Genomic DNA, 57,671 nt, shown 5'->3' with positions numbered 1-57,671 from the left:
TCACCAGCAACACCCCTCCGCTGGTGCTCGGCCCCGTGCTGCTGGACTCCAACGGGCTGGCCGTCAACCCCAACCACCAGGACAACCAGAACCGGCGGGTGATTGGCCAGGTGCCCGCGGCGGGCAGCCGGGTGGTGGCCAACTCCATCGTCAACCTGCTCATCTCCGGCCTGCCCTCGGCGACGACGCCCGGCAACAACGCGCCGGAGGTCACCGGCTTCCTGCCCGAGTCCACCCCCATGCTCGAGGAGGTGCAGATCCTCGGGAAGAACTTCGCGAGCCAGCCGGGCAACAACATCGTGCGCATCAACGGCGTGCAGACGCAGACGCCGTCCGTGCGGAGCACCAACTTCTCGCTCTACATCCTGGTCCCCAGCGGCCTGCCCAACGTCCCCACCCAGCAGGGTGCGACGCCCGTCCCCGTCACCGTCACGGTGCTGAACCAGAGCACCGGCAAGGAGGTGACGTCGACGGGCGTGCTGAGGGTGGGCCCGGCCTCCGGCATCGCGAAGCCCACCATCACCGGGCTCAGCGCCGCCACCCCCCGCGCGGGCTCGTCGCTGACCATCAATGGGACGGGGTTCGGTTCGAACCCCGAGGCCGTCCGGGTGTTCTTCTCGGGCGAGCCCTCCACGGGCGTGGTGCCCACGCAGCTCACCCCCACCGCGGTGACCATCACCATTCCCACGACGCTCTCGGGTGTGTCCGCCGGCGTCGAGAAGCAGTTCGTCGTCAAGGTGCGGGTCAACACGGAAGAGTCGCTAGAGAACCCGCAGAGCGTCGTCATCGTCAGACCCCCGTTGATCCTCTGAGAGGAGCACGCATGTCCCTTTCCCCGTCACGAGCCGCTGTCGCGCTCGCCATCCTCACCCTGCTGGCGCCGGTCGCCGTCCGCGCCGAGCAGTTCGTCCTGCCCGCCACCGGCAACAAACCTCCCGTCGCCGAGGCGCGGGCGTACTTCGAGTTCAACGGCAACATCAGCGCGGGCGGCGGCGCGGGCATGACGCTCAACGGCGTCAACGTGCCGCTGAGCGAGGCGGGCGCCCCCGTCGAGGTCGACGTCGGCGGCGACAACGTCATGTTCCTGCGGCGGGACGCGAACTCGGCCCTGCTGCTGGTGGAGGCCCGAAGCCTGCTGGCTCCGGGAGGCACCTTCTGTGACAAGTCCGGCATCACCGGCGCCAAGAACTACGACGTGACGCTGAATGGGCTGCCCACGGTGGAGCGCTACGGCGTGGTGGGCCTGTCGGCCACCCACATCGAGGACCCGGGCGGCGTGGGGACGGTGAGCTTCTGCTCGTGCCCGTCGCGCCGCGTGCCCGGCGTGGTGTGGACTTCTCCCTTCCCCGCCCCGGCGCTGAACATGGGGCGGCTGCCGCTGGACGTCATCCTGGTGCTGGACCAGTCCGGGAGCATGGGCTCGTCCGTGGGAGGCGGCTCGTCGGTGACGCGCATCACCGCGATGAAGGCGGCGGTGGACGAGTTCATCAACACCTGGGCCGCGGAGAGCGCCGCGGCGTCGACGGAGGCGGGGCTGGGGCTCACCAATGACCGGCTGGGCATCACCTACTTCTCCGACTCGGCCCCCGTGACGCCCTTCGCCGAGCCCTACCTGCGCGAGCGCGGCACCTCGCTGCCCGACGGCGGTGTGCCCAACTGGCAGGTATTCAAGAGCGACCTGACGACACGCAACCCGCAGAACATGACGGCCATGGGCCAGGGCCTGCTGGATGGGTACGCGCACCGGCTGCCCCGCCAGCTCAGCAACACCACGGTGGTGCTGATGACGGACGGCATGCAGAACATCAACCCGCGGGTGGCCATCGACACGGATGGAGGCATCTCCAACGGGATGCTCGTCATCGAGCGGGACGGGGGGACCACGTTCATGGCCGGCGAGTGCACGCCGGTGCTCGCGGTGTCCGTCGGGACGGTGACGTCGCCCTTCGTGGAGACGATGCAGCGCATCTCCGCGGAGACGGCGGGCGCGCACGTGCTGTCGGTGGACGGCGGCATTCCCGACGCCTTCGCGGACCAGCTCGTCGCGGCCCTCAAGGGCAACACACTGTCCACGCTGAAGAAGACCTCGGGGACGATGGGCGTGGAGCAGACCACGGTGACGGAGGAGGTCTTCCTGGACGGCACCGTCGAGTTCGCCCTGGTGACGCTGGGCTGGCTGGGCGCACCCGCCCTCCGCAGTCCTCCCCAGCTGCGCATCATCTCTCCGGACGGGACGGTGGTGACGCCGACGTACCGTGCGGATGGCCTGGCGCACACGGTGCAGCGCGTGGACCTGCCGAAGAGCGGCAAGCCGGGGATGTGGAAGGTGCAGGTGCAGCGGTTCACTTCGTCCGCCCCCCTGCCCTACCGGCTGCGCGTGGTGGCGGAGGAGAAGCACCTCGACTTCCGCGTCGACGTGCCGGGCATCAAGCACGCCACGGGGACGCCGCTGAACGTGGTGGCGGACCTGAGCTGGGACGGCAAGCCGATAACGAAGCTGGAAGGCGAGCTGCGCGTGCGGGTGGAGCGGCCCATCGAGGCGCTCGGCACGCTGCTGCACAAGGCGCCCATGCCCAGGGTCGAGCAGCCGGAGCTGAAGGAGCCGACACACCCGTACCAGCTCAAGGTGGACGGGCTGCTGAAGGACCCGAAGTTCCAGGAGCGGATGGGCCAGAAGCTGGAGGACACGGCCCTCCCCCTGAAGCATCAGGGCGACGGGCGCTATACGCTGGAGTTCACCGACACGGCCGTGCCTGGCATCTACCGCTTCTTCGTCGAGCTGGAGATGAAGGGGCCGGACGGCGAGCCCATCCGCCGACAGGACAAGGTCGAGGCCACTGTCGAGGTGCTCCCGGACGGCACGCTGTCCGAGGTGAAGAGCGAGCAGACGGGGCCCGGGGCCTACACGCTGCACTTCACCCCGGTGGACGCGAAGGGCAACTTCAGCGGTCCGGGCTACGACGATCAGATCACCGTGCGGCTGGGCGGCAAGGGCTCGGTGCGGAGCATCGGTACGCCCGACGTCGACGGTCGCTACCAGGTGCTGCTCGCGAGCGTGGACAAGGACACGCCCCTCTACGTCGCCGTCGCGGGGACGCCCATCGCGGAGGGCACCGTGGGCGAGCCCAAGCCCGTCAAGCCCGAGGTGCGCCCGCCTCCGGCGGACGGGGGCACGGGGCCCGGGCCGGTACCGCCGCCCAACGGGACGGGCTGTGGGTGCCGCCGGATGTCGTCGGGCGGGATGCTGGGGGTGATGGGGCTGGTGCTGCTCGGCTTCATCTCCCGCCCGAGGAGGCGCCGCGGCGATGAGTGAGGGGGCGGGGGTGGGTCGGACGGTCATCGGGACGCTGCGGCTGCGTGGAGCGGAGCTGGAACCGCTCACCGCGCGGCTGCGGATGGAGTCCCTGTTGAGCGGCGCCCACCTCCTGCCCGCGGGCTTGCCACCCTCGGCCACGGTCTGCATCCGCAGGCTGATGGACCCGAAGCCGGGGGTGATGCCGGTGCGGGGGCACGCGGTTCGCCCGCCCCGGGAGTGGGACGAGGCGCTGGCGTCCACGCTGGCGGCCCAGGTGGCCCGGGCCGCACGGCCGGTGCAGGGCGCGGTACCGCCGAGCGCGGAGGCCGTGCTCTTCGCGGACCCGGCGGAGCTGATGGCGTGTCTGGCCAGCGACGTCAGCCGGGGCAGCGCGCTGGCGCACTGGTGGTGGCGCGGGCTGTTCCCCAGCGTGGACCTGGCCCGGACGGTGGTGGCCGAGTGGCTGCGCCGCCCCGAGTACGTGCCCGCCGCGCTGGAGACGGTGGTCCACCGGCGGGAGGTCCGGCCCGTGTTGTCGCTGTTCAGCCGGGAGGAAGCGCGGACCCTGCTGGCCCACGTCGCCCGGGTGCATGGACTGACGGCGCTGGCCTCCGTGCGCGTGCTGGAAGAGGAGGACGTGGTCCCCCAGGACACGGGGCATACAGGAGCCCGTCGGTCCTCGAAGGAAGGCGGGGGGCCGGGCGCCTCCGTTGCTCCGTGGGAGCGGTGGGTTCCCGAGGCTCGCGGGACAGGGCTCGGCGTGGAGCGGCAGGCGCTGCTCGGGGTGTCGATGATGCTGCGCAGGGCTCCCGTGGAGACGCGGGCCCCTTCGTTCGCTCCAGCGGTGGTGGCGTGGCGGCGCGGTGGCGAAGAAGCCCCCCGGGTGGAGCGGCCTCTTCGTGTCTCCGAGGTGCCTACCCGGAAGGTCGATTTGCATCCCGTGGATATCGGAAGTCCATCCACGCCTGCAGCGGTCCGGGTGGAGCGGGCGCAGGAGCCGGTGAGGGGCGTGAGTGCTCCGCCGGACCCGGACGTCCCAAGCCCGAGGACGGAGAGGGCTCCTCGGGAAGAGGTGCGGACGGGGGCTCCGGTCTCCGTGAGCGCTGGTTCCACGGACTCCCCTACCCCACCGTCGTTCGAGGCTCCGGTGGTCGTGAGCGCCAACACCGAGGTCCCGACGGGCGTGGCGCCTGCCCAGGATGCGGTGGACTCCGCGCCCCCGGTGCTTCCGCCCATCCCGTCCGACCCGCCCAGGCTCTTCGCGCCGTCTCCCGGGCATGCGTGGGGACTGCCCATCCCCACCGGGCTGGGGGGATTGTTCTACCTGGTCAACCTGGGCCTCTTCCTGGAGCTGTACGGCGACTTCTCGCGGCCCTCGCACCCGCACCTGGCGCTGCCGCTCTGGGACTTCGTCACGCTGCTGGGGCGGAGACTGCTCGTGGCCCCACGCCCCGGGGACCCGGTGTGGAAGGTGCTGGCCCTTCTCTCCCGTCGCAAGCCGGGCGAGACCGCCGGACATGGCTTCGACCCGCCCCATGAGTGGCGCGTTTCCGGGGAGTGGCTGCTCGCGTTCCGCTCGCCGGAGGCGACCACGTGGACCTGGGCTGTCGATGACGGCCGGCTGCGCGTGCGGCACCCGGAAGGCTTCCTCGTCGTGGACGTGACGTGCGCGACGGACAGCGACGCGGAGGCCCAGGCACTCCGGGAGACGGAGCCATACCTCCACATCCTTGCCGCTCCAAAGGCCTCTTCGGAAGGGGCGGCGGTCGATGATGCGCTCCCCCCCTTCACGTTGGTGCGCGGGGAGGTAGCGGCGGCTGCCGGTGGCGACGGCACGCCCCTCGAGCGGTGGCTCGGCTGGCTCGTGCCGTACTGCCGCGCCCGACTGGCGCGCGCGCTCGGCCTACCCCTCGAGGACGCAGCGGAGCTGGAGTCCACCCTCTTCACGCACGATGCGCGCATCCACCTGACGGACACGCACGTGGACGTGGTGCTCGAGCTCGCACAGCTCCCGCTGGCCGTGCGCCTGGCCGGGCTGGACCGCGACATCGGCTGGCTCCCGTCCGCCGGGCGTCACCTCACCTTCCACTTCGAGTGAGCCCAGACGCCATGTCCTCCGAGCCCTCGACCGCCGCCGACTCCGAGCCCCTGGAGCACTTCAAGCTGTACTTCTTCGCCGCCGCCACGCGCGTCCTGGCCCACGGTGCACGCACCTTTGACGGCGAGGCCGCGCTGCTGGCGCGCTTCCCCTTCCTGGAGCACTACCGCACGGAGCTCGTCGAGCTGGGCGTGTCCGGCCTCGATGGAGAACCCGACTCGTGGCCCGAGGCCATCTCGGCCTGGGAAGCGGACGTCTCCGGCCACCTGCCCCTGCGCGCGCTGCGCAATGCCGCCCAGTTGGACCATGAGGCGCTGACGCTGCTGCTCGCCGTGGGCATGGTGGAGGAGGATGCGCGCTTCGGAACGCTCTTCGCCTCCCTCCAGGGCACGCCCACCCTGAACCGCCCCACCCTGGGCCTGCTCAATGCGAGCTGGCGCGGAGAGGACGACCGGGGTGAGGTGCGCGCCCGCCTCCGCCGGCTCATGGACCTGGGGCTGGTCGAGGTGACCGACCGCGAAGCGCCCCGCTCCGAGTGGGCGCTCCATGTCCCCGGCGCCGTCTGGGACGCGCTCCGCGGTGAAGCACCGGAGCGGCCCGCGCCGTGGATGAAGCACCACGCGCTCGAAGCGTTGACGCACGACGAGCCGCTCATCATCCCCGAAGCGCTCCATGAAGCGCTGGCGCGGCTGCCTTCGCTGCTGGCCTCCGGCGAGGCCGGAGCGCTGGTCGTGCGCGGCCCCCGCCACAACGGGCGGCGCACCCTGCTGCGCTCGGTGGCTCGCGGACTGGGCCGGGGCGTGCTGGAGGTGGAGGGGCCGCAGAAGGTGGACGATGCGCGCTGGCGCATGGTGGGGCCGCTGGCCACGCTGCTCCATGCGCTCCCCGTGGTGGTGCTGGAGCCGCCCCCGGGCGAAGCGGCCGAGGTGCCCGAGCTGACCGGACTGGACGGCCCCCTGGGCGTGGTGCTCGGCCGGCTGGGGGGCGTCACGGGTGACGCCGTGGACCGCGCGCTCACGCTGAGCGTGGACATGCCAGGCCCCGAGGAGCGGGCCCAGCACTGGACGCGGAGCCTGGCGGGGCGGCCATGCTCCGCCCTCGAGGAGATCAGCGCGTCCTTCCGCCTCACCCGAGGGCATGTCCGCCGGGCGGCACGGCTGGCCCAGGCCCACGCGGCGCTGGCCGGGCGCGCCGAGGTGGAGCGCGACGACGTGCGCGAGGCGACACGCGCCCTCAACCGGCAGGCGCTGGACACACTTGCCGTGCGGCTGAGCTCGCAGGGAGACTGGGGCCACCTCTCCGTGGCCAGCGAGACGATGCGCGAGCTGCGCCTGCTGGAGACGCGCTGCCGCCATCGCGAGCGGCTGGGCGACGCCGTGGGCGGCTCCCTGTCGAAGCAGCTCACCCCGGGCGTGCGCGCCCTCTTCCAGGGCCCCAGCGGCACCGGGAAGACGCTGGCCGCGCGGCTCGTCGCGGCGGCGCTCGGGCTGGACGTGTACCGGGTGGAGCTGTCCTCGGTGGTGAACAAGTACATCGGCGAGACGGAGAAGAACCTCTCCCGCATCTTCGCGCTCGCCGAGGAGCTGGACGTGGTGCTGCTCTTCGACGAGGGCGACTCGCTGTTCGCGAAGCGCACCGGCGTGGGCTCGTCCACGGACCGGTATGCGAACCTCGAGACGAACTACCTCCTCCAGCGCATCGAGTCCTACGAGGGCATCCTCGTGGTCACCACCAACGCGGCGGATGCCATCGACTCCGCCTTCGCGCGGCGCATGGACGTGGTGGTGGACTTCCGCGCGCCCGAGCCCGCCGAGCGCTGGGTCCTGTGGCAGCTCCACCTGCCCGCCGCGCACGCGGTGGACGCGGGCCTGCTGCGGGAGGTGGCCGCACGCTGCCACCTGAGCGGCGGACAGATTCGCAACGCGGTGCTGCACGCGTCGCTGCTGGCGCTGGAGGAAGGAGGGCCGCTCGGCTCGTCGCACCTGGAGGCCGGAGTGCTGCGCGAGTACCGCAAGTCCGGTGACGTCTGCCCACTGCGCCGTCCTGGCGCCATCTCCCTTCGAGGCTGAGCGCCACCCATGCCTCCCGCCCGCGCCGCAGCCCGAGGTCCCTCCCGCGCCCCCGCGCGCGGCGGAGCCCCGGCGCGTGCCGCGAGGCCCGGCGCCACCACCGCCGCCGCACCGGGCGGGGCGGCGGTGAAGGTGGGCGGCGACGCGGAGAAGGACCCGCGCTTCCGCAAGGTCATCGAACAACTGGAGAAGGGAGCGAAGAAGACGAAGCAGCACCCGCCCGCCGGCCAGAAGGCCGCCGAGGCCCAGGCCGCCGCCGTGTCCCCACCCACGGAGCGGCTCGCCGGTGCCAAGGCGAACCAGGTGGACGCCATGAAGTCGGCGGAGACGCCCAAGGCGGACCCCAACGGTTTCCTCACGCTGCTGCGTGCGGAAATCGAAAAGGTGATGCCCAAGAACCTGGACGACGCCGACAAGTTCATGGAGGGCAACGAGACGGGCCAGGTGAAGGACGCTGTCTCGGGCGGGGTGAAGGGCGCGAAGGACACGGCCGCGGGGCCCACGGAACAGGCCACCGCCGCGCCGCCGGACCCGAGCGGCGTGCCGGCCCGGACTCCCGAGGCCATGCCCGAGGAGCCGGCCTCGCCGCCCCCGCCTGTCAACGGCGCGGAGGCCATGCCGGCGCCGAAGCCCGCCGCACAGGTGCAGGCGCTCGGCACGAGCAAGCAGGACTCCGACCAGCAGATGAAGGACGCCGAGCTGACGCCGGACCAGCTCAAGAAGGCCAATGACCCGCGCTTCTCCAACGTGCTGGCCCAGAAGGGCACCGTGGAGAAGGTGTCGGCGGCGGCGCCCGGGAAGTACATCGCCGCCGAGGGCGCCACGCTGGGCCAGGCGAAAGCGAAGGCCTCGGGCGACTCGAAGGCCGGCGTGGCGCAGATGGCCGGCGTGAAGGTGTCCGGCAACAGCAAGGTCAAGGCGCGCCAGTTGCTGGCGAAGCAGAAGGACGAGGCGCGGCGCAAGGAAGTCACCGAGCACATCGAGAGGCTGTACCAGCAGACCAAGCAGAAGGTGGACACGAAGCTGTCCACGCTCGAAGCGGACGTGATGCGCGTGTTCGACTTGGGCGCCGAGGCGGCCCTGGCGGACATGAAGGCGTACGCCAGCCGGGAGATCGACAGATTCAAGGAGCGGCGCTACAGCGGCCCGCTCGGCGCGGCCCGCTGGGTGGCGGACCTGTTCCGCCCGGTGCCCGAGGGCATCAAGGTCATCCTTGGCCAGGCGCGGGCGCGCTTCGCTTCCAAGATGGACGCACTGGCGGTGCGCATCTCCACCATGGTGGACATGCGGCTTGCCGACGCAAAGGCGGAGGTGGACCGGGGTCAGGCCGCCATCAAGACGTACGTGGACAGCCTGCCTCGGGACTTGCAGGCGGTGGGACGCGACGCGCAGAAGGCGATGACCGAGCGCTTCGATGAGCTGCGCAGCGGCATCGACGCGAAGAAGAACGACCTCGCCCAGAAGCTGGCGCAGAAATACAAGGAGGCGCACGACAAGGCGGACGCGGCGCTCAAGAAGCTGGAGGAGGAGAACGCCGGCGCGCTGAAGAAGCTGGCGGATGCCATCGGCGAGGTCATCAAGATCCTCACCGAGTTCAAGGACAAGCTGATGGCCGTGCTCCGCAAGGGGCTGGCGACCATCAAGCTCATCCTCGCGGACCCCATCGGGTTCCTGGGCAACCTGCTCGCGGCCATCAAGCAGGGCTTCAGCCAGTTCGTCGGCAACATCTGGACGCACCTCAAGAAGGGCTTCATGGAGTGGCTCTTCGGCTCGCTGGCCTCCGCCGGAATCCAGGTGCCGAGCGACCTCAACGTCTGGTCCATCCTCAAGCTGGTGCTCGACGTGCTCGGGCTGACCTACGCCTGGATGCGCGGCGAGGCCGTGAAGCTGATGGGCGAGCGCAACGTGGCGCTCCTCGAGAAGCTGGTCGAGTACATCTCCATCACCATCAAGGGCGGGCCCCAGGCGCTCTGGGAGAAGCTGAAGGAGGACCTGTCCAACCTGAAGGCGATGGTCATCGACGCCATCCAGGACTGGCTCATCACCACCATCGTCAAGCAGGCGGTGACGAAGATCCTCTCGATGTTCAACCCGGCTGGCGCCATCGTCCAGGCCGTCATCGCCATCTACAACGTGGTGATGTGGGTCATCGAGAACGCCTCGCGCATCGTCGCGCTCATCGAGGCGGTGGTGAACTCGGTGCATGCCATCGCCACGGGTGCGATTGGCGGCGCGGCGGCGTGGATAGAGCGGGCGCTGGCGAGCCTCATCCCCATCGTCATCGGCTTCCTGGCGCGGCTCATCGGCCTGGGCGGCCTGTCCGCGAAGATCCGCGAGTTCATCACCAAGGTGCAGACGAAGGTCCGCGCCGCGGTGCTCAACTGGCTGAAGAAGGCGTGGGCGTGGGTGAAGAAGCTGTTCGGGCGGGGGGGCGGTGAGCGGGAAGATCCGCAGAAGGCGCAGAAGGTAGCGGCCGGCCTCGCCGTGCTGGACCGGCTCACCGCCGCCAAGACGCGCGCGGGAAAGATAGACAAGAAGGATGCCGAGCGGGTGGCAGCGCAGGTCAAGCGTGAGCACCCTGTCTTCAAGTCCATCAGGGTCGTCGAGGGCTCCGCCACCTGGGACTACGTCTACGTCGCCAGCCCCGCGAAGACGAAGAAAGGCTCGGGCAAGGGCGGCCCCAAGCGGGGGCACCACGTCTTCAACAACGCGCTCAAGCAGGTCATCCCCGACCTGAGGGCGGAGCTTGGCGCGCTCAGCAACCCGCAGCATGTGGCAATCCTGTCGGCAGCACTCGGGGGGATGCAGGGCGATCTCTCCATTGGTCCCATCTCCCTGACCGTCGACAAGGAAGGCGAGCCCGGAACCGATGCGAACTCCGTCGCCCATGGAGCCGCCAAGCAGCAGTTGCTGCTGGCCTTCCGGCAGTTCGTCACCGCCCTGGAGCGCTGGCAGACGGGGGCGGGCGTGCCCACGGACCGGACAGCGCCCAGCTACCAGGAGCAGTCCCGTCAGGCCCGCGAGCGCAACTCGGCCCACCTGCGAACCGCCTCACAGGCGCTCCGGGCTTCCGTCATCCCGAGATGGGTGGACTCGTCCTTTGACCCGGAGGCGGCGGCGGAGCTCCTACGACAGGATGCAGGCAAGTCCGGTCAGATCGAGACCGGCAAGGCCGCCATCCAGGCGGCTCGTGGCAAGCTGGTCGCAGCCATCATCCGACTCTCACCTTGAGCAGGGCCCAGCGCCGAGGGCCTCGCGGCCAGGAGGAATGAAATGGATGTCGCAGCCCTGGAAGCGTTGGCAAGACGAGCCCTCCATCCGGAGCGGCCGCACCTCGCCTCGGCGCGCGCGGCGGTTGCCGGCATCCGTGACTCCGGTGCCGCGTGGCGGGAGCTCGCCGCGCGAGGCACGATTCCCCAGGACTTCATCGACAACGACCGGCGCCGCTTCGTGATGACCGCCGAATTCGTCCAGGCCGCCCTCGCACGAGGCGCCCCTCCTGTCCTCGAGGATGACCGTACGCCGCCCACCTTGAGGATGGCCCTCACGCTGGCCGCAGACCCCACGGGGGTGCTGGCCGCGGAGTCCGCGACAGAGGTCCTGTACTCGCGCCTGAAGCCCTGGGGTGCGCGAGACGTCACCCGATTCCGCTGGCTGGGAGTCGAGGACTTCGAGCTGCGTGACGTCAGCGTGGGCGTGGCCTTCAACGCCGTTCTCGACGCCGTCGCGGTGTCCCTCGAGGAGCACGGAGTCGACTGGGACACGCTCCTTCCCCAACCCGCCCCCGCCGTTCCCTACCCGTACCTCAAGTCCATCAAGGGCTACCTGGGCTGGCGCCTGGCCGTCCGGGAAGGCCTGGAGGTGTCTGGAGCGTCCTGGCCGCTCAGCACCGTGCGGAACAGGCCCTTCGCGGAGCTGTCCAACCCCTTCGAGCCGCTGCTGGCCCTGTGGGCGACGGGCTACGTGCTCCTCGCGGAGAACGAAGAAGAAGGCATCGTGAAGCTCATCGCCCGACAGGTCTCTATCCAACCCTGACCCGCGAGGTACCCGCCCGTGCGTAACACCTACGCCTGTCTCGTCCACGAGAGCCGCGAGTGCGTCATCGACCTGGTGCGCAACCTCCACCACCTGGACCCGGGCTCGCGCATCCTGCTCTACAACGGGGGCCGCGACGCGGACCTGCTCCACGGCTTCCCCTTCGAGCGTTACAACGCCGTCATCCATCCCTCCCCGCGGCCCATGAAGTGGGGCTGGCTGCACGACTTCGCGCTCGACTGCTTCCGCTTCGCCCTGGAGCACGAGCCGTTCGACGCGATGACCATCGTCGACTCGGACCAGCTCGGCCTGCGGCCCGGCTACTCCGCGTTCCTGGGTGACTTCCTCCAGGCCAACCCCGGCGCGGGGCTGCTCGGCAACGTGCAGTCCCCGCACGGCCCCGGCAGCCGCGCCGCCCCCGCCGTCCATGCGCGCCGCGAGCTGGACCTGTGGCGCCCCTTCCTCCGCCGCTTCCCCCAGGGCGAGTCCCAGTTCGTCCATTGGACCTTCTGGCCCTCCACCGTCTTCAGCGCGGACGCGGCCCGGGACCTGGTGAAGCTGTGGGATGGGGACTCGCAGCTCCAGGACATCCTCCGGCGCTCGCGCATCTGGGCCACCGAGGAGGTGCTCTTCCCCACCCTCGTCGCCCTGCTGGGACACCGCGTCCTCACCAGCCCCTGCAGCTACGACCTCGTCCGCTACCGCGTCCGCTACTCCACCGCGCAGCTCGACGGCGCCATGAACCACCCCGGCGGCTTCTGGGCCCACCCCATTCCCCGCCGCCATGACGACCCGCTGCGCGCCCACGTGCGCTCGCGCTACCTCGACTACGAGGGCACCGCCCGCCGCGTGACACCGCCTCCGCCCGAGAACACGGCGCCGCCACCGGCGCAGGACCTCTCCGAGCCCGCGCCCGCCGCGAACTCGGACGGAGGCCCGCGCCCGCTGCTGCTCACCTGGCCCATCCTCGCGGAGATGCAGAAGGTGGAGGGCTGGCTGTCCGACGAGGAGGCGGACCTGCTCATCGCCGCGTCCTCGCGCGCGCTGTCCTCGCTGCCCGCGCCGCACGCCGTGGTGGAGGTCGGCAGCTACTGCGGCAAGGCCACCGTCGTCCTCGGCCGCGTCGCCGAGGCACTGGGCACCCCCGCGCCCATCCACGCCATCGACCCGGGGGACGGCGTCGTCGGCTCCCGCGACACCGGCCTGCGCCACACCGGCCCCACGCGCGACAAGCTCCAGCAGACGCTGAAGCAGGCCGGGCTCGCTCCGCGTGTGCAGGTCCACTTCGAGCCCGCGCCCGCCGTGCCCTGGAGCGGGCCCATCGCATTCCTCCTCGTGGACGGGCTGCATGACTACGCCAGCGTCGCCGCGGACTTCCGGCACCTGGAACCCTGGCTCGCCGTCGGCGGGTACGTGGCCTTCCACGACTGCGCCGACTACTTCCCCGGCGTGAAGCTCTACGTGCGCGAGCTGCTGCGCGGCGGCCGCTACCGGCGCGTCCACATGGCCGGCACCCTGGTCGTCCTGGAGAAGCGGGCCCAGGGCGAGGTGCCCGCGCCCGCCCCGGAGCCCGAGCCCGCACCGCCCACCGCGCTCCCGGAGCCCGTCGCCGCGAGGCCCCGCCTCGTCGTGCCCGCCAGCGCGGAGGGCCTCCGCGTGTCCTGCATCATGCCCACGTTCAACCGGCGCCGCTTCGTCCCGCTGGCCGTGCGCTGGTTCCTCGCGCAGGACTGGGCGGACCGCGAGCTCGTCGTCGTGGACGACGGCACCGAGCCCGTCGCGGACCTCCTCCCCGAGGACGCGCGCATCCGCTACCTGCGCCTGGAGCGCCGCCACTCCGTGGGTGCCAAGCGCAACCTCGCGTGCCAGGCGGCGCGCGGCGACGTCATCGTCCACTGGGACGACGACGACTGGTCCGCGCCCACGCGCCTCACCTACCAGGTGTCGGCCCTGCGCCAGGCCAGCGCCGCCGTCTGCGGCCTCACGCGCGTCTACTACCACCAGCCCGCCACCGGCCGCTCCTGGCAGTACGTCTACCCCGCCGGCCAGCGCCCCTGGGTGTCCGGCAACACGCTCTGCTACACGCGCGACTTCTGGCGCCGCAACCCCTTCCCCGACATCAACGTGGGTGAGGACGCGCGCTTCCTCTGGAACGACCCGGCACGCCGGCTGCTCGTCCTGGAGGACGCCTCCTTCTTCGTCGCGTGCATCCACGGCGCCAACGTGGACCCCAAGCGCGTGCACCACCGCTTCTGGCAACCCCACCCGACGGACGCCGTGCGCGCCCTCATGGGAGATGCCTTCGCCGCCCTCCACGACGCCGCACTCTCCGACGACTCCCGCCCGCTCGCCTCCGGAGCACCCTGAGCACGCCCATGACGACGCCTGCCCTCTCCTTCTGCTTCCAGGACACCCACGTGCGGCCGACCGTGGTCGCCGCCATCCGCTCGGCCATGGCCCACAACCGTGGCGCGGCCGTCCACGTCTACTGTGATACCGCGAGCATCACCCGCTACCAGCCCCTGCTCCCGAAGGCGCGCTTCGAGGACCTGTCCCAGTCCTTCGCGGCGCTCCAGACGACGCGGCTGGACGTGGCCGCGCGGCGCATGCGGGCGCTCGCGCTGCACCGCCATGGCGGCTGGTACCTGGACGCCTTCGACACCCTCACCCTGCGCCCCCTGCCAGAAGTCGAGCGGTTCACCATCGGCGAGGAGTGCTGGGACGCGCGCCGCCGCTGCACCGGCGCCTGCGCCAGCCCGCCCGGAGACCCGTTCGCCCTGGCGTGGCTCACCGCGATGAAGGCCGTCCCCGACGCGCAGTGGGACCACTGGAGCGACCAGACGCTGTGCAACCGCGTCATCGACTCCGGCCGCTTCGCCGTGGACCGGCTTCCCACCGGCCGGCTCAACTGGCCTTCCGAGAGCGGCTTCACCGGCGAGCTCCGCCTGTCCGAGGACCAGATTGAGTGGCTCCTCGACAACGCCTGGGTCATCCACTACTTCGGCCGGGGGGCGCGGGGCCTTGCCTACAAGGAGATGGACCTCACGAACCTGCGCCGCTGCCGCAACCTCGACGGCTGGCTGCCCCGCCTCATCCTCCACTACAGCAAGGGCCTCCCGACGACGCCCTCCGGCCCCTCGGCCTGAGACGTCCAGCGCCGAACGTCCGCCCCCGAAGCAGGATTCTCGGGTTCTGCGGCAATTGCTCAGTTCCTGAGAGCGTGTGAGGATGCAGAAGGGACGGAACATTGTCCCCGCTCGGCAACTGTGTCCCCCTCCCGAGGAGCTGACCGTGAGTCCCCCCCTCGCAGTCTCCGCACTGAGTGCTCCCGCTGTCGTCCCGTCGCGCCTGTCCTCCCACCGCGCAGGCGGGTGGGTCTGAGCCATGGGGACGCGCGCGCTGGCGGTGACGGTAGCGGGTGGAGTTCCCCAGGTGCTGCCCTCGCGGGCCCTGGAGGTGGACGTAGGAGTGGCGCTGCCCGTGGCCTTCGGCGGCCTGCGCAGGGTGCTGCGCGCGTGTGAGTCCGCCGCGCCGGAGGTGGTGGGCGCCCTGTCCCGCGCGCACCCGTCCGAGTGGAACCGCCTGTTTCCCGGCTCCATCCAGGGTGTGCCGGACCTGGCGGACCTGGCGCTCACGCCGTCCGAGCGGAGGCTGCACCGCGAGTCGGAGCAGATGTTCTGGGTGCTCAACGTGGCGGCGAAGGCCATCGTGGAGACGCTGCGCGCCAGCGGCCGCCCGCTGGTGCTGCACGGCGCGGGCGAGTGCGACCTGGTCAGCCTCCGCGCGGTGATGCGCGCCGCGGAGTGGAGCCGCCTGGAAGGCCTGGACGGCACGCTGCTGCTCACCGGGTGGAACGTGCGCCGCCCGCATGGCGCGGTGGGCTTCGAGGCCCGCCGGCAGGCATACCTGGATGCGCTGTGCGACCGGATGCGGGCGCCGCGCGTGTCGGGGCCGGGGCCGGTGTCGTCACGGCAGGTGGAGCCCGCGGTAGACCTGGAAGGGCGCTACCTGCAGCTCGCGGTGGACGGCACGCAGGCGCGGGAGGACCGCGTGGCCGCGGCCATCCTCGCCATCCGCAGCTGCTTCTTCACCACCAACTACGAGGGCGCGCTGCTGGCCGCGGAGCAGGGGCTGGCGCTGCTGGACTCCGAGCAGGGCCCGGACGCGGAGCTGCCCGGGCGCGTGGCCCGGGCGTGGGACGCGCTGGACACGGGCTTCACCACGCCGGCCATCGAAATCGACCGGAGCAGCCTGGGCGACGCAGAAGAGCTGCGGGCCCTGTTCCTCCGCAGCATGGGCGTGGTGCACGTGTTCACCGGCTCGCACGAAGCGGCCATGGAGGCGTTCGCCCGCGGGCTGCAGTGCCGCGTGCCGCCGGAGCTGGTGGCGCGGCTGCACATGTTCCGCGCGCTCACGCTCACCAAGCGCTTCGGGCAGCTTCCCAACGCGCGCGTCGAGGTGGAGGCGGGCCTGGCCGCACTGGAGCGCTGCACGTCGGCGGACCGCGCGCTCCAGGAGGGCTGGCTGCGCAACGTCTGCGCGCTCACCTGGTTCCAGGAGCGCAAGCTGGACAAGGCGGTGGTGGAGGAGAAGCTCGCCATGCGCTGCGTCGGCGACCTGCACGACGCGAGCGCCACGCATCTGAAGATCAACCTCATCTCCAACGCCAGCTACCTGCAGGAGACGGCGCGCCAGTACGGCGACGCCATCGCCACGTGGCGGCGCTTCGAGAAGATCAGCGCGAAGTGGGGCGCCAACTTCGCCAAGCACCACTGCTACCGGCTGGCCGGACTGGAGCTGGCCGCGGGAGAGCGGGACGCCGCCGAGGCCCACTTCACGGAGGCGTATGCCAACGCGGATGCGCTGGGGGACTCGTTCCACCGGCAGGTCATCGCCGCGGAGCTGGGGCGCATGTCCCTGGACGCGGGACAGCCCGCCACCGCCGTGGAGTGGTTCGCTCGCGGCGAGGAGCATGCGCGGGCCGTGGGAGACCCGCTGAAGACGGCCGAGTGCCTCGCGGGCCTGGCGCTGGCCGGCGGACGCACCGACTGGACGGAGGCCCTGCGCTGCGTCCAGGCGAGCACGACGTGGCCCAAGGAGACAGAGGCCCTGCGGGACGCGCTGTCCCGCGCGGATGCCGCGGCCGTCCACGCCGCGCTGCCGCGGGCGAGGACGAAGCTCAACCGGCCGTTCGACCCGGTGAACCTGTACTGACGGCGGGCCGGCGCGAGGTCAGCGCCGCGTCGCGGTGAAGGCGCGCTCCACCTTGCAGCCCTCGTTGCCGCTGGTGGAGTCGTAGAGCGAGTAGGTGCCCTTCCAGGTCAGCGGCTCCTGCTTGCTCTGGGGCGACTGCGACAGCTCCCCGTCGAAGGTGAAGCTGTACGAGTCGGCCAGCGTGGAGCCCGTCTCCATCCTGCCCCACAGGTAGAACGTCGTGTCACCGCGGCCGGTGAACTGGCCCTTGAGGATGCGGTCATCCGCGGTGGCGATGAGGCTCGAGGCGGCGCGGGTAATCGTCAGCGGCCCCGTCGGCAGCCCCAGGGCACACTCCACCGGGAGCGGGCTCGTGTCAGGGTAGGTCAGGTCCCAGGTGCCCTCGACGTAGCAGCCGTCCTCACAGCCCGGTCCGGACTCGGTCCCACAGCCCGGGTTGCCCATCCCGCTGCCCATGGACAGCAGCCCCGTGAGCAGCAGCAACGGGAGGCGCAGCTGCCTGGCGCGAGAGTTGGATTGGCTGCTACCGCTTCGCACGACGCTCATGATGATTCCCCCTTGGGGCTTTCCGGCCCTTTGACGCTGAAGCTACTACGAGCGCACTCCCGCCACGCGGAGCGGGTCGAATGGAACCACGGCGGCACAGCGGCCGTACGCCATCAGCTCCGCGATGGACGCGCCGGCATGCGCGCCCGTCAGGATGCCCTGCCCGCCCAGTCCGGTGGCGACGTACGTACGGCTCATGCCCGGGTAGCGGCCGAGGTACGGGCGGCCGTCGGGAGTCGCCGCACGCAGCCCGGCCCAGGCCCGGACGAAGCGGGCCTCGCGCAGGCGCGGCGCCAGCTTCGCCACCGTGGCGCTCAGGTGCAGCAGGCCCGCTGGCGTCACCTGCTCCACGAAGCCCGCGTCCTCCTCCGTGGCGCCCACCACGATTTCTCCCGAGCGCCAGGGCGCCAGGTACGTGGGCCCGGAGACCACGCGCGTGAGCTGGAGGCCCGGCTGGTGCACCACCAGCATCTGCCCGCGCACGGGCTTCAAGGGTAGCGCGGGCAGCCCCTCGATGCCCGAGGACCAGGGCCCCGCGCTGACGAGCAGCTGCTCCCCGCGCAGCGTCTCCCGCTCCGTCCGCACCGCGACGCCGCCCGGCGCCTCCTCGATGGAGCGCGCGGCTTCTCCCAGCCGCAGGTGGACGCCCTCTCGTGCCGCCGCGCGCAGGAGCGCGTCCACGTAGCCGTCGGTGTCCACCATGTGGCCCTGCTCGCTCTGGAAGGCGCCGAGCAGGGGCGTTCCCTCCAGCGCGGGCTCCAGCGCCACGAGCCTCGCGGCATCCACCCAGGTGCCCAGGGCCTCCGGGTCCTTCGCGGCCTTGTCTCCCAGCACGTCGCGCGCCTTCGCGTCCGCGACGATGCGGAGGATGCCCTGCCCGCGCCGGAGCGCCTCGCCTTCCGGGAGCGAGGCCAGGTCCGCGGCCAGGGCGGCGCGGCCGGCCCGGGCGAACGCGAGCATGTCCGGGTCATCCCAGAGGCGCACGGAGGGAATGGCCACCCCGGCGGCGGCGCGCGAGCCCCGGCCTCCGGGGTCCACGGCGTCCAGCACGGTGACGTCCGCGCCACGTGCGACGAGCCGGCGCGCGGCCGAGAGGCCCACCACGCCAGCGCCGAGAATCAGGATGCGGGAGTCGCTCCCGGCCGGGGCCTCCCCGCTCATAGCGGCAGGGCGACCAGGTGGAACTTGCCGGGGATGGACACGAAGCCGAACTTCTCGGAGCGCTTCACCATCGCATCAAGCTGCGTGTAGCCCATCATCAGCTTGAACCCGAGCCGCTTCGCCTCCGCGATGATGGCCGTGACGACGGCGTCCACCGCCTCGCTGCGCACCTCGCGGTCCAACCCGGGCGCGGCGACGATGTTCTCCATGATGCACAGCGAGCTGTCCGTCCGGTACAGGAAGCCCACGCACCGCTCGGGGATGATGAACCCCGTCTGCGGCAGCGCTTCGTGCGTCATCGATTCGTCCCAGAACTGCAGCCACGACTTGATCTGCTCGAAGTGCTGCTCTGGGACGTAGGGGATGGGTGTCATCGATTGGGGCTATCCAGGAAGAGACGAGGCATCCTAGCCCACCGTCTCGTGGGAAGGCACGGGGACGCCCGGGCTCCAGCGGGTGAACTGCATGCGCAGCTCGCACGTGTAACGGCCTCGCGCGTCCTTCAGCCACAGCTGCTCCGGGGCCGGGTACATCTCCTCCAGCGAGAGGTGCTCCGCTTCGCGCGCCAGGTGGGACAGGAGGTCCACCGCGAAGGGGCTCGCGGTGTCGATGAGGTACGGCTTGCGCTCCTTCGAGCTGCGCATGAAGACGAAGCGGGGCCAGCCCCCCGCGCGCCGCTCGCGCTGGACGGCGAGGAAGAGGTCGAAGCCCGTGGGGCCCGCCAGGCTCGACGCGGGCAGCTCCCACCGCTCGCGCTGGTACACCGCGCCGCCCACGCTGAGCCGCGGCAGGTGGCGGCCCTTCGTGCGCAGCGGCGCGTGCAGGACCTGGGGGTGCGCCAGCGCCGCGAAGGGTGGGTACGAGGAGAAGTCGTCCAGCGGCATGTAGAGGTGGAGCCGCTCGCCCTTCCCGTCCACCAGCACCGGCCCGTCCCCCGTGGGCAGCACCTTCACGTCGCCCGGCTTCAGGGCACCCTCCTCCACGTCCAGCACGTCCGACACCGAGTACACCAGGCGCCGGCCCGGGAAGACGTAGAAGCCCTTGTTGCGCCGCCGGATGGACAGGCCCACCAGCCCCCGGGCGGAGGGCTCCGAGTCCAGCCAGCGCGAGGCCACCGACGCGTACCGCTGGCGCTCCGGCTGGAAGGCGCACAGCCAGCTCCACAGCAGCAGGTGGTGGTGCACACGCGCGAGCATCACCTCGAAGCCCGCGCCGTCCTGCTTCGCGGCCAGGCACACGTCGGGCAGCGCGTAGCGGCCTCCCGGGGTGGACGTGCCGAGGAAGTCCACGGGCAGCGCCCGGGCCCGGGCCGCGTCCGCCTCCAGCAGCACCGGCGGCACGGGCGAGAAGCGGCTGCCCGACACGGTGTCCGGCCGCAGCCGCACCGCGTAGTCCAGCAGGTCCATGGGCTGCGCGTCCGGGCCGAGCGCGTCGCGCACCTGCTCGCGGAAGCCGCGCTGCACCGTCTCTCCGTAGGCGGCCGACAGATCGAGCGCGCCCGTCAGCGCCGCCTCCAGCTCCGTGGTGAAGCGCGCGCCGAAGCGCAGGCGGAACGGTGAGCTGGCCTCCTCGTAGATGATGAGCCGGTCCGCATACACCTGGCCCTCGCCCCGCCGGGCGGGCTTGCCCGTGGCCTCCGTGAAGCACGCCTCCAGGCGCGGCAGCAGCTCACGGCGGCGGCCCAGCTCTCCTGCTTCGAAGTCCGCTCGCAGGCGCGCGAGCGTGTCCAGCCGCTCCAGCCAGCGGGTGCGTGCCTCGGACTCCGGCAGGGCGGCCACTGCTTCGCGCACGCTCTCGAACGTGCCGAAGTCGTTGGGGCGGAACGGCAGGCCCCACAGCAGCACCGCGGACTTCACCAGCGGCACCGCCTGCCGCTCCACGTCCTCCGCCGCGAGGCCGAGCAGCGCCGCCGCTCCAGCCGGCGTGGGGTGGTCGCGCAGCACGGACAGCAGCTGCTCCGCCTGGGGGGACAGGGGCACGTCCAGCTTCAGCGGCGCGCACACGGCGCGGCCGGCAGTCACCGTGAAGAGCGGGTTGAGGCGCAGCGGCAGGTGCGCGCGCAGGGTCCGCTCGCGCCACACCGCGCGCGACAGCTCCGTCACCGCCCAGAAGGAGAAGAACGTGCGGCGGCGCGTGTCCCCGCTGGGCACCGTGCGCACGTCGAAGCCGTCCTCGGAGGTGCGCTCGCCATAGGAGATGGGGCCGAAGAAGCTCGTCGTCTCGTTCTTCGCGCAGAAGCGCTGCAGGTACGTGTAGACCTGCCGCTCCACCCGGCGCGCGTCGGAGGTGTCCGGCCGCTCTCCGCCCTTGAGGTAGCGCGCCCAGACGTTGTCGAACATGGCCGGGCTGGAGAGGAACACCGCCTCCTGGATGGCCGGCTCCGCGGCCCGCTCCCGCAGGCTTCGCCGCAGCGACTGGCGTTCTCCGGCGTAGCGGGCCTGGAGCGCCTCGCGGCTGTCGCGGTAGCGGGCCAGCGCGGCGCGAAGCTCGGGGCCGTGGCGGGCCTTGAGCGTGGGCTCCCTGCCCTGCGCGAGCGATGCCTGGAAGGCACTGGCGTCGGCGTCCCCGCTGCCCGTGCGCACCATGGCGAGCAGGGCCTCTTCCTCCGCCAGCAGGCGGGAGGTCTGCTCCAGCAGCTCCGCCGACAGCCCGAGCGACTCCAGCCAGTCGAACGGGAAGCCCGCGTGCCGCAGTACGAAGACCTCGCCCAGCGTCCAGGACCTGCTCATCCGCGCACCCTCGTCAGGACGGCTTTGGCCACCAGTGTGTCCACCAGCTTCTCCCGCTGCGCCTCGGGGACGGCGCCCAGCACGTCCGCCGCCAGAGCGGGCCGCGTCAGGCCGGAGAGCCCGGGCGCGAGGCGCGCGTCCATCGCGAGCACGGCGCCGGTGCGCAGGTTCGCCGCGTACCACGCCGGCCTGGGCGTCCCGTCGAGCGTGGCCGGCAGTTGAACCAGCGCGCAGTCCGCATCCAGGCGGATGGGCCCGCGGGCGGTGGGGACTTCTTGCGGCGCCGCTTCCTGCGACACGGGCAGCGGAGCCGAAGGGCCCCGAAGACAGGCAGCGGCGACACGGCCCGGGTTCAGGGGCGCGCGCCGCAGCAGGCGCTGGGACAGCGACTCCATCACCTCCGAGAGCCGGGAGCCCGAGAGCGTGTTCGGCGCGTCGAAGGGGCGACTGCGCGCCAGGTCGCGGTCCGCGGGCGGGCTCTTCGGCTGAATCCAGGAGCGTCGGAACTGGCGGTCGAGGTCCGGGCGCTCCAGGCCCCAGTGGAAGGGGCGCACTCCGGCCACGTGCTCGAAGAGGGGTGGCGCAGCGAGTGTCTCCTCCAGCTCCGCCTCGTCCACTCCCGGCGCGCCGACCCACCACTCCGCGACGAGCCTCACGCCCGCGTCCCTCAGTCGCCGGGCGCCTTGCAGCAGCCGGGCCGTGTCCAGCCGGTAGCCCGAGGTGGGCTCCAGCACGGTGCCGCCGGAGATGGAGCAGAAGCCCACCACCGCCACCCGGCAGCCGCTCTCCAGCAGGACCTCCGCGTGAAGCACCGATTCGAGCCCGACGTGACCGCCCCAGGGGGCGCCTCCCGTGAGGGTCCGCAGCTCCTCCGCGGTACAGGACCCGAGCACCTTCCTCGTGGTGACGGCTCCGAGGTCGACCGGGTCCACCCCGTCGAGCATCAGCTCCCCGGGCGCCAGTGGCGTCGGTGGGGGAATGACTGTCAGCTCCAGGGCCTCGGGAATCCAGTAGAGGGGCTCCAGGTCCGGCCCGCCGGGCAGCGGGGCGACGCGCCAGCGAAGGGGCGTGGACGCCTCGACGAACTCCGCCCGCTGGAACATGGGCATCCGCGCGAGCACCTTCCGGTGTGCCACGGCGAAGGGCCCGGCGACCTCCAGTGGCACCTCCAGCGGACAGGCCCGGGCGAGCCACGCCGCTGCCGGGAGCTGCAGGTCCCTGTCCAGCCACAGGCGCACCCGCTCCGCGGAGGCAAAGCGCTCGGCGGCGCGGGCAAGGTCCTCCGAGTACGGCGCAGGTTGGCTCACCACGCGCAGCACGTCCTGGCTTCGCTCGGTGGTGCCGTTCTCCAGTTCTATGTCGTCGAGGCGCAGGCGTACGCCGCTCGGAGGCCCGGAGAGGGCCGTCAGCACCGCGCCCAGTGCCCGCAGCCCCGTGTGTCCCGTGGCGTCCTCACGCTGCATCAGTGCCTGGGCCGCGCGCAGCAGGAGCAGCTCCCGCATCGACTGTGCCGTGACGGGTCCCCGCTCGCGTGCGTCCGCGGCTTCCGCCACGGACGCGTCGGTGGAGACGCGGAGACAGAAGTCGCGGGCCGCGTCCACGAGGTGCCACCCCTCGGGCACGTCCGGCACCAGGGTCACGTCCCGGTGCGGGGGCAGGACCAGCAGCTTCATGCGAGCCCCTCCGCGCGTGTCTCGGGAGCGGCCGGCACCAGGGGCACGTCCTGGTATGGGGGCAGGCCCATCCGCCTCATCCAACGCACGGCTCGGGGCGGTGGCTGCATCAGCAGGCTCATGCTTGGGCCACCGCATGTGCACCGGAGTCCGTCAGTCCTGGACGAGGCGACAACCGTCGAGTCATCGCCCCTCCTCCGCCTCGGGCTCGGCGGACGGCGCCCCCCAGAACAGCGTGCAGCGCAGCTCCACCGTGTGGCGTCCGTCCGGTCCCTGGAGCCAGAGCTGGTCCGGCCCCGGCCGCATCTCGGAGAGGACGACCTCCTCCTTCTGCTCCAGCAGGTTGAGGAAGACGCGCAGCAGCGGTGGGCTGCGCACGTCCACGAGCACCGGCTTCCGCTCATCCTTGAACTTGGCGAAGACGCAGTCGGGCATCCCCCGCGCCTCCCACAGCCCCACCGCCGCGCGCAGCCGCGCCTTGTCGTCCCTGCACGCGAGCAGCGCCTCCCGCTCCTCCGCCCCCAGGCGCCACTGCTCGCGCTGCACCACCACGCCCCCCAGCGTCACCCGGGGCGTGTGCGCGCCCAGCGACACCCGCAGCGGGCGGATGCGCGGCAGGGCGAAGGCGGTGTGGACCGCGCTCTCCAGCTCCCCGTTGTAGAGGCACACCTCCGAGCCCAGCCGCTTCGACACCAGCCGCGCGCTCTTCCCGTCACTCTCCACGAACAGGTCGTCCAGCGGCAGCCGCCACGCCGACGCGCGCGCACTCACCCCACCCAGCTCCACCACCGGGCCGGGAAACTCCGAGGGCAGCAGCCCCGTGCGCCGGGACGCCAGCACCGTCACCAGCGGCACCGGCCGCCGCAGTGCCCCCAGCGCCCGCACCATGGCGCTCTCCACCCGCCCCCGCGCCTCGTGGAACTGGAGCGCCCAGCCCCACACCAGCGCGGTGTCGTGCACGTCGCCCATCACCAGCTCGTACTCGCCCCGCCCCCACGCCTCCACGTCCCGCGCGCCGACGAGCAGGTCCACCGAGGTGACGAGCGGCAGCGCCCGCACATCCCCGGGCATCGGCGGCGGCGCCACCCCGCCCAGCTCCACGCAGCTCGCGGAGGCATCCGAGATGGCGCTCGCGAGCGCCTCCGCCATCGACGTGTCCGCGGGCACGGCCCGGTCCGAGTAAGCGGCGACGACCTTCCAGAAGGGCACCGTGCGCGCCCCCACCCACTCCGCCACCGCGGCCCGCGCGGTCTCGCGCGTGCGCCGCGCGGCCTCCGCCATCCACGCCAGGGCAGGCTCCAGCCGCGCCGCCAGCTCTCTCGCGCGCTCGCCCCCCACCTCCACGCGAAGGTCTCCACCGCACTCCTCCCGCAGCGGAAGCCGGTCCTGGTAGAAGTTGTGCGACTCGGACGCGGGGCCCCGCTCGGACGGAGGCGCCACGCCCCACCGCTCCCGCGCGAGCTCGGCGAAGGACGCCTGGAGCGCCATCTTCCCCGCCGCATCCGCCTCCCCGTAGCGGCCCATCAGCTCCAGCAGCGCGCTCAGTCCCTCCACGTGGCGCCGCGCCGCCAGGCAGGGCAGCCCCGCCACGCGCTCAGCCAGGTCGTCCAGCGGGTGGTGCACGGCGGCGGGGACCTCGAGCTGGTGCGTCAGCAGTCCCTTCTCACAGCCCCACCGCGCGGCCTCGCGCGCCAGGCCCGGCGCCACGCCCAGCGCAGAAGCCAGCCCCGCGAGCGTCCGCGTCCCGTCGGCGACTTCGACCAGCCGGGGCAGCAGCTCCTCCGCGCTCTGCGGTGCGGGCACCGCCTTGCGCGCGGGCGCTTCCGAGAAGGCCTTGCGGCGCAGCACCAGCCACGCGGCGAGCTCCGGGTCGAAGGCAATCGCCCGCACCAGCCCCTGCACCAGCCACGAGGCCGCGAAGGTGTTGCGTCCCACCAGCGCTTGCGGCCCGGACCAGCGCAGCGTCACCCCCGTCGGAGCCTCCGCGTCCGCGCGGCCGTAGTTGATGGGGCCGAAGAAGCCCATCGTCTCGTTCTTCGCGCACAGCCGCTGCAGATAGCTGGCCACCTGCCTGCGCAGCCGGGCCCCGTCCCGTCCCGCCAGCAAATCCCTGGCCACGGGCGGGCTGGAGCTGGCCACCGCCTCCAGGAAGCGCGGCTCCTTGCGCAGCGCCGCCAGCGCCGACTCCATGCTCGCGCTCTCGCGCTCCAGCGCCGCCTCGAAGGCCTCCTCGGCCTCCCGCGCGGAGCGGGCCCGCGCATTCCAGGCGTCGAAGACCTCGGGCGCCTCCAGCCCCGCCGCGTCCACCGGACGTCCGGCCTTCAGCGCCGCCAGCACCGCGCGGGGCGGGCGCTTCACACGAGGCCCCTCGGCGCGCAGGGCGTCCAGCGCGCGTCGCTCGGCGGCCAGGCGCCGCGCCGCGACCGCGGACTCCGGGCAGCCCAGCCGCTCCAGCCAGTCGAAGGGAAAGCCCGTGGTGCGAACCACGAGGTGGGGGAAGAGGGTCCAGCCCTTCATGGGGTTTCGCACCCTGCGTCCTGGGGCACGCTCGGTGCCCGGAAGTGTGCAGCTCAGTCCTGCTGACGCGCCTTCACTTCGATTTCCTGGCCCGGCACGGCCATCACCCAGAGCTTGCTGACGCCGGTGGGACAGCGCACCAACACCTCCAGCTCGCGGCCGGCCTCGATGGGGGCCTTCACGAGCGGCGTCACGCCCTGCAGCGTCGTCCCGCCCACCTGGACCTGGCAGCCCGGAGGAGCGTCCCTCACGCTCAGCAGGCCCCGCGTCCCCGGCTGGTGCGCGGCGTCCGCCAGCGTGCGCACGTCGATGCCCTCGCGCTGCTGGGTCGTCCCGAACCGGCGCAGCTTCCCACCCACCGCCGTGGAGACGACGAGCGGCGCGCCCGAGGGGTCGAACGTGGCGGTGCCCTGCTCCAGTCGCTGGCCCCCCACGTACACGTGCTCCCCCTCCTCCACGTTGACGAAGCCGGAGCCGGAGCCGCGCAGCAACACCAGCGCCACCGCGCCCACCACGAGCAGCGCGCCACCGCCCAGCCCCACCCACTTCCAGGGCACACCTCCTCCGGAGCCGGAGTCCTCGGCGTGCGAGGCAGCGCCCGCGGCGTGGGGCTCCGGACGGGCGTGGGCTGCGGGAGCCGCGGGGCTGCCCGTAGACGGCCGCAAGGCGGGAGCCGCGGGCGACGAGCTCCGGGGTGCCGCGCCCGCTCCGTGCGCGCCTTGGGGTGGCGGTGGCGGGGTGCCATGGGGCGCCGGGGGTGCCACCCTCGGCACGGACGAAGACGGGCGCGCCGGAGGCGGAGGAGCCGCGTGGGACTGTGAGGGCCGCACCTGGGGCGCGGGCCGGGCAGCGGCGGGGCTCTCCGAGCGCGGCGGAGGCTGGCCCAGGCTCAGGGGGACCATCTCCGTCCGGTCGACCTCCTCCTCCATGTCCAGGTCGGGAAGCTGGGGCAACGCAGCCTGGGGCACGGGAGGAGGAACCGGGGCCGGGGGCGGCATGCGCGGCACGCTGCCGGAAGGACGGGGCGCCGCCACGGGCGGCGGAGTCGCGGGCCGGGGCCCACTGCCGCTCGCCCCGCTGACCGCCGGACGCGAGCCGCTGCCCGAGCCCGCGGGGTGCGAGCCACTGCCCCTGACGGACGGGCGCGAGTCACCGGGGGCCGCCATGTCCCCCGAGCCGCTCCCGCTGCCCGTCCCCGACGGCATGGGCCGCGGGTGGCTGCCCGTCCCGGGCGTGCCCGACGACGGCGCGAACTCCACCAGCCGGTCCCCCAGCGTGTCCTTGAAGAACTGGGCCACCGCCGCCGGCGACGAGTTGAGCCGGTGGTGCGCCATCACCGCTTCAATCTCCTCGCGCATCGCCGCGGCAGAGGGCGTGCGCCGCGACGGGTCCTTCACCAGCGCGCGGAGGACGAGGTCGGACACGTCCTGGGGGATGTTCGGCTTGAGCTGCGAGGGCACCGGCGCCGGCTCGCGGACGATGGCGTTGAGCGTGGCCGCGTCGTGGTCCCTGCGGAACGGCAGCTGGCCGGTGAGCAGCTCGAAGAGCACCACGCCCAGGGCGAACACGTCGTTGCGCGCGTCCAGCGTGCGCCCGGAGGCCGCCTCCGGGGAGATGTAGGAGATCTTCCCCTTCAGCACGCCCGCCTGCGTGTGCTCCTCGCCCGCCACCTTGGCGATGCCGAAGTCGCTCAGCTTGACGGCGCCGTCCAGCGAGATGAGGACGTTGTGCGGGCTGACGTCGCGGTGCACCACCGGGTGCGGGACGCCCGCCGGGTCCACGTACGCGTGCGCGTAGTGCAGCCCCGCGGCCACCTCCGCGACGATGCGCAGCGCGTGCTCCATGGGGAGCGCCAGCCCCTTGCGCCGCAGCTCGTTCACCAGCTTCTTGAGGTCCGGCCCGCGCACGTACTCCATCAGGATGTACGCCACCCCGTCGGACACGCCCACGTCGAACGTCTGCACGACGTTCGGGTGCGTCAGCCGCGCGTTCGCCCGCGCTTCCGCGAACAGCATGTCCACGAACTCGGGGTTCTCCGCGAACTGCGGGAGGATCTTCTTCATCACCAGGAACTTCTCGAAGCCCTTCACGCCCACCTGCTTGGCGAGGAAGACCTCCGCCATGCCACCCTGCCCCAGCCGCCGGATGATGTTCAGCTTGGTGCTGCCCAGCGAGTTGGAGATGTCGGTGGAGGCCCCCTGCTTCGCCTGGGGGTCGACGTTCGTGGAGCCGAAGAGGTACTGGCTGAGGGCGCGCGGCTCCAGCGCCTCCATGTCCTCCAGCGGCCGGTCCGTGAGGGGAAGGCGCGCCAGCAGCCCCTGGAGCTGCGGCATGTGCGGCACCCGGGCGCTGCCGCCGCAGATGGGGCACGTGCGCTCCACGGAGGACTGGTGCGCGCGCAGTTGCGCCAGGTAGTCCGCGGCCTGGATGCGCTGGTGGCTCACCTTCCCGCAGTGGCGGCACTCGCACGGCAGCCACAGCGTGGCCATGCGCGCGTTGGGCTGCTTCTGCGAGCGCGCCAGCGCGGCCAGTGCCGGCGGCGGCACCCGGCACAGCACCACCTGCGCGCCCTGGGCCGCCGTGTCCAGCACCTGCTCCAGCTTCGGCAGGGCCTCCGGCTCCACCTTGCTCACGTGGCTGAAGTCGAAGCCGACGCGCCCCTCCAGCCCGGAGGCCAGCCGGCGCACGTTGAGGTCCCCCTTCAGCACGCTGGCCAGGGTGATGTACGTGATGTCGTCCTGGACGATCTTGAGGTGCTGCGCCAGCTCCGGCTGCTCCGCCGGCATGCTCGCGCGCAGGTAGCGCAGCACCACCGGGTCCAGCGTGCCGAACTGCTGGCGGCGCGCGTAGTCGAAGAACTCGCTCGCCTGGTCCGCGAACTCCAGCGGGTTGGAGCACACCGGGCAGGTGTGCTCGGGCGCGCGCTCCTGGGCAATGACCTCGGCGTCGTCCACCAGGTTCACCACCCGGAGCCGGTCGTCGTTGCAGGTGCGGCAGGTGTAGGGCGCCAGGAGGGAGACGATGCGGGCCACGCCCGCGAAGCCCTCCACCATGTTGAGCTGGTCCACCATCACCGGTGGCGCGTGGACGACGTAGAGGCTCAGGGCCCCGGGCGGCAGCTTGCCCGCGAACTCGATCCACCGGCGCACGCCGAAGGAGCTGATGCGCTCCACCCGTCCCAGGTCGACCACCAGCAACCCGGTGAGCTCCGGGCTGCTGGACGTCAGCGGGAAGGTTTCGTCGATGACGCCGGAAATCCGTACGTGGGTAATCGTCCCCACACGGAGCCGGCTGATGATGGCGTTGGAACCCTGGCTATCCACCGGCCCTGACCTCATTGCGAACAGAACAGCAGAGACTTCGGCTGGGTGGCCCGGCGGCGCGCCTCGCCCAGGTCCACCACGCACACCACACGTGACTCGCGGCCGGCGGTCACCCGGACCGCCACCGTGTCACTGTGCTCCAGGATGCGCCGCAGCCCCAGGCCCGCGCCCCCACCGGACGCATCCACCTGGACGCGCCCGCCCCACCCTTCCAGCGCCCGGGCGAAGGGCCCCGGCCGCAGGCCGCCGAAGCGGTCCACCACTTCCAACCAGATGCGTCCGTCCTCCACGGCCCAGGCCAGCTCGCAGCTGTCCTCCGGCGCCACCTCGCGCACCTGCGTGCGGCGGTGCGCGTAGCGCTGCTGGCCGTCGGAATCCACCGGCGCGTCCAGCAGCGCGTTGGCGGCGATTTCATGCACCACGTCGCCCACCAGCGCGGCCGCCGCGCGCGAGCCGCCGGCCCGCGTCACCGCCACCGCGGCCTCGGTCCCCGCGGCGCCGATGTCCGCCACGCTCCACAGCTGCTTGCGCGTCACCGCCGCCCCTTCCGGCAGCAGCGACCCGCCGCGCAGCAGGGCCCCCAGCAGGCGCACCTCCCAGGCGGAGGGACGCGGCTGGGCCCCCCGCGTGGCCAGCAGCAGCGCGGGAGGCTCGCGCAGCAGCAGCTCCGCGTGCGAGGGCGTCAGGCGGCCGTCGAAGAGGACCAGCCGCCGGGGGCGCGAGGAGAGCCCCGGGCCCGGGTGCAGCGCCACGCCCCCCTGCGTGAGGAGTGGTGCCGCCTGCTCCAGCAGCGCGGGAGGCAGGGACTCGTCGGCAATCAACAGGAGGCTTTCGGCCTCGACGTGGGGAGCGGTACTCAAAGGCTAGTAACGAACCTTGACTTCACTGAAGAAGGACTGGGGTGGCGCCGGGAAGCCGAAGGACTCCTCGTACCTCGCGTTGAAGAGGTTGGAGCCGAGGAACGAGACGGAGATTCCGTCGTAGATGTTGAAGCCCACGCGGGCGCCGGCGGTGAGGTAGCTGGCCAGCTGCACGCGGGAGCTGGGCAGGCCCGTCGACTCGTCCACCAGGAAGCCCGGGTCGTAGCGCTGGCCCACGTAGAGGGCGTACAGCTCCGCGAAGGCCACCTTGCCGATGTTGGTGCGACCGCGCGCGTAGATGCGGTGGCTGGGCGCGTAGTCCAGCGGCGTCTCCGGCCCGTCGTCGTAGGGCAGCGTCTTGGCGTCGAGGAACTGGTAGGCCACGTCGAAGGACGAGTTGATGGACGGAATCTGCGCCGCCGCCTCCAGCTCGAAGCCCGCCACGCGCGCGTCACCCAGGTTCTTGAACTGGGACACGGAGCCGAAGACGAGCTCCTGGTTGATGAAGTTCTTGGCCAGGTTGTAGAAGCCGGTGCCCGTCAGGCGCACCCGCCGGTCGAAGGGCCAGAAGTCCACCGAGGCCTCGAGCGTGTCCAGCGTCTCGGCCTTCAGCTCCGAGTTGCCGATGAGCGTGGACGCGTACATCTGCTGGTTGATGGCCAGCTCCGCCAGCGTGGGCGCGCGGAAGGCGCGGCCGTAGTTGGTGCGCAGCGTGAGCAACTCCGGCACCGCGTGGAACACGACGCTGGCGCGCGGGGAGAGCTGGTCGGTGCGCTGGCTCCAGACGCGCTCGGGAATCTGGTAGCGGTCGTAGCGGATGCCCGCGCCGAACACGAGCCGGTTGAAGAGCCGGTACTCGGCATCCGCGAAGCCGCCGAGGATGGTCTGCTTCGTGTCGTCGAGCGTCAGCTCCGGCAGCGCGTTGGGGACGTTGACGGTGTCCAGCTTCACGTCGCCGCCGACGGTGACGTTGAGGTCGCCCGCGGAGAGCAGCGCGCGCGCCTCGCCACCCAGCCGCCGGCGCTTGCCCAGCGCGCGCGTCATCTCGCCGCCGAAGGCGTTCTCCATCAGCACGTCGCGCCGCTTGAAGAGGCCGTACGCCTGGGCGAACAGGCGCACGTTCTCCGTCACCTGCTGGTCCACCTGGGCGGAGGCGTTGAGGTTCTGCACCGACTCGGAGTCGTTGGGCGTGTAGTGGCAGCGGCCGCAGTTGCCCACGGTGGAGATGTGCGTGCCACCCGGGCGGCCAATCTCCGCGTCCGTGAAGTCCGCGTCCAGCGCCAGCGGGCCCACGCGCACCTTGCCGCTGACCTGGTGCACCAGCGAGTCCTGGTTGTCGTCCACCCGGCCCACGCTCGGGTCGTTGAAGAGCTGCGGGCCGTCCGAGCCGTAGCCGTAGTAGCCGAGCAGCGCCTCCACCGGGCCGCCGCGGCCGGCGACGGTGCCGTGCAGGCGCCACGTCTGCTCCTGGCCCGCCAGCACGCGCGCCTCGGCGCCGACATTCTGGCCCTTGGCGATGAGGTCCGACGGCTGGCGCTCGATGATGTTGATGACGCCGCTGAAGGCGTTGGAGCCGTACAGCGACGAGCCCGGGCCCCGGATGACCTCCACCTGCTTGAGGTTGACCAGGGGCGTCGTCTCGTCCGCGTAGAACTGGCCCGTCCACGGGTCCGTCAGCGGCCGGCCGTCCTTCAGGAGCAGCAGGCGGTTGGACAGGTAGTTGGAGCCGAGGCCGCGCGCGCTCACCGCGGCCTTGCGCATGGAGCCGCGACGGCACTCCATGCCCGGGAAGTACTGGATGGCCTCGCACAGCGAGAACTGGCCGGTGCCCTCCAGCTCCTCCGCCGGAATCCACGACACCGTCAGCGGCACGTCCGCGATGCGCTGGTTGCGCTTGGACGCGGTGGTCACCACCGCCTCGCTCAGCACGCGGTTGACGGACTCTTCGATGGCATCCCCCCCCGCCAGCGGATCACCCGGCAGCCCGGCCAGCCCCGAGGGCGGCGGCAGCGGACGGTCCATGGTGGGCTCGGCGAACGGGGCGCGGATGGGGACGTTGTCCTGCGCGGGCGCCGCCACCGTGGAGGGCGCGGCCAGCGCTCCGGTGGCGGGAGCCACCGTCGCCGGGTCGGCGGTCGAGGGCCCCACCGGGGCGCCCGGGGACGCCACCGGCAGCGAGGGGCTGACGGGCGGGTCCATGGGCGTGGGCGGCTCGGCCGTCACCGGGGTCGCCGGCTCCGTCGCGGTCAGTGGATCATCCGTGGCAGGGCCACCGCCCAGCACCGGAATCTCGTCGTCGGTCAGCGCGGGCTCCGCGGGAGCCTTGACGCCCTTGTTCTTCTTGATGCGGGGAGGCCGGGTGGCGCGCGTGGGCGGCTTCTTCTCCGCGCGCTTCTTCTTCTTCACCTTGGGCTGCGTCTCCGCCTGGGCCTCCTGCGCCTGGGCCTCGCTCGGTCCAGGGCTGGCCACGGCCAGCGCGCACAGGAAGATGGAAAGAGGCAGGGCACGCAGGCCTCGGCGCCCGAGAAGAGCCTGCACCGCGCCTCGCCGCGGATCACCGTACACAGTCGAGTGCATCGTTCTCACATCCGTGAGTGAGGGGGGCACCCACGGTCCTGTACGTACGCCCCGGTTGGCGGGCCCGGCCTCAGGGCAATCGTCCTTTCGGACGAAGCTTCACCCCCTGAACGCTCGTGCCGTCGGTTTTTAAAGTACCCCAGAGCCCCTGCCGGGCCAAGTCAGCGGCTCTCATTCCCTGCAAACTCAAGAAGGCTCTCGGTTATCGGCGACCCAGGATTCGTGTTGCGTCCTCAGTCATCCGGCTGCTCGGCGGCGACGGCCAGGTCCTCGGCGAAGGACGGCAGGGCGGGGCCCAGCTCCTCGGAGCGGACCAGCACCTCGGCGTCCACTCGGAGGTCCGGCCCTTCTGCGAGCACCGGCTGGCGGCGGGGCGGGCCCTGGGCGACGAGGCGGCGGAAGTCCTCGAAGTCCTTGCCCTGGACGCGGGCAAAGGCGTCGAAGGGGGCCACCGCGCCCACGGAGCCCAGCGCCCCGGCGAGCGCGTCCTCCTGGTTGCGCAGGTCCACCAGCACCGCGCCCGGCACCCGGGCGCTGCGGAAGAGGACGCGCACGTCCTTGGGCACATGTGCCAGGGGGACGAGCGCCGCCTCCGCGCCCTTCGCCTCCAGCATCTTCAGGGCGGACTCCACGTTCGGAACGGGCGCCAATTTGAAATGGCGCTGCGCGTCCAGGTCACCGCCGAGGACGACGTGGGTGACGAACTTCGGGTCGGCGGGGCCCGCGCCCTTCACGTGCGCCAGCCGCTTGCCTGCCAGGTCCTTCACGGCGCCCTTCTGGGTGGAGACGATGGCCCAGCGCTGCTGGGTGTCACCGGCGCGGGAGGCCCAGGCCACGGGCTTCGCGCGGGCGCCGAGCTGCACGGCGGCCCACGCGTCCACCACGGCGAAGTCCACCAGCCCGTCATTCACCGCGCGGGAGAAGTCCTCGTAGCGGCCGAAGCTCTTGGCGGCCACCGGGCGGCCCAGGGCGTCGGTCAGCTTCGCGGCGAGCGCCTCCGCGTACTGGAAGCGCTCCTGGCCGTCCGTGAGGGTGGTGGCGAGGAAGACGCCCACGGTGGCCTTCTTCGCGGCCGCGTCCGACGTAGCGGCGGCCAGGGTGCAGGCCAGCGCGAGGCCGGCCAGGAGGAAGCGGTGTGCCTTCGTCGTCATCATGGGGTCTCCTCCGCGGTGGCCGCGGCGGGCGTGGCGCCGGAAGGCTCGCCGAGGCCGTGGAGGCTCTGCAGGCGGTCCTTCCACTCGCGCACCTGGGCCATGCGGGGGCCGGTGCCCGAGGCGAGGTAGCGGCGCCACGCGTCCACGGCCTCGGCGGGCTCGCGGCGGCGCTCCTGCGCGTCGATGCCGAGGTTGAGGGCTGCCACCGGCACGGAGGACTCCAGCCGGCGCCAGGTGGTGAGCGCGTCCGCCGCCCTGCCCTTGCGCCAGTCCACGCAGGCCAGGTTGTGCTGCACCAGCGCGTCCTCCGGGTCTCCGGCGAGCGCGGCCTTGAGGGCCTTCTCCGCCAGCTTCATGTTGCCGGAGGCGTACGCCAGCCCGGCCTCGCGCCGGTGGAGCGCGCCCGTCATGGCCGTCAGCCACTTCGGCTGCCCGGGGTTGGGCTTCTTCGAGGCGGCGGTCAGCTGCTTGCGCGCGGCGGCCACCTGCCCCTTCTTGTAGAGGACGAAGGCATCCGCCAGGGCGCGCGTGTTGGGCCAGGCCCAGCGCTGCGCGGGGGTGAGGGCCCGCTTGAGGGCGGCGCTCGCCTCCGCATGGCGGCCCGCCTCCGCGCGCGCCAGGCCCCGGGTGAAGAGGGCCAGCTTCGCCAGGTCCAAGCGCTTGCCCGTGCCCAGCTTGTCCACCGCTTCGAGGTCGCGCTCCGCGGCCTCCGCGTCGCCGGCCTCCAGGCGGGCCAGGGCGCGGCGCACCAGCACGCGCGGCAGGTTGGCCTCGGCCACACCCGCGGCGACCTTGGACGGGCCCACATCGGACAGCCGCTGCACGGCGGCATCCACCTGGCCCAGCTCCACCTCGGCCAGCGCGGCGCCCACGGAGGCCTCGGCCTGCTCGTCCGGCTCCTCCGTCCGCTTGCCCGCGGCGGTGAAGGCCTCCAGCGCCGCCTGCGCATCCCCCGAGGCCAGCCGCGCGTAGCCCAGCAGCAGCCCCTCGCGCCAGGTGGCGCCCGGCAGCGTGGCGCCCTGCTCCATCACCTTGCGGGCGTCGGCGAAGGCGCGCGTCTCCAGCAGCGCGGCGCCCAGCCGGCGGGCCATGGGCGCGCTGCGGTCCAAATCGTAGGCGCGGCGCAGGTCTCGAACGGAGTCATCCAGGCGCCCCGCCCCCGCCCTGTCCCGGGCGCGGTGGGCCAGCGCGCGCGCCAGCCACTGCCTGGCGCCGGCGTGGTTGGGCTCCACCTGCAGGGCGTTGGCGTAGTCCTCGATGGCCTGGTCCCACTGGCCGGTGGCGAAGTGGTCCGCGCCCAGCAGCGTCCAGCCCAGGGCCTGGCGCGGCGCCATCTCCACCACGCGCCGGTGCACCTCCACCGCGCGCTGGAAGCGGCCCGCGCGGCGGTTGACGGAGCCGAGGTTGGCCCACAGCTCCAGGCTGTTGGCGCCCGAGCGCACCGCGGCCTCCAGAAACTGGATGGCCTCCTCGTGCCGCCCCTGCGCCTGCAGCGCCTTGCCCACCGCCATCTGTCCGATGACGAGGCCCGGCTGGAGCTGCAGCACCTTGCGGTACTCGCCTTCCGCGGCCGCGGCCTGCTTCTGCGCCAGCCGCACGTCACCCATCAAGAGATGCGCCGCGGGCGTGCCGCCCAGCTTCACCAGCGCCACCGCCTGCCCTTCCGCGCGCGGCACGTCGCCCGCCGTAAGGTACAGGCGTGCCAGCTTCTCCTTCGGCTCGGCCGCCTGCGGGAAGCGCGTGGTGACGCCCTCCAGCAGCGTGCGCGCCTCCGCCACCCGGCCCTCCAGCTCCAGGACGCTGGCGAGGCCCAGTTGCACGCCGGGCGACTCCGGCCGCCCGGCCTGGGCCTGCTGGAAGGACGCGCGCGCGGCGGCCACGTCCCGGCGCAGCACGTGCGCGCGGCCCAGCAGCTCGTGAATCTGGAAGTCGTTGGTGGCCAGCTTCGCGGGGCGCAGCGCCAGGTAGCGCTGCAGCCGCGTCACCGCCGCGTCGCCCTGCTGCGCATAGAGGTAGTAGCTGGCGAGGTAGTACTGGACGATGAGGTGCTCCGCGCTGTCCGCGGCGGCCACCTTCTCCATCAGCGGCACGGCCTCCGGGAAGCGGCGCAGCTTGTAGAGGGCCACGCCCAGCGGGTACGCCAGCGACAGCTCGCCCGGATTCGCCGCCTGCACGGGCAGCACCCGGTCCACCGTGCGCTGCCAGTCCTGGAGTCCGTTGGCGGCGGCGCCCACGCCCGCGGCGGCGGAGACGGAGCCCGGCTCCGCGGCGAGCGCCTGCTCGAAGAGGGCCAGGGCCTTGCGGTACTTCTCCTCGGCCTCCTTCTTGTCGCCGGAGGCACTGGCGGCGCTGGCGGCCACCTGGGCCGTCTCGCCCTCCTTCACCAGCCGCTGCGACTCGGACATGGGCGGAGGGCGGTACTGCGCGAGCGCGGGAGGGCCGGCCAGGGAGGCCAGCAGCGCGAGCGCCGTGGTGAGGCGGCGCGGCGACGGGGTGCGGGGTGTGCGGCGCATGAGGGCGGTTTCCCAGGAAGGTCAGGCGACGGGGCTGAACTCGGCCACGACGACGGTGATGTCGTCGCGCTGCGGCTGGCCGGCGCTGTAGGCGCGTGCGTCCGCGAGCAGCGCGTCACGCAGCGCCTCCGCGGACAGGTGGGCATGGGCCTGCACGGCGGCGGCGAGGCGCTGGGTGCCGTAGAGCTTGCCCGCGCCGTCCCGCGCCTCGGTGAGGCCGTCGGTGTACCAGACCACCACGTCACCCGGGCGCAGCTGCGCCTGGCGCGAGGTGAACTGGGACGTCACGGCCGCGCCCAGCAGCGGCCCGCGCGCCGGCAGCGACGCCACCTGCCCGCTGTGCTTGTTGAACACCAGGGGGCTGGGGTGCGCGCCGGCCGCGTAGTCGATGAGGCCGTTGGTGACGTCGATGACGGCCAGGGCGCTGGACATCTGGTGCTCGCCGCGCCCCACGTTGGCCAGCGTCACGTTGAGGGCGGTGATGAGCATCTGCGCGTTGACCTGCGAGGGCTCGCGCAGCGTCATCGCGGAGGCGAAGCCGCTGGTGGCGCTGGTGGCCACCAGGGCCGTGGACAGGCCGTGGCCCGTCACGTCGCCGATGCCGATGACCACCCGCTGCTCGTCCAGCCCGGCGCGGAACCACCAGTCGCCGCCGCACGCGTCCGCGGTGACGACGAGGCCGGCGATGCGCAGCGCCCCCACCTGCACGGCGTCGCGGCCGGGCAGCAGGGTCTCCTGCACCGTGCGGGCAAGCGACACCTCGCGCTCGAGCTGCGCCTTGGCGCGCACGTCGTCCAGCAGCACCTTGATGCGCTCGGCCATGTGGTTGAACACCACGCCCAGCGTCACCACCTCGCGGCCGGCGCCCCGGGCGGTGCCGGCGCGGGCCCCGAGGTTTCCGGAGGCCAGCTGCATCACCTTGTTGGTGAGCATGCCCAGCGGGCGGGTGATGCGGCGGCTCTGGTACGCCACGAGCACGCCCGCCACCACCACGAAGCCGAGGCCCAGCGCGAGCATGCGCAGGGTGTTGGCGCGCACCGTGGCGCGCTTGTCCTTCTCGAGGATCTCCAGCTGCCGCTGGAGCTCGCCCAGGGAGTAGCTGATGACGACCAGGCCCTTGCCGCTGCTGGAGCCGTAGTCGATGGGCTCCTGGATTTCGGAGACGGGCTGGCCCCGGTAGAAGGCGCTCACCATGCGCCGCTCGGCGACGCGCTCGTGGGTCTCCCCGGAAGCGGCCTCCTGCGCGCCCTTCTCCTCGCTGTCCGCCATCTTCGTCCCCTCGGGGTCGAAGATCTGCACGCGGAGGATGTTGGGGTTCGTCTTGACGATGGAGCCCGCCACCTCTTCGAGGAAGGCGTAGTTGTTGTCGCGCAGGTTGGTGGCGGAGGTGAGCGCCAGCGTCTGTCCGACAGTCTGGCCGAGCTCGCGGGCCTGCAGTTGGATGCGCTCCGTGGAGCGGCGGGCCGTCTCCTCGAACTGGGACTGCGTGGAGGCGACGGACAGCGAGGCCAGCAGGCCGACGATGAGCACCACCAGCACGCCGGTGGTGAGCAGGAGGATCTGATCCAACCGCAGCCCGCGGATGGCGGCCACGTTGGGCAGCTCGCCGGCCTCCAGCGGGGCGATGAGGGTGCTGGTGGCCTCCGCGTGGGCCAGGCCCACGGGGCTGGTCAGCCGCGTGGCGGTGGACTCGCGGGCGCCGGTGCCCGTGCCGGTGGCGGTGACCTCACGGGTGCCAGTCCGCTCGGCGGGCGGCGGGGCGGAGTCCGGAGCGCCATCGGGCTGGGGGGCGGGCTTCAGGCGTGTGTTCGTGCTCGACAAGGGCACACCCAGGGGGTCGCGCCGGGGCGCGACGAGGGAGCGGGGGAGTGGCGACTCTATCGCACTTCTCCCGCTTCGCGAGGTAGCGCCCCCCACCCCACTTCCCACGGAGAGGGACGAACCGGAGTGGGCCTGGGACGAGAAGCTTGTGAATGGACTTCACGCAGGGTGCGCAGGCGTCTCCCTGCCCCTTCACCGGGCGTCCTCGGGAGGCACCGGTTAGCATTGAGGGCGCATGCGGCCCCACTTCCACGTGGCCGGCTTCCCGGTCCGCGTCCACCCGCTGTTCTTCCTCATTGCCTTCGCCTCGGGCTGGGGCCTCCTCGAGCAGCCCGGGCGGCTGGCGATGTGGCTGGCCATCGTCTTCGTCTCGGTGCTGCTCCATGAGCTGGGCCATGCGCTGGCCTTCCGCCGGTACGGCTGTCCCGCGGGCATCGAGCTGCACGGCATGGGCGGCACCACCACGGCAGAGGACACGGAGCAGCTCACGCACCGGCAGTCCGCGTGGGTGAGCTTCGCGGGGCCGGGGATGGGCTTCCTGCTGGGCGGGCTCGTCTGGGCGGTGTCGCGCCTGACGCCCCTGGGGGAGCAGGGAGGGCTCGCGGGCGAGGCGGTGCGTCAGCTCGTCTGGGTCAACGTGGGCTGGGGCCTCTTCAACCTGCTGCCCCTCCAGCCCCTGGACGGGGGGCACCTGCTGGCCTCCGCGGTGCGCGCCCGGAGCGGCTACCGGTACGAGCGGGTGCTGCACGGCATCGGCATCGCCACGGCGCTGGGCGTGCTGGCCCTCTCCATCTGGTGGAGCATGGTGTGGATGGGGCTGCTGGCGATGATGTTCGGCGTGATGAACTTCGAGCAGCTCCGCCGCCTGCCGAAGGAGGTCCGCTTCCAGCGCTCCGCTGCCCCACCCCCGCGCCGGGCCGCCTCGCGGCGCAGGTCCGAGGCCGGTGCGGTGTCCGTCGAGCAGCTGATGGGCGAGCTGCGAAGCGGCCCGCGCGCCGCGCCGCCCGAGGCCCCGGCCGCGCCACGACGCGCCCCGGCGCCCGTGGTGGAGCCGGAGGCCCCCGAGGGGCCGCATGACCCGGGAATGGTGGGCGAGCTGCTGCTGGACGGCGGCCTGGCGGCGATGGCGGTGCGCCCGCTCCAGTCCGCCTTCGCGAAGTCACCCTCCCCTCGCACGGGCCATGCGCTCGTCCTGGCGCTGCTGGAGACCGGGCGCCTGAAGGAGGTGGCCGCGCTGCTGGAGGGCGCTCGCGCCGCGCACCTGGGCGACGACACGCTGGCCCTCATCTCCGAGCGGGCGCGGGCCGCGGGTGACGAGACGCTGGCCGCGCGTGCCGAAGCAATTTCTAACTCGGATGAGCGCCGCTGATTGCCGCGCCGCGCCAGAAGGTGGCTTCCGCCTGACAGGCCGGCAGGAGGGCCATCAGCAGCCTTGAGTGGAGGGGGCGCATCCGGGTTATAGGGGCATCCCCTCCAGCCAGAGGAAGCCCGCGCGTGTCTAGACCTCGTCTCATCAAAGAAGCGTCCGCGCCGCTACAGCTCGACAAGGAGCTGCTGCTCCGCATTCACGACCTCATGGTCAAAACGCGCGCCCTCGAGGAGCGCCTCATCCAGATGTACAAGCAGGGCCACGGGTACTTCTGGATTGGCGGCCCCGGCGAGGAGGCGTTCAACGTCCCCCTGGGCATGCTGATGAAGAAGGGCCAGGGCCCCGAGTACGACTACCTGCACGCCCACTACCGCCAGTCCGGCACGCTCATGGCCCTGGGTGAGGAGCCCATCGGCGCGCTGCGGCAGATGAAGAACACGGCCACGGACCCGTACTCCGGCGGCCGCAACTTCGCGGGCCACTTCTCGCTGAAGAAGTACAACGTGGCGCCTGTGTCCTCGCCCATCGAGGTGCAGTACGCCGTCGCCCCGGGCACCGCCATGATGCAGAAGCGCGTCGGCGGTGACGGCATCACCATCGTCACCGGTGGCGACGCCGGCACGGCCGAGGGCGATTTCGCCTCGTGCCTGGTGTGGAGCTCGCGGCCCGCCAACCCGCTGCCCATCCTCATCATCGTCACCAACAACAAGTGGGGCATCTCCACCTCCGGCGAGGGCCAGCACGGCGAGACGCGCATCAGCGACCGCGCCAAGGCCTTCAACATCCCGGCGAAGACCATCAACGGGAATGACCCCGTCGAGGCCTACCAGGAGATCCAGGCCGCCATGGAGTACGTGCGCAAGGAGCGCAAGCCGTACTTCATCGAGGCCCTGGTCTCCCGCCTCTACGGCCACTCCTCCGCCTCCGGCGCCAACTTCGTGGGCGACGAGGTGGACTGCCTCAAGCAGTTCGAGGCGCGCCTGGAGCAGGAAGGCTTCATGACGCGGCAGCAGATGGACGACCTGCGCAACAAGTACACCGAGGAGCTGGCCGCCGCCGCCCGTCAGGTGCGCGACGAGCCCCAGCCCGAGCCCGACTCCATCTGGAAGCACATCTACGCGGAGGACAAGTAACCCATGGCCAACATGGCACAGGCCATCCGCATGGCCCTGCACTACGCCGAGGAGAACCTCGGTGTGACGGACATCTTCGGCGAGGACGTGGGCATGCCGCTGGGCGGCGTGTTCACCTGCACCCAGGGCCTGAAGACGACGTGGAACTCCCCGCTCGACGAGCGCGGCATCATCGGCGCGGCCATGGGCATCGCCATGGGCGGCGGCCGTCCCGTCGCGGAAATCCAGTTCTGCGACTACGTCTACAACACCATCGACCTGCTCAAGCTGGCGGGCAACACCTGCTGGTCCACCAACGGGGACTGGAACCTGCCCATGGTGGTGCGCACGCCGGTGGGCAGCGGCATCCGCGGGTCCATCTACCACTCGCACTCGTTCGACGCGACGATGACCCACATCCCCGGCTGGAAGGTGGTCATGCCCTCCACGCCGCTGGACGCGTACGGGCTGCTCATCTCCGCCTGCAAGGACCAGAACCCGGTCATGTTCCTGGAGCCCAAGGCGCTGTTGCGCGTGAAGGGCGAGGAGCGCATCCCCGGCGAGCCGGACGACGACAAGGTGCTGTCGAAGATGATCGACGCGCCGCTGGGCGAGCTGCGCACCAACTGGAAGCCGCAGTGGCCGGAGCTGGAGGCCTACGCGGTGCCCTTCGGCAAGGGCAAGAAGGTGCGCGAGGGCTCGCAGGTGACGGTCGTCAGCTACGGCCGCACCCTGCCCCTGTGCGCCAAGGCCGCCGCGACCCTGGCCGACGAGGGCATCAGCGCGGAGGTCATCGACCTGCGCTCGCTGTGGCCCTACGACTGGGAGCTCATCAAGGAGTCCGTCCAGAAGACGGGCCGCGTCCTCTACGTCAACGAGGACACCGAGGTGACCAACTTCGGCGAGCACCTGGTGCGCCGCACCGTGGAGGAGCTCTTCTACTCGCTGCTGGCGCCGCCGCGGCTGCTGGCAGGCAAGTTCCTCCCTGGCATCGGCCTGGCGGACAGCCTGGAGATGGCCTCCGTGCCCCAGCAGGGCGACATCACCCACGCCATCCGCTCGCTTGCTGGCGAGCAGCCGTAAGCGCCACACCCACAGTCACCCCGGTTTGCGGGGGGTAACCGGCCGTCGTTCCTCTTTGGAGGGACGGCGGCCCTTTCGTTAGACTCCAAACTGCCTTGTCCCAGCCAATCGTCCGCACCGTCAGCGCCGTCTCAGGCGCCGAAGCTCCCGCCTTCCGCATCCGCCGCGCCCGCCGGGGTGACGCCGAGGCCATGGCGTTGCTCCTGCGAGAGCTCGGCTATCCCCAGGGCACCGACCAGCAGACGGTCCACTGGGTCGTCAGCCATCCGGAGATTGAAATCTTCGTAGCGGGGGACCCGCAGGACCGGCCCGTGGGCATGGTGTCCTTCTCCCACCGGCCGCAACTGCGGCTGCGCGGGCGCGTGGCCACCATCGACGAGCTGGTGGTGACGGAGTCCTGGCGGCGGCGCGGCGTGGGCCGGGCGCTCATCCGGCAGATTCTGGAGCGCTGCAAGGTGCTGAGCGCGAAGCAGCTCCAGCTCGTCTCGCCCATGGCCAGCACCCCGGAGACGCGCAGCTTCTATGCCGCCTGCGGCTTCTCCGAGATTGACTCGGGCGTGTTCCGCCACCTGGAGACGGAGGGCGGCGCGAAGTAGCGGCCGCCCCGTCCAGCGCTGCTCACCGCTTGAAGCTGTCCACCACGCGCTGGAGCCGGGCGCGGTCCTCGTCGTTCATGTCCGTGAAGCGCACGCCGATGGCCTCCGCCTCGTCGCGCACCCAGGCCACGATGCCGGCGAGGTGGAACTCCTCGCCCTCGATGACCATGGACAGGCGCACCTGCGAGCCCACGTCGTAGGCCTTCCGCGTGCGCAGGCACAGCCCGCCCGCGGAGATGTTGATGGAGTACGCACGCAGCGCTCGCGCCGCGTCCTGCGTCTGCTCGAAGCGAACCTCGAAACGGGCGGTAACGCGCTCGTCCGTTCGCCGGTTCGCGAATGCGCTCAGGTCCCCACCTGCCATGTCATCCGCCGCCTTGGTTGTCATGCGCACCCGCTACCCCCACGTTCGACGCTCCTGGCGACACTGCTGACTGTCCACCCAGGTCCCCCCGAGGTGACGCGCCGGGCCAACCCCGGGGAATCGGGTGTCGGCCAAGTGTCCGCTGCTTTCCAGCCCCGATTCAAGGGGGCCCCCTGTATCGGATTCCGTCAGCTAAGTCCCTGGGTACTTCGAATCGGGAGCTTCGGGATGCGTGCGCGCCTGGTGGTGTTGACTGGAACCCTGGCCCTGGCCCTCTGGGCGGCGGGATGTGATGACGACGACAACGGGCCGGGGCCAACCCCACAGCAGGATGCTGGGGTGCCGGTTGACCCGGGGGATGGTGGAGGCAACGGGCGGGACGGCGGGCCGCGGGATGGGGGGCAGGCTTCGGACTTCGCGTGCAACGTGGCCCGGCAGGAGGGCTGCGCGGCGGGCCAGAGCTGCCACTTCGCGGACCTTCCGGGGGGAGGCACGGGGAGCCGGTGCTTCGCGGCCGGGTGCGACGTCGTCCGCCAGGACTGCGGTGAGGGCCAGCGGTGCACGTACGTGCTCCAGGGCAGCGAGCGGCGTCGCGCGTGCGTGCCGGCCGGGACGGTGGCGGAGGGCGCCCCATGCACGCTGGCGCCCACGGACGGCGGCGTCTCCTACGACACGTGCCAGCAGGGCCTGTACTGCAAGGACGAGCCTGGGAGCGGCGGGGGCCGCAGCTTCGCCTGCCGCCGGCTGTGCCATGCCTCGCCCGAGTGCGGAGAGGCCGGTGAGTGCAACACGGTGCTGCGGCTGGAGGGCACGACGGAGCTGCCGCTGGTGTGCGGCCCGCCGTCGGCGCGGTGCGACCCCTTCGGCGAGGGCTGCACGTCACCGCTCGGCTGCTACCCGTCCACGTCCGGCCCGGTGTGCGCGGGCATCGGCACGCGCGGCGAGGGCGAGTCCTGCGAGTTCAGCAACCAGTGCGCGGAGGGGAGCGCGTGTGTGAACCCGGGCAGCGGGCTCACGTGCCGCGCGCTGTGCAGGCCCTCGGGGACGCCCGCGTGCGCCACCGGCAGGTGCAGTCCACTGGGTGACAATCCCGGTGTGGGCGCCTGCGTCCCGTGACAGCTGGACTGCCCACCCTGGGAACCCGGTGCCACACCCATGCGCGTCTGGCACCTCTCCCGTCTTACCAGGCGAGGGGGCAGGCATCGCGAAGGGGGGCACTTCCCCCCTGTTATCGGCCTGTCACGAAGCCCGGCTGTGAGCATCCTCTAGCGCCGGGAGGGTGCACGGATGAGAGGGTGGCGGGCGTGGCTCGGAGTCGTGGTGTGCACGGGGGGCTTGCTGGTGGCGTGTGCGGACAGCACCACCGGAGAGCTTCCGCCGGAGGCGCTGCCCGAAGACACGAGCGCGCCCTCGTCAGTGGAGAGCGATGCGCCGGCGGCGCCCATCGAAGTCGCCCCAGCGCTGGTGCTGAACGATGACGGAACGGTGCGGGCCACACCGCCGCCACCGGAGTCACCGCCGGATGCGTCGTTCCAGCCCGGCTTCCACCAGGCGCTGCGCTGGTCCCACGGCGTGGGGAGCGTGGTGACGTTCCGCATGCGCGTGCCGGTGGCGCGTGAAGGCGGGCGCATCCGCGTGACGTTCCGCGCGGGCGACGGGAGCCTGACGCTCCAGCGGGCCACGGTGGCGAAGGCCGGCACCGACGGCGCGCTGGCGTCCATGCCGGTGTCCCTCACGTTCGACGGCAAGCCGGGCTTCTCCGCGCAGGCGCGGGCCCTGGTGACGTCGGACCCGGTGGACTTCCCGGTGTCCTTCCGCGACGACCTGGCCATCAGCTTCGAGGTGCGCGGCGCCCTGGCGGCGAGCGCCATCGACGCCTTCCCGGGCAGCTACTCGCGCAGCGGAACCCATGCGGCGGTGCCCGGCGCCATCGGAGGCCAGCCCTTCGAGCGCGCGATTGGCGTGGCCACGGTGGACGTGGAGGGCCCCACGGGGCGGGCCTTCGTGGCGCTCGGCGACAGCATCACCGAGGGCTACATGGACATGAAGAACGACACGCGGAACGCGTGGCCCGCGCTGGTGGAGGCGCAGCTCGGCGTGCCGGTGGTGAACGCGGGCGTCAGCGGCCAGGGCTACTACGACGCGCTGGAGATGCTCGACAGCGAGGTGCTCGCGCTGCAGGGCATCACCGACTGCCTCGTCCTGCTGGGCACCAATGACCTGGGCGAGGAGGATTCGCTGGCACAGCTCCAGGCGCGACTGCTGCGGATGGTCGAGCGGCTGACGCCCTTCTGCAAGGTGTGGGTGAGCACGCTGCTGCCCAAGGAGAAGTCCAACCACAGCCCCTACGCGGTGGTGAAGGTGCAGCGGCTCGCCTTCAACGACTGGCTGCGCAAGGGCGGCAGCGGCACGGAGGTCATCGACCTGGAGGCGGTGCTGCGCCAGCCGGGCAACGTGCACCTCTTCATCGACGGGCTTGAGGCGGACGGCATCCACCCCACCGCCGAGGGCCACCGGCTGATGGCTGATGAGGTGTCGCGAGTCCTGCGCGAGCGCGGCGGACTGTAGCCCCACCCCGCCGTCAGGCCGGGCGCGGCCCCAGCACGCCGTGGAGCACGAGCAGGTCGGCGAGCCCGGGCGGCGCGAGAATCCAGTCCTCCTCGGTGGGCACCCACCGCACCGGCGCGCCCGCGCCCTCCAGCAGCGAGTCCACCTTCATCAGCAGCGGCGCGAAGGTGGTCCCCGGGGCCTCCCGGGTGCCCTCGCCCGCCGCGACTTCCACGCCGCCCGGCTGCAGGAGGAAGGCGGAGCGTCCCTTGAGAGGCTGCACCTGGAAGCCCGGGAGGTAGGGCTGCATCGCCGCCTCCAGTCGCTCCAGCAGCGAGGCGTCCTCGTACGGGTGGGACAGCTCCCAGTCGAAGAAGGTGGGCAGCTGCGAGAGCAGCTCCAGGTGCAGCGGGTCCGCCCGGCTCTGCCGCCAGTGGTGCTCGGCCAGGTCGAACGCGGTGGCGGGGATGCGCAGCTCCCACTTCTCCAGCTTCGCGAGCAGCTCTCCCATCCGCTCCACCAGCTCCCACGGCGGCTCCACCCGGGACACCCACTCCACCCCGGTGACGGACTGGCCGCGCCGCTGGCCCGTGACGCGGTCGCCCTCCTTCAGCTGCAGCGGCGGCTGCGAGGACTCCTCCTCCGGGTACAGCGGCGCGTGGAGCAGGCCCTCTGCGCCCTCCAGGCGCAGGCGCGCGAAGCCGTGCTTGGGGTTGACCTCCACGACGCTGAACGTGTCTTTGGGCATCCCTGCTCCTCGTGGCCGTGCTGGGGCACCCTAGCCCGTATTGCGCATGCCCGCGGCAATGCCGTTGAGCGTGAGCAGCAGCGGCCGGTCCACGTCGGGCTGTCCCTCCCGCTTGCGCTTGAGCAGCTCCACCTGGAGGAAGGACATCGGGTCCACGTAGGGGTTGCGCAGGGAGATGCTCCGCTGGAGCTGCGGGTTGTTGTCCAGCAGCTTCAGCTCCCCCGTCAGCCGCTTCACCTGCTTGCGCGTGCGGCGGTGCTCCTGCTGGATACGCCGCCACAGCGGCCGCGTGGAGCGCGGGGCCAGCGCCGCGTAGCGCCCGGCGATGGCCATGTCCGACTTGGCCAGCACCATGGTGACGTTGTCGATGACGGCGCGGAAGAAGGGCCACTCGCGGTACATGCGCGCGAGCAGCGCCGCCCCACCCTCCTCCCGCGAGTACGCCTCCAGCGCGGAGCCGACGCCATACCAGCCCGGGAGGATGGCGCGGTTCTGCGTCCAGGCGAACACCCACGGAATCGCGCGCAGGGTCTCCAGCCCTCCCGCCTTGCGCTTGCTGGGGCGCGAGCCGATGGGCAGCGAGGCAATCTCCTCCACCGGCGTCGCCGCGGTGAACAGCTCCAGGAAGCGCGGGTCCTCCCAGACGAGCCCGCGGTACTCGCGCCGGCCCGTCTCCGCCAGCGTGTCGAACGCGGTGCGGAAGGCGCGCTCGTCCTCCGGCGCGGGGCGCGGCTGCGCGTCCAGCGTGTGCAGCAGCACGCCGCCCAGGATGAGCTCCAGCGTGCGCCGGGCCAGCTCGGGCCGCGCGTACTTGTGGTCCAGCGCCTCGCCCTGCTCCGTCGCCTTGTAGAAGCCCGCCACCGAGCCTGGCGGCAGCGCGAGGATGGCCTCCTGCGCCGGGCCGCCGCCGCGTGCCACGGACTCGCCGCGCCCGTGGAACAGCCGCAGCGGCACCCCGGCCTCGCGCGCCGTCTCGGTGAGCGCCACCTGCGCGCGGTAGAGCGCCGCGGCCGCCGCCAGCAGCCCCACCTCCTTGCCGGAGTCGCTGTAGCCCACCATGACCTCCTGCACGCCACGCGCGTCCAGGTGCCGGCGGTACTCCGCCTGGGCGAAGAGGGTGCGCAGCACGTCGGGCCCGGAGTCCAGCGCGCCGAGCTGCTCGAACAGGGGCACCACGTCCACCGTGGCGCAGCCGCGCTTCGCGTCCCACAGGCCCGCGTGCCGGACGCACCGGAAGGCCGCGAGCACGTCCTCCGCCGTGCTGGCCATGCTGAGGATGAGCGTGCGGCACGCCGGCTCACCCGACTCGGCCTGGGCCTCGCGCAGCCGCGCCAGCACCGCGAGCAGCCGCGTGCCCCCCTCCGAAGGCGGCGGTCCTCCGTCCAGCGAGGCCGCCGCGCTCACCGCGTCCTCGGCGGGCACGCGCGCCTCCAGCTCCGCCAGCGACAGGCCCAGCGCGCACACCCGCTCGCGCACCTGGCGCACCTGCCGCAGCCCCGCGTGAGAGCCCTTGGCCTCCTCCAGCGAGCGCGCCAGCACGTCCAGGTCCCCCAGCAGCACCTCGGGCGTGCGGTAGGCGCCCGCGGGCATGTCCTTGGCCTCACCGGCGCGCTGCGCCGTGACGTAGTCCAGCGCGCGCCGCAGCCGCTCCTCCATGAAGCGCAGCTTGTGGCGCCACGGCTCGCCCTGGGTGCGCGGACGGATTCGGGACTCCGCCTCCGCCAGCTCCGCCGCGTCGCGCTCCAGCGACTGCGCCAGCTCCTCCGAGGGCCGAGCATGCCGCTCGGACTGGGAGAGCCTTCCGCCCAGCCCCTCCAGGTCATGGAGCAGCCGCCGCAGGCCCCGGGCGCGATGCGCGCGCAGCGTGTCCGCGAACACCTCGGGCGTCACCAGCGGGTTGCCGTCCATGTCCCCCCCCACCCAGGAGTGGACGCGCACCGGCGTGCCCACCGTCCCCAGCGGCTCGCCGTAGGCGCGCTCGAAGGCCCAGTCGAGGAGCTCGGGGACCTGGGAGAGCTGCTCGGCGAGCACCTCCTCCACGTACCAGAGGGCGTTCTTCACCTCGTCGCCCACGGTGGGCCGCTCGCGGCGCAGCTCGTCCGTCTGCCAGAGGGTGGTGATTTCCTCCCGGAGGGACGCGAGGTTCTCCGCGGACTCGCGGGGCGTGAGCGCGCACCGGTCGCGCTCCTCCAGCAGGCCCGCCATGCGGTAGAGCTTCTCCAGCAGCGTGCGGCGCACGGCCTGGGTGGGGTGCGCGGTGAGGGTGAGCGTCACCCGCATGGCGTGCAGGGCCTCGCGCACGCGCGCCGCCGGGACGCCCTCCGCCTTGAGCGCCAGCATCGTGGCCTCCAGCGAGCCCCGCTGGGGCCGGGCCGTGGCCGTGCTCGCGTGGAGGCGCGCGCGGCGGATGCGGTGGTGCTGCTCCGCCAGGTTGACGAGCTGGAAGTAGACGGAGAAGGCGCGCACCACGGGCTCGGCGCGCTCCAGCGGCAGCAGCTTCAGCACCTCCGCCAGCTCGCCCGCCGAGGCGCGCCGGCCCGCCACGGGCCCGCGCCGGCGCTGAATCGCCAGGCGCCGCACCTCCTCCTCCAGGTCGAACAGCACCTGTCCTTCCTGCTCGACGAGCACTTCGCCGAGCAGCCGGCCAAGCAGGCGGACGTCACGTCGCAGCGGCGGGTCCAGGGCACGGAGTCGGGCCATATGGCGCACCGTAACGCCGCACCGCGTCTGGTGCCCGGCGCCGTGTGGCCATCCGCCCAGCACCCGACGCTGGCTCCCTCGGGACCGCGGCCCCGGAGCCACACGGGAGGTCGGCCCCCGCCTTGCACAACACCCCTCCCGTGAGGCCGCGCACGAGTTCGCGGCCCGGGAGCTCGAGGCAATGAAGACGACGCGGATTGGAATGGTGACGGTGCTGTGTGGCTGGCTGGCCGCGCCCATGGCGCTGGCGCAGGAGGCCGAGGCCGGCCACGACGAGGTGCCCGAAGAGGCGCGGGCCGCGCTCTCCCGGGACGTGGTGGCCCCGGAGTCGATGGAGTCCCTGCTGGAGGCCGAGGCCCTCGACTCGCTCGACGCGCCCATGCTCCGCTCCGCCGAGCCCCTGTCCTGCCCCGCCGTGCCGGAGGGCCGGGTGTGGGTGGCGGACACGGAGGAGTGCGGCGAGTCCGAGTGCGTCCGCACGACGACGGTGTGGCTCGGCTCGTGGACCATCTCCGACACGGAGCTGGAGGTCCGCTGCGAGACGGACCGCGTCGTCCTGAGCACGCTCGACTGGCAGTGGGTGCTCGCGCCGGATGCCCTGGGCGAGCTGGAGGTGGCCGAGGCCACGCCCGCGGAGCCAGAGGCCGTCCCCGCGGAGCCGGCGGGTGACGCGGCCCAGGCTCCCGCCTCGGAGACCTGAGGCCCGGAGGCCCGGCCTGGGGCTCTCCGGCAACCTCCGGAGCACAGGAGAGCTGTTCGATTTAGTTGGGACGACGGTGCGGTGCGGCGCTCGTAGCCAGTGAGCGACGTTCGCCCCGAGGCCCCCATGCGTCTACCCGAAGGTTCTGGCTCCGCCGTCGACCCCTCCATTGCCGCGCGCCAGGCGGAAGAGGCCCGCCGCGCCGCCGAGGCCGCTCGCCGCGCTGCCGAGGCCGCCCGCCAGGCGGAGCTGGCACGGCAGGCAGAAGCCGCCCGCCAGGCTCAGCAGGCCCAGCAGGCCCAGCAGGCCCAGCAGCGGTACCGCTCCTCCTTCGAGGCCGCCAATCAACTGAAGGGCCCCCAGTTGGACTCGGGCGCGCCCCCCGCGAGCAACCTGCTCACCGAGGACACCCGTGACGGGCAGGTGAACTGCCTGGACGCGGCCGCCGATTGGCTGGATCTGGCATCGCCCGAGATTCGAGGCCGCTCGGAGCTGCTGTTCCTCAAGGACAACCGCGCGGGCGCCGAGGGCCAGTCCGGCCACGTGCTCATCCGCCAGGGTTCCAAGGTCTACGACCCCACGACGAAGAAGAGCTACGACTCGACGGAGGCGTTTCTCAAGGAGCAGCCCCACTACCAGCCGGTGGGCACGATTCCAGGCGGTCAGGCCAAGAAGATCCTCGACGCGCCCCCGGGCTCTCCCGAGCGCGCGCGGGCCATCGAAAAGGCCAAGGTCTCCCCCGAGCTCCAGTCGATGATGGTGGCGGACGCGTCCTCCCCGTCGGCGACCTCGGCGGACGTGGTCGAGCGCCGCGCCCAGGCAGAGCAGCAGTTCCAGACGGCGAAGGCGGACGCGGAGGCGGCGAAGAAGAAGGCGGAGGAGGCGGCGAAGAAGGCGGAGCAGGCGAAGGGCACCCCTCACGAGGCCGCGGCGAAGCAGGAGTCCATCGATGCCGCCAACAAGGCACTCGAGGCCCAGAAGGCCGCCAACAAGGCGTCGGAGGGCACGAAGGAGCAGCCACCCTTCCCCGAGGCCGAGAAGATTCGCGATGCCCACCACGCAGCGACCCTCTCCGCCGACAAGCAGAAGGGCCTCTTCGGAACAACGCTCCCCATCCCCATCGCGGATGCCGTACGGGCCGACGTGGACTCCATGCGCAAGGCCCTCGCGGAGAATACCGGCAAGGGCGCGGACGCCCTGCGCGAGTTGCTCGCGGGCAACCCGAACCCGGCGTACCAGAAGGAGCTGCTCACGCAGCTCAAGCCCGAGCTGAAGCAGCTGACGGACAAGGCGCTCAAGGGCACGAACAAGGCGGACACCACAGCCGTTCTCCGCATGCTCGCCCAGGCAACACAGGCCGGCGACCCCGAGCTCACCAAGGCACTCGTCAATGACCTCGTGGCGGGCATCCCCGCCCAGGGACTCCCGCCGGGGATGAAGTCCCTGTTCACCGAGCTCGTGATGTCCCCCGGTGGCGCGGAGCTGGGAGCGACGCTCGCGCATCAGCTCCACGCCAGCGGCAAGACCTCCGCCGCCAACGAACTGGGCACGGACCTGGTGAAGGGCATGAAGTCGGTCCGAGAGGACTTCGAGAAGAAGAAGAAGAAGTACGAAGAGGCCAACACCGACCTCGCGAAGTTCCTCGCGTCGATGGGCCCCGCGCTCACTCCGGAGCAACAGCAGCGGGCCATCAAGGACTTTCAGGCACGCAAGCCGGAGTACCGCGAGTACGAAGAAGCGGCCCGGAACCTCCAGGGGTGCCTGGTGTCCTCCAAGTCGCTCGGGCCGGACTTCGACCCGTCGAAGCCGCAGTGGATGCTGGGGCTGCGCGTCGAGTCACATGAGGTGAACAAGCAGCTTCCCGACCTGCTCAACACCGAAGCCGGCCAGAAGTTCCTCCAGAAGGAAATCGAGAAGCAGGCCAACAACCAGCCCTCCCCCCTCGATGACCTGCTGGATCCGGCGAAGCTCGGCAAGGCCGGCACGGACGTCTACACCAAGTACACCGCCGCCTACACCAAGGCCATGGGCTACCTGGTGCTGAAGAACGCCGGCAAGCCCGACGCCATCAACGACATCATCAGCACGATGGAGAAGCACCCGGCCCTCTTCGGCTGCAGGCCGGAGGAGATGAAGGACCTGACTGCCGCCTTCAAGGACCTGGTAGCGCCCGGTCCAGGCGTGACACCGGACATGGCCCGGGCCCGGTTCCAGGAGCTTTCAGGTGGGCTCGCCGGTGGAGCGCCAGGAGTCGTCGGGCCGGTCCGTGCATTCGCCGCGGTGTGCTCGCTCGTCGGCGTGCTCGACGGGTCGCGCAAGTTCACGGAAGCCGAGTTCAAGGACCAGCTCAAGACCATCGGTGACGGCGCCGCCCTCACTGGCGACAGTGCGACCCTCATGATGCAGATGATGGGCAGACTGGACGGCCCGTTCCTGAATGCGCTCGGCAAGCTGGCAGGTGTCGGCAACCTGCTTGGGGCCGTCGCAGACGGGCTCGGGGCCTATGGCGACTACCAGGACGGTGAGAAAGGCAAGGCACTGGCCGGGGCCGCCTCCGCCACGGGAGGACTCATCCTCGCCGCGGCCGCACTGCAGGTCGTTCCCGTCGCGGGACAGATTGCCGGAGGGGTCCTCTTCATCCTGGGCACCGCGGGCTCCGTCTACTTCGACCGCAAGGAGGCGCAGGAGAAAAAGGAGGACATCCAGAAGAACCTGCAGGCGGCCGGTGTGACCGACCCCCTCTACTCCACCCTCTTGAAGGCCGACCCTGCCAGCATCAAGAAGCTCTACGAGAAGGGGATGCGCGGCGAGGACATCCAGCAGCTCGCGATGAAGTGCCCGGAGCTCCTTGCCAAGCCCGCGCACATCGAGAACCTGACGAACCTGACCACGGCCTACGGACTCCCGGCCTCGGCCATCCTGGGAATGATGGACACCTACGGCGCCGGGAAGTCCGATCCGCGCCAGGCGTTCCTGGAGTTCGCCGCCAGCACCGAGACGTACCGGGCTCCCAACAGCGACAAGCGCGAGCACTGGGAGATGTTCTTCGACAAGATGAACACAGTGCCCGAGTACAAGGCGGACATGCAGCGCATGAAGCAGTACCTCACCGAGGAGTCGAAGAAGGTGGAGCAGCGGCAGAAGCAGACGCACAGGCCGCCGCAGAAGACCCTGTGAGGCGTGGAGCCGCCGGAGCGGCCCCTCCGGCGGCTACATGCCGATGCGGCGCAGCATGAGGATGGGGCCGTCGTCCAGGCGGCGGTCCCTCAGGTCAATCTCGCAGTCGATCATCCATTCCCCGTGGCCCTCGGGGTCCATGATGCGCTGCTGGGCCTCCCAGAGGCGCGTGCCCGTCTCCTTGATGAAGCTGTTGGCGGGCTTGCGCGCCTGGGGCGTGAGCACCACCAGCTTGTGCTCCTCGAAGTACGGCACCATGGCCTGCTCCAGCTTGGGCGCGGTCCACTCGCCCAGCGGGTTGTCCAGCATGGCCAGCGCGTCCAGGTAGCGCTTCTGGCCCAGCGCCCTGAGCAGCCGGTGCAGCTCCTCGCGCACGCGGGCGGCGAAGGCCCTCGGGTCGTCGGTGAGCTCCTTCGGCTTGAGCTCCACCACCGGCTTGGCGACCAGCGCCGCCTCCGGGTTCTTCATCCGCTCCCACTCGTCCAGGAGGCTGGAGTCCACCTGCCGCAGCGTGGCGCGCAGGTGGTCGCAGAAGTCCTCCACCTCCTCCGTGCGGAAGCGCTCCGGCACCGTCTGCACCAGCGTCTTGTAGACGTCGTTCACATAGCGCAGCAGCACGCCCTCGCTGCGCTGCAGGCCGTACTCGCGCACGTAGTCGTGGAAGGACATGAAGCGCTCGAACATGTCCCGCACCACCGACTTGGGACGGATGTTCTCCTCGCCCACCCACGGGTGCTTCCGGGCGAACGCGTTGAACGTCCCGTAGATGAAGTCGCGGTTGGGCTTGGGCCACTCCAGCTTCTCCAGCTCCTCCATCCGGTCGTCGTACTCCACGCCCTGCGCCTTCAGCTCGTTGATCTTCTCGCCCTTGAGCTGGTGCAGCTGCGCGTAGAGCACCACGTCCGGGTTCTCGAGGATGGACTCCACCAGCGTCACCACGTCCAGCGCGTACGTGTCCGTGGTGGGGTCCAAGAGCTCCAGCGTCTCCAGCAGGTACAAGGACAGCGTCTGGTTGAGGCTGAAGTCGTGCTGCAGCTCGCCCGCCACCTTCACCCGCGCGCCGGAGCCATCCTGGCCCCGCTCCACCTCGACGATGCCCGCGCCCACCAGCGTGCGGAAGTCGCGCGCCGCCTCCTTGAGGTGCCGCTTCTTGAGGTAGTCCGAGTCATGGCAGCGCTGGATGAGCTGCACCAGCCGCCGGTAGCCGCCCCGCCCTGCCGCCTCGTGGTCGCTCTGCAGGAGGTTGAGGATCATCCCGTGCGACACCGCGAAGCGCGACTCCAGCGGCTCGGGCATGCCGTTCTGGAGCCGCTCGAAGGTGCTCTTGTCGTACTGGACGAAGTTCTTCTGGGGGGGCTTGGCCTTGGGCGTCTTCTTCTTGCCGGCGGCCTCCTTGGCGGCCTGGCGGATGTTCTCCACGACGTACTCGGGCGCCTGGGCCACCACGCTGCCCTGCGTGTCGAAGCCCTTGCGGCCCGCGCGGCCGGCAATCTGCTTGAAGTCGCGCACGCTGAGCGTAGTCAGCTTCTCGCCGTTGAACTTGAACAGCTGGGTGAAGAGCACCGTGCGGATGGGGATGTTGACGCCCACGCCCAGGGTGTCCGTGCCGCTGATGACCTTGAGGTGCCCGCGCTGCGCCAGCTTCTCCACCAGCAGCCGGTACTTGGGCAAGAGGCCCGCGTGGTGCATGCCGATGCCGTGGCGCAGGAAGCGCTGGAACTCCTTGCCGTAGGGCGTGTCGAAGGGCGCGTCCATCAGCTCCTGGCGGATGGCCTCCTTCTCCTCCTTGGTGGAGAAGTCCACGCTCATGAGGTTCTGCGCCTGCTCGGCGGCGGCGCGCTGGGTGAAGTTCACCAGGTAGATGGGGTACTTCCCACGCGCGATGAGGTCCTCGATCGTCTCGTGCAGGGCGGACTCGCGGTAGTCGAAGTCCAGCGGCACCGGGCGCTGGTCGCTGCGCACGGTGGCCACCTCACGGCCGGTGAGCTTGTGGAGGCTCTCCTCGATGACGTGGGTGGGCCCCAGCGTGGCGGACATCAGGAGGAACGTCGTGTCCTTCAGCGCGATGAGCGGCAGCTGCCACGCCACGCCGCGCTCCTTGTCGGAGTAGTAGTGGAACTCGTCCATGACGACGTAGTCCACGCGGGCCGTCGCGTCGCGCAGGGCCAGGTTGGCGAGGATTTCCGCCGTGCAGCAGAGAATCTTGGCGTTGCGGTTGATGCTCGCGTCGCCGGTGAGCATGCCCACGTTCTCGGCGCCGAAGGCGTCGCACAGGGCGAAGAACTTCTCGTTCACCAGGGCCTTGATGGGGCAGGTGTAGAAGGAGACCTTGCCCTCGGCCATGGCCTTGAAGTGGAGCGCGGTGGCCACCAGCGACTTGCCGGAGCCGGTGGGCGTTTTCAGGAACAGGTGCTTGCCCCCCAGCAGCTCGAGGATGGCCTCTTCCTGCGCGGGATAGAGGCTCAGCCCGTTCGTGGCGACATAGCCGACGAAGCGGTTGAGGATTTCGTCCGCGTCCAGGGGTGGCTCTCCCGGCTTGGGGAGCAGGGCGGCGAGCGGCGCTTGGTTCTCGGAGGTGGCCATCACACGCTGGACTCTAGGCGGCGGGCGGGGCCATGACCGGGAAAAATCACCTGCCGGCGCACGGTGCGTGAAGGAGAACGCTTTCCCGCCCGGCAGGAGCCCCTCCCCCTACGGGCCGAGCACCTTCACCGCCTTGACCATGTCCGGGGCCAGCTCCTCGTGCTGGAGGATGGAGAACCCCAGCTTCCGGCTGATGGTCTGCATGGCCCGGTTCCCGGAGAGGATGTCCGCGACGATGCGCCGCATCCCCCACCCCTGGCCAATGTCCACCAGTCGCCGCAGCAGCTCCGTGCCCAGCCCCTGCCGCTGCACCTGGTCGCTGATGAGGATGGCGAACTCCGCGTCCCCCGTCCCCCGCAGCCGCGTCAGCCGCCCCACTCCGAGCAGCACGCCGTCCTTGCGCTCCGCCACCAGCGCCAGCTCCCGCGCGTAGTCGTTGAAGCAGATGCGCGCCAGCCGCTCGTGCGCCACCCGCGTGCTCAGCCGCATCAGCCCCGCGTACCGCAGGAACACCGTCTGCTCCGACAGCGTCCGGTGGAACTCCTCCATCCGAGGCTCGTCCTCCGGGCGAATCGGCCGCAGCAATATCTCCTCCCCGTTCGCCATCCGGTACGGCGCCACGTACTGCTGCGGATACGGCTCGATTGCCAGCCTCGGCAGCTCCGCCTCCGTCACCGTCGGCGGGTGCAGCACCACGCGCGCATCCAGCGCCAGCAGTCGCTCCGGTGACGCCAGCAACGGGTTGAGGTCCACCTCCTTCACGAACCGCTGCTCCACCACCAGCTGGCTGAAGCGGACCATCAGCCGCTCCAGCGCCGCCAGGTCCACCGGCTTGCGCCCGCGCACGCCGTGCAGCGCCTGGTGGATGCGCGTCTGCTCCATCATCCGCCGCGCCAGCGTGGTGTTGAGCGGCGGCAGCCCCAGCGCCCGGTCCTTGAACACCTCCACCAGCACCCCGCCCGCGCCGAACAGCAGCACCGGCCCGAACTGCGCGTCCACCGTGCTGCCGATGATGAGCTCGTACCCGTCCAGCTTCACCATCGGCTGCACCGTCACCCCGTCGAACGCCTCCGCCTGCCCCAGCTCCGTCAGCCGCTCGCGGATGCCCCGGAAGGCCGCGCGCACCGCGTCCGCGCTGCCCAGGTCCAGCCGCACGCCGCCCACGTCCGTCTTGTGCGTCACCGTCCGCGAGTGCAGCTTCACCACCACCGGGTAGCCCAGCGCGTCCGCCTCGGCCACCGCGGCGTCCTCCGACGTGGCCAGCCGCGTCTCCACCGTGGGGATGCCGTACGCCGCGAGCAGTTGCTTGGACTCGTACTCCGTCAGCAGCGTGCGCCCGGCCGCGCGGGCCTCGTCCACCAGCCGGCGCGCCTCGTCGCGGCGGGCGCCGGGCTCCTCCGCCAGCGTCGGCGTCTCGTACAGCCCGGCCAGGTTGTACGTGTACCGCCACATGTAATTGAAGATGCGCGCCGCCGTGTCCGGATAGCCGAACGTGGGAATGCCCGCGTCGTTGAGCAGGCGCTCCCCCGCCACCACCTCCGAGCCTCCCATCCAGCTCGCCAGCACCGGCTTGCCGTGCAGCTTCGCGTACGGCTTGAGCCGGTCCGCCGTCTGCGTGGGCCGCGTCATGTCCTGTGGCGTGAGGATGACCAGCAGCCCGTCGCTGTTCGGGTCCTTGCCCGCAAGCTCCAGCGCCTTCGCATAGCGCTCCGGGTCCGCGTCGCCCAGCACGTCCACCGGGTTGCCATGGCTCCACTGCGGCGGCAGGAAGGCATCGAGCGCCTTGCGCGTGTCCTCGCCCAGCACCGCCAGCTCGCCCCCGCCGGCCACCAGCGCATCCGTGGCCAGCACCCCGGGCCCACCCGCGTTGGTGAGGATGGTGAGCCTGCGCCCCGCCGGACGAGGCTGCCTGGCCAGCGTCTCCGCCATGTAGAAGAGGTCGGAGATGGAGTCCACGCGCAGCACGCCCGTGCGCCGGAAGGCGGCGCTGAGCACCTCGTCGCTGCCCGTCAGCGTGCCCGTGTGCGACGCGGCGGCCTGCGCGGCCTGCGCGGTGCGCCCGGCCTTGATGACGATGATGGGCTTGGTGAGCGCCACCTCGCGCGCGGCGGAGAGGAAGGCCCGCGCGTCACCGATGGACTCCATGTAGAGCAGGATGGAGCGCGTCATCGGGTCGTCGGCCAGGAAGTCGATGAGGTCGCCCCACCCCACGTCCAGCATGGAGCCCACGGACACGATGGCGCTGAAGCCCACCGCCTCGCGCAGGCTCCAGTCGAGGATGGACGTGAGCAGCGCGCCGCTCTGGCTGATGAAGGCCACGTTGCCCGGCCGGGCCATGGCGCCGGCGAAGGTCGCATTCAAACCGCTCGGCGGCCGCATGACGCCCAGGCAGTTGGGGCCGATGAGCCGCATCCGCGCCGCCTGTGCCACCTGGAGGATCTCCGCCTCCAGCCGAGCCCCCTCCGGCCCCGTCTCGCGAAAGCCCGCGGAGATGATGATGGCGCCGCGCACGCCCAGCTCCGCGCACTCGCGGATGATGCCGGGCACCGCCGCCGCGGGCGTGACGATGACGGCCAGGTCCACCGGCTCCGGCAGGGCCTTCAGCGACGGCCACGCCTTGATGCCCAGCACGTTGGGCCGCTGCGGGTTGATGGGGTAGACAGTGCCGCCGAAGGGGTTGCTGATGAGGTTCCACAGGACGGTGCGCCCCACGCTGCCGGCGCGCTCGCTGGCCCCCACAACCGCCACGCTGCGCGGCGAGAAGATGACGTCCAGCGGCTGTCCCATGGGCTGCTGGTGCAGCACGTTGTAGGACGGGTCTGTCTTCGGAGTGCGCGAATCCATGAGAGGCCGTGTTTGAAGCGGCGCTCCGGCCCGCGCAAGGGCTCTCGCGGGCTTCCGTGCGACAGGCACCACTGCGGCTCTGCGCTCATTCAAGACGCGGATGACCCCTGCCTGACAGGGCGGAGGGAGCGCGCCCTCGTGGAATGAGGGTTCCTTCCACGCCCCAGGGCGGGAAGACCCCCACGTGCAGCCATGCCGTGCCAGCGCCGCACGCCCCCGGGCACTTCGAGACACATGACATGGGCAGGCCCTCGGGAGGGTTT

General features: G+C 71.7%; 34 protein-coding genes (1 of these 34 running past the window's edge). 17 read left to right on the top strand and 17 right to left on the bottom strand.

Annotated elements, in window-relative coordinates:
* The 9 genes from LXT23_RS08405 to LXT23_RS08365 all read left to right on the top strand — a co-directional run.
* Nucleotides 1-812 carry the 3' portion of an IPT/TIG domain-containing protein gene (locus LXT23_RS08405; RefSeq protein WP_253979588.1) on the top strand. 157 nt of this gene lie to the left of the window's left edge, so the window shows 812 of its 969 coding nt (coding positions 158-969); its start codon lies off the left edge, out of view; its stop codon occupies nucleotides 810-812.
* An 11-nt stretch (nucleotides 813-823) separates the two neighbouring features.
* Nucleotides 824-3,313, top strand: coding sequence for a vWA domain-containing protein (locus LXT23_RS08400; protein ID WP_253979587.1), 2,490 nt, complete (start codon nucleotides 824-826; stop codon nucleotides 3,311-3,313).
* On the top strand, nucleotides 3,306-5,393 hold the full coding sequence (locus LXT23_RS08395) for a hypothetical protein (protein WP_253979586.1): 2,088 nt from the start codon (nucleotides 3,306-3,308) through the stop codon (nucleotides 5,391-5,393). The genes LXT23_RS08400 and LXT23_RS08395 overlap by 8 nt, the downstream gene beginning before the upstream one ends.
* An 11-nt stretch (nucleotides 5,394-5,404) precedes the next feature.
* Complete coding sequence (locus tag LXT23_RS08390; protein ID WP_253979585.1) at nucleotides 5,405-7,462, top strand: ATP-binding protein; 2,058 nt, start codon at nucleotides 5,405-5,407, stop codon at nucleotides 7,460-7,462.
* 9 nt (nucleotides 7,463-7,471) lie between these two features.
* A complete protein-coding gene (locus tag LXT23_RS08385; RefSeq protein WP_253979584.1) occupies nucleotides 7,472-10,693 on the top strand; it encodes a phage tail protein in 3,222 nt (1,073 codons plus the stop codon).
* A gap of 42 nt (nucleotides 10,694-10,735) precedes the next feature.
* On the top strand, nucleotides 10,736-11,497 hold the full coding sequence (locus LXT23_RS08380) for a hypothetical protein (RefSeq protein WP_253979583.1): 762 nt from the start codon (nucleotides 10,736-10,738) through the stop codon (nucleotides 11,495-11,497).
* An 18-nt stretch (nucleotides 11,498-11,515) separates the two neighbouring features.
* Nucleotides 11,516-13,864 (top strand): glycosyltransferase, encoded by a 2,349-nt coding sequence (locus tag LXT23_RS50320; RefSeq protein WP_253979582.1) that lies wholly within the window; start codon nucleotides 11,516-11,518, stop codon nucleotides 13,862-13,864.
* Between the two features lie 8 nt (nucleotides 13,865-13,872).
* Nucleotides 13,873-14,643 carry a glycosyltransferase family 32 protein gene (locus tag LXT23_RS08370; protein ID WP_253979581.1) on the top strand — a complete coding sequence of 257 codons (771 nt, stop codon included), beginning with the start codon at nucleotides 13,873-13,875 and terminating at the stop codon, nucleotides 14,641-14,643.
* Nucleotides 14,644-14,881: 238 nt separating this feature from the next.
* On the top strand, nucleotides 14,882-16,711 hold the full coding sequence (locus tag LXT23_RS08365; protein ID WP_253979580.1) for a tetratricopeptide repeat protein: 1,830 nt from the start codon (nucleotides 14,882-14,884) through the stop codon (nucleotides 16,709-16,711).
* Nucleotides 16,712-16,729: 18 nt separating this feature from the next.
* Here the strand turns inward: LXT23_RS08365 and LXT23_RS08360 are convergent, their stop codons facing one another.
* The 12 genes from LXT23_RS08360 to LXT23_RS08305 all read right to left on the bottom strand — a co-directional run bounded on the left by LXT23_RS08360 (nucleotide 16,730) and on the right by LXT23_RS08305 (nucleotide 37,585).
* Nucleotides 16,730-17,257 carry a hypothetical protein gene (locus LXT23_RS08360; RefSeq protein WP_253979579.1) on the bottom strand — a complete coding sequence of 176 codons (528 nt, stop codon included), beginning with the start codon at nucleotides 17,255-17,257 and terminating at the stop codon, nucleotides 16,730-16,732.
* A gap of 45 nt (nucleotides 17,258-17,302) precedes the next feature.
* A complete protein-coding gene (locus tag LXT23_RS08355; protein WP_253979578.1) occupies nucleotides 17,303-18,418 on the bottom strand; it encodes an NAD(P)/FAD-dependent oxidoreductase in 1,116 nt (371 codons plus the stop codon).
* Complete coding sequence (locus tag LXT23_RS08350) at nucleotides 18,415-18,792, bottom strand: hypothetical protein (RefSeq protein WP_253979577.1); 378 nt, start codon at nucleotides 18,790-18,792, stop codon at nucleotides 18,415-18,417. Before LXT23_RS08350 ends, LXT23_RS08355 begins: the two co-directional genes overlap by 4 nt.
* A gap of 33 nt (nucleotides 18,793-18,825) precedes the next feature.
* On the bottom strand, nucleotides 18,826-21,147 hold the full coding sequence (locus LXT23_RS08345; protein WP_253979576.1) for a lantibiotic dehydratase: 2,322 nt from the start codon (nucleotides 21,145-21,147) through the stop codon (nucleotides 18,826-18,828).
* Nucleotides 21,144-22,820 carry a hypothetical protein gene (locus tag LXT23_RS08340; RefSeq protein ID WP_253979575.1) on the bottom strand — a complete coding sequence of 559 codons (1,677 nt, stop codon included), beginning with the start codon at nucleotides 22,818-22,820 and terminating at the stop codon, nucleotides 21,144-21,146. Before LXT23_RS08340 ends, LXT23_RS08345 begins: the two co-directional genes overlap by 4 nt.
* 183 nt (nucleotides 22,821-23,003) lie before the next feature.
* Nucleotides 23,004-25,337, bottom strand: coding sequence for a lantibiotic dehydratase (locus LXT23_RS08335; protein WP_253979574.1), 2,334 nt, complete (start codon nucleotides 25,335-25,337; stop codon nucleotides 23,004-23,006).
* 53 nt (nucleotides 25,338-25,390) lie between these two features.
* The gene (locus LXT23_RS08330; protein ID WP_253979573.1) at nucleotides 25,391-28,660 is read right to left on the bottom strand and encodes a serine/threonine-protein kinase; all 3,270 of its coding nucleotides are present in this window, start codon (nucleotides 28,658-28,660) and stop codon (nucleotides 25,391-25,393) included.
* Nucleotides 28,661-28,671: 11 nt separating this feature from the next.
* Entirely contained in the window at nucleotides 28,672-29,481 is an 810-nt protein-coding gene (locus LXT23_RS08325) for a hypothetical protein (protein ID WP_253979572.1), read from the bottom strand.
* Between the two features lie 42 nt (nucleotides 29,482-29,523).
* Nucleotides 29,524-32,097: a TonB-dependent receptor plug domain-containing protein gene (locus LXT23_RS08320; RefSeq protein WP_253979571.1), complete on the bottom strand. Its 2,574-nt coding sequence runs from the start codon at nucleotides 32,095-32,097 to the stop codon at nucleotides 29,524-29,526.
* 233 nt (nucleotides 32,098-32,330) lie between these two features.
* A complete protein-coding gene (locus tag LXT23_RS08315; RefSeq protein WP_407692876.1) occupies nucleotides 32,331-33,251 on the bottom strand; it encodes a PhnD/SsuA/transferrin family substrate-binding protein in 921 nt (306 codons plus the stop codon).
* Complete coding sequence (locus LXT23_RS08310; protein WP_253979570.1) at nucleotides 33,248-35,764, bottom strand: tetratricopeptide repeat protein; 2,517 nt, start codon at nucleotides 35,762-35,764, stop codon at nucleotides 33,248-33,250. Before LXT23_RS08310 ends, LXT23_RS08315 begins: the two co-directional genes overlap by 4 nt.
* A 21-nt stretch (nucleotides 35,765-35,785) precedes the next feature.
* Nucleotides 35,786-37,585, bottom strand: coding sequence for a PP2C family protein-serine/threonine phosphatase (locus LXT23_RS08305; protein WP_253979569.1), 1,800 nt, complete (start codon nucleotides 37,583-37,585; stop codon nucleotides 35,786-35,788).
* A gap of 235 nt (nucleotides 37,586-37,820) precedes the next feature.
* Between LXT23_RS08305 and LXT23_RS50075 the strand changes: the two genes are divergently transcribed.
* The 4 genes from LXT23_RS50075 (at nucleotide 37,821) to LXT23_RS08285 (ending at nucleotide 41,745) form a co-directional block, all read left to right on the top strand.
* A complete protein-coding gene (locus LXT23_RS50075; RefSeq protein WP_267146688.1) occupies nucleotides 37,821-38,954 on the top strand; it encodes a M50 family metallopeptidase in 1,134 nt (377 codons plus the stop codon).
* 125 nt (nucleotides 38,955-39,079) lie between these two features.
* Nucleotides 39,080-40,087: a thiamine pyrophosphate-dependent dehydrogenase E1 component subunit alpha gene (locus LXT23_RS08295; RefSeq protein WP_253979568.1), complete on the top strand. Its 1,008-nt coding sequence runs from the start codon at nucleotides 39,080-39,082 to the stop codon at nucleotides 40,085-40,087.
* A gap of 3 nt (nucleotides 40,088-40,090) precedes the next feature.
* Entirely contained in the window at nucleotides 40,091-41,149 is a 1,059-nt protein-coding gene (locus LXT23_RS08290; protein ID WP_253979567.1) for an alpha-ketoacid dehydrogenase subunit beta, read from the top strand.
* Between the two features lie 95 nt (nucleotides 41,150-41,244).
* Nucleotides 41,245-41,745 (top strand): GNAT family N-acetyltransferase, encoded by a 501-nt coding sequence (locus LXT23_RS08285; RefSeq protein ID WP_253979566.1) that lies wholly within the window; start codon nucleotides 41,245-41,247, stop codon nucleotides 41,743-41,745.
* A 22-nt stretch (nucleotides 41,746-41,767) separates the two neighbouring features.
* On the opposite strand, the gene LXT23_RS08280 is transcribed toward LXT23_RS08285, so the two are convergent.
* Entirely contained in the window at nucleotides 41,768-42,133 is a 366-nt protein-coding gene (locus LXT23_RS08280) for a TIGR02266 family protein (protein WP_253979565.1), read from the bottom strand.
* A 204-nt stretch (nucleotides 42,134-42,337) separates the two neighbouring features.
* Between LXT23_RS08280 and LXT23_RS08275 the strand changes: the two genes are divergently transcribed.
* On the top strand, nucleotides 42,338-43,225 hold the full coding sequence (locus LXT23_RS08275) for a hypothetical protein (RefSeq protein WP_253979564.1): 888 nt from the start codon (nucleotides 42,338-42,340) through the stop codon (nucleotides 43,223-43,225).
* Between the two features lie 171 nt (nucleotides 43,226-43,396).
* Nucleotides 43,397-44,677 (top strand): SGNH/GDSL hydrolase family protein, encoded by a 1,281-nt coding sequence (locus LXT23_RS08270; RefSeq protein ID WP_253979563.1) that lies wholly within the window; start codon nucleotides 43,397-43,399, stop codon nucleotides 44,675-44,677.
* Nucleotides 44,678-44,690: 13 nt separating this feature from the next.
* Here LXT23_RS08270 and LXT23_RS50070 read toward each other — a convergent pair whose 3' ends face one another.
* Nucleotides 44,691-45,404 (bottom strand): hypothetical protein, encoded by a 714-nt coding sequence (locus tag LXT23_RS50070; protein WP_267146687.1) that lies wholly within the window; start codon nucleotides 45,402-45,404, stop codon nucleotides 44,691-44,693.
* A 30-nt stretch (nucleotides 45,405-45,434) separates the two neighbouring features.
* Complete coding sequence (locus LXT23_RS08260) at nucleotides 45,435-48,104, bottom strand: phosphoenolpyruvate carboxylase (protein WP_253979562.1); 2,670 nt, start codon at nucleotides 48,102-48,104, stop codon at nucleotides 45,435-45,437.
* Nucleotides 48,105-48,285: 181 nt separating this feature from the next.
* Here LXT23_RS08260 and LXT23_RS08255 point away from each other — a divergent pair, with 181 nt between their 5' ends.
* Both LXT23_RS08255 and LXT23_RS08250 read left to right on the top strand, forming a co-directional pair.
* The gene (locus tag LXT23_RS08255; protein WP_253979561.1) at nucleotides 48,286-48,804 is read left to right on the top strand and encodes a hypothetical protein; all 519 of its coding nucleotides are present in this window, start codon (nucleotides 48,286-48,288) and stop codon (nucleotides 48,802-48,804) included.
* 126 nt (nucleotides 48,805-48,930) lie between these two features.
* A complete protein-coding gene (locus LXT23_RS08250; RefSeq protein WP_253979560.1) occupies nucleotides 48,931-51,981 on the top strand; it encodes a hypothetical protein in 3,051 nt (1,016 codons plus the stop codon).
* A 33-nt stretch (nucleotides 51,982-52,014) separates the two neighbouring features.
* Here LXT23_RS08250 and LXT23_RS08245 read toward each other — a convergent pair whose 3' ends face one another.
* Both LXT23_RS08245 and LXT23_RS08240 read right to left on the bottom strand, forming a co-directional pair.
* Entirely contained in the window at nucleotides 52,015-54,564 is a 2,550-nt protein-coding gene (locus tag LXT23_RS08245) for a DEAD/DEAH box helicase (protein WP_253979559.1), read from the bottom strand.
* A gap of 108 nt (nucleotides 54,565-54,672) precedes the next feature.
* Nucleotides 54,673-57,408: a bifunctional acetate--CoA ligase family protein/GNAT family N-acetyltransferase gene (locus tag LXT23_RS08240; protein ID WP_253979558.1), complete on the bottom strand. Its 2,736-nt coding sequence runs from the start codon at nucleotides 57,406-57,408 to the stop codon at nucleotides 54,673-54,675.
* Between the last annotated feature and the right edge of the window lie 263 nt (nucleotides 57,409-57,671).

The sequence above is a fragment of the Pyxidicoccus xibeiensis genome (genome assembly GCF_024198175.1).
Taxonomy (GTDB): domain Bacteria; phylum Myxococcota; class Myxococcia; order Myxococcales; family Myxococcaceae; genus Myxococcus; species Myxococcus xibeiensis.
Note: the sequence above shows the minus strand (reverse complement) of the source record. Positions and strands in the feature narration are given on the sequence as shown.

Excerpts from the sequence above, each read along its gene's own strand:
- LXT23_RS08400 (WP_253979587.1), top strand. The coding sequence starts at position 824 with ATGTCCCTTTCCCCGTCACGAGCCGCTGTCGCGCTCGCCATCCTCACC.
- LXT23_RS08395 (WP_253979586.1), top strand. The coding sequence starts at position 3,306 with ATGAGTGAGGGGGCGGGGGTGGGTCGGACGGTCATCGGGACGCTGCGG.
- LXT23_RS08390 (WP_253979585.1), top strand. The coding sequence starts at position 5,405 with ATGTCCTCCGAGCCCTCGACCGCCGCCGACTCCGAGCCCCTGGAGCAC.
- LXT23_RS08385 (WP_253979584.1), top strand. The coding sequence starts at position 7,472 with ATGCCTCCCGCCCGCGCCGCAGCCCGAGGTCCCTCCCGCGCCCCCGCG.
- LXT23_RS08380 (WP_253979583.1), top strand. The coding sequence starts at position 10,736 with ATGGATGTCGCAGCCCTGGAAGCGTTGGCAAGACGAGCCCTCCATCCG.
- LXT23_RS08370 (WP_253979581.1), top strand. The coding sequence starts at position 13,873 with ATGACGACGCCTGCCCTCTCCTTCTGCTTCCAGGACACCCACGTGCGG.
- LXT23_RS08365 (WP_253979580.1), top strand. The coding sequence starts at position 14,882 with ATGGGGACGCGCGCGCTGGCGGTGACGGTAGCGGGTGGAGTTCCCCAG.
- LXT23_RS08360 (WP_253979579.1), bottom strand. The coding sequence starts at position 17,257 with ATGAGCGTCGTGCGAAGCGGTAGCAGCCAATCCAACTCTCGCGCCAGG.
- LXT23_RS08355 (WP_253979578.1), bottom strand. The coding sequence starts at position 18,418 with ATGAGCGGGGAGGCCCCGGCCGGGAGCGACTCCCGCATCCTGATTCTC.
- LXT23_RS08350 (WP_253979577.1), bottom strand. The coding sequence starts at position 18,792 with ATGACACCCATCCCCTACGTCCCAGAGCAGCACTTCGAGCAGATCAAG.
- LXT23_RS08345 (WP_253979576.1), bottom strand. The coding sequence starts at position 21,147 with ATGAGCAGGTCCTGGACGCTGGGCGAGGTCTTCGTACTGCGGCACGCG.
- LXT23_RS08340 (WP_253979575.1), bottom strand. The coding sequence starts at position 22,820 with ATGAAGCTGCTGGTCCTGCCCCCGCACCGGGACGTGACCCTGGTGCCG.
- LXT23_RS08335 (WP_253979574.1), bottom strand. The coding sequence starts at position 25,337 with ATGAAGGGCTGGACCCTCTTCCCCCACCTCGTGGTTCGCACCACGGGC.
- LXT23_RS08320 (WP_253979571.1), bottom strand. The coding sequence starts at position 32,097 with ATGCACTCGACTGTGTACGGTGATCCGCGGCGAGGCGCGGTGCAGGCT.
- LXT23_RS08315 (WP_407692876.1), bottom strand. The coding sequence starts at position 33,251 with ATGATGACGACGAAGGCACACCGCTTCCTCCTGGCCGGCCTCGCGCTG.
- LXT23_RS08310 (WP_253979570.1), bottom strand. The coding sequence starts at position 35,764 with ATGCGCCGCACACCCCGCACCCCGTCGCCGCGCCGCCTCACCACGGCG.
- LXT23_RS50075 (WP_267146688.1), top strand. The coding sequence starts at position 37,821 with ATGCGGCCCCACTTCCACGTGGCCGGCTTCCCGGTCCGCGTCCACCCG.
- LXT23_RS08290 (WP_253979567.1), top strand. The coding sequence starts at position 40,091 with ATGGCCAACATGGCACAGGCCATCCGCATGGCCCTGCACTACGCCGAG.
- LXT23_RS08280 (WP_253979565.1), bottom strand. The coding sequence starts at position 42,133 with ATGACAACCAAGGCGGCGGATGACATGGCAGGTGGGGACCTGAGCGCA.
- LXT23_RS08275 (WP_253979564.1), top strand. The coding sequence starts at position 42,338 with ATGCGTGCGCGCCTGGTGGTGTTGACTGGAACCCTGGCCCTGGCCCTC.
- LXT23_RS08270 (WP_253979563.1), top strand. The coding sequence starts at position 43,397 with ATGAGAGGGTGGCGGGCGTGGCTCGGAGTCGTGGTGTGCACGGGGGGC.
- LXT23_RS50070 (WP_267146687.1), bottom strand. The coding sequence starts at position 45,404 with ATGCCCAAAGACACGTTCAGCGTCGTGGAGGTCAACCCCAAGCACGGC.
- LXT23_RS08260 (WP_253979562.1), bottom strand. The coding sequence starts at position 48,104 with ATGGCCCGACTCCGTGCCCTGGACCCGCCGCTGCGACGTGACGTCCGC.
- LXT23_RS08255 (WP_253979561.1), top strand. The coding sequence starts at position 48,286 with ATGAAGACGACGCGGATTGGAATGGTGACGGTGCTGTGTGGCTGGCTG.
- LXT23_RS08250 (WP_253979560.1), top strand. The coding sequence starts at position 48,931 with ATGCGTCTACCCGAAGGTTCTGGCTCCGCCGTCGACCCCTCCATTGCC.
- LXT23_RS08245 (WP_253979559.1), bottom strand. The coding sequence starts at position 54,564 with ATGGCCACCTCCGAGAACCAAGCGCCGCTCGCCGCCCTGCTCCCCAAG.
- LXT23_RS08240 (WP_253979558.1), bottom strand. The coding sequence starts at position 57,408 with ATGGATTCGCGCACTCCGAAGACAGACCCGTCCTACAACGTGCTGCAC.